55 protein-coding genes and 5 pseudogenes (1 of these 60 running past the window's edge) are annotated in these 57,671 nt (G+C 42.2%); 13 read left to right on the forward strand and 47 right to left on the reverse strand.

The annotated features are described in order from the left end of the window. The 4 genes from cas5c to I3X05_RS23740 form a co-directional block, all read right to left on the reverse strand. On the reverse strand, positions 1-133 hold the 5' end (the start) of the coding sequence (gene cas5c / locus I3X05_RS08225; RefSeq protein WP_193188123.1) for a type I-C CRISPR-associated protein Cas5c. Its footprint begins 548 nt before the window's first position; 133 of the gene's 681 nt are visible here — the first part of the coding sequence; the start codon lies at positions 131-133; the stop codon falls past the left edge of the window. Positions 134-492: 359 nt separating this feature from the next. Then, positions 493-2,784, reverse strand: coding sequence for a CRISPR-associated endonuclease Cas3'' (locus I3X05_RS08230; RefSeq protein ID WP_193188125.1), 2,292 nt, complete (start codon positions 2,782-2,784; stop codon positions 493-495). Between the two features lie 61 nt (positions 2,785-2,845). Further along, positions 2,846-3,067 carry a hypothetical protein gene (locus I3X05_RS08235; protein WP_337970594.1) on the reverse strand — a complete coding sequence of 74 codons (222 nt, stop codon included), beginning with the start codon at positions 3,065-3,067 and terminating at the stop codon, positions 2,846-2,848. Between the two features lie 1,074 nt (positions 3,068-4,141). Beyond that, on the reverse strand, positions 4,142-4,318 hold the full coding sequence (locus I3X05_RS23740; protein WP_082069758.1) for a DUF645 family protein: 177 nt from the start codon (positions 4,316-4,318) through the stop codon (positions 4,142-4,144). 360 nt (positions 4,319-4,678) lie between these two features. Between I3X05_RS23740 and I3X05_RS08250 the strand changes: the two genes are divergently transcribed. Together I3X05_RS08250 and I3X05_RS08255 are read left to right on the forward strand one after the other, a co-directional pair. Then, positions 4,679-4,927 (forward strand): type II toxin-antitoxin system Phd/YefM family antitoxin, encoded by a 249-nt coding sequence (locus I3X05_RS08250; RefSeq protein ID WP_045571639.1) that lies wholly within the window; start codon positions 4,679-4,681, stop codon positions 4,925-4,927. Beyond that, positions 4,917-5,207: a type II toxin-antitoxin system RelE family toxin gene (locus I3X05_RS08255; protein WP_045571640.1), complete on the forward strand. Its 291-nt coding sequence runs from the start codon at positions 4,917-4,919 to the stop codon at positions 5,205-5,207. Before I3X05_RS08250 ends, I3X05_RS08255 begins: the two co-directional genes overlap by 11 nt. Positions 5,208-5,805: 598 nt before the next feature. Here the strand turns inward: I3X05_RS08255 and I3X05_RS08260 are convergent. The 7 genes and pseudogenes from I3X05_RS08260 to I3X05_RS08295 all read right to left on the reverse strand — a co-directional run bounded on the left by I3X05_RS08260 (position 5,806) and on the right by I3X05_RS08295 (position 10,567). Continuing rightward, positions 5,806-6,315, reverse strand: coding sequence for an ATPase AAA (locus I3X05_RS08260; RefSeq protein WP_045569193.1), 510 nt, complete (start codon positions 6,313-6,315; stop codon positions 5,806-5,808). 135 nt (positions 6,316-6,450) lie between these two features. Further along, on the reverse strand, positions 6,451-6,987 hold the full coding sequence (locus I3X05_RS08265) for a GNAT family N-acetyltransferase (protein ID WP_045569194.1): 537 nt from the start codon (positions 6,985-6,987) through the stop codon (positions 6,451-6,453). A gap of 158 nt (positions 6,988-7,145) precedes the next feature. Continuing rightward, on the reverse strand, positions 7,146-7,481 hold the full coding sequence (locus I3X05_RS08275; protein WP_045569195.1) for a hypothetical protein: 336 nt from the start codon (positions 7,479-7,481) through the stop codon (positions 7,146-7,148). A 267-nt stretch (positions 7,482-7,748) separates the two neighbouring features. Then, on the reverse strand, positions 7,749-7,940 hold the full coding sequence (locus tag I3X05_RS08280; protein ID WP_082069554.1) for a hypothetical protein: 192 nt from the start codon (positions 7,938-7,940) through the stop codon (positions 7,749-7,751). Positions 7,941-8,550: 610 nt separating this feature from the next. Beyond that, the gene (locus tag I3X05_RS08285) at positions 8,551-9,030 is read right to left on the reverse strand and encodes a GNAT family N-acetyltransferase (protein WP_045568626.1); all 480 of its coding nucleotides are present in this window, start codon (positions 9,028-9,030) and stop codon (positions 8,551-8,553) included. Positions 9,031-9,233: 203 nt separating this feature from the next. Beyond that, positions 9,234-9,414: pseudogene (locus I3X05_RS08290) on the reverse strand (DUF645 family protein). A 442-nt stretch (positions 9,415-9,856) separates the two neighbouring features. Next, positions 9,857-10,567, reverse strand: a complete 711-nt coding sequence (locus I3X05_RS08295; protein WP_337970595.1) for an ISL3 family transposase — start codon at positions 10,565-10,567, stop codon at positions 9,857-9,859. Between the two features lie 112 nt (positions 10,568-10,679). On the opposite strand from I3X05_RS08295, the gene I3X05_RS08300 reads away from it, so the two are divergent. Then, positions 10,680-12,229, forward strand: a protein-coding gene (locus tag I3X05_RS08300; RefSeq protein WP_413470581.1) for an IS3 family transposase whose coding sequence is annotated in 2 segments (ribosomal slippage) — positions 10,680-11,148 and positions 11,148-12,229 — 1,551 coding nt in all. Because the reading frame shifts where the segments join, the coding sequence is not laid out codon by codon here. Here I3X05_RS08300 and I3X05_RS08305 read toward each other — a convergent pair. Both I3X05_RS08305 and I3X05_RS08310 read right to left on the reverse strand, forming a co-directional pair. Next, a complete protein-coding gene (locus tag I3X05_RS08305; protein WP_171816758.1) occupies positions 12,184-12,501 on the reverse strand; it encodes a transposase family protein in 318 nt (105 codons plus the stop codon). The two genes, I3X05_RS08300 and I3X05_RS08305, sit on opposite strands and share 46 nt — an antisense overlap. A 492-nt stretch (positions 12,502-12,993) precedes the next feature. Further along, the gene (locus I3X05_RS08310; protein ID WP_170907960.1) at positions 12,994-13,275 is read right to left on the reverse strand and encodes a hypothetical protein; all 282 of its coding nucleotides are present in this window, start codon (positions 13,273-13,275) and stop codon (positions 12,994-12,996) included. A gap of 550 nt (positions 13,276-13,825) precedes the next feature. On the opposite strand from I3X05_RS08310, the gene I3X05_RS08315 reads away from it, so the two are divergent. Further along, positions 13,826-15,436 (forward strand): IS1634-like element ISSpu7 family transposase, encoded by a 1,611-nt coding sequence (locus I3X05_RS08315; protein ID WP_337970596.1) that lies wholly within the window; start codon positions 13,826-13,828, stop codon positions 15,434-15,436. Between the two features lie 862 nt (positions 15,437-16,298). Here the strand turns inward: I3X05_RS08315 and I3X05_RS08320 are convergent. The 3 genes from I3X05_RS08320 to I3X05_RS08330 form a co-directional block, all read right to left on the reverse strand. After that, complete coding sequence (locus tag I3X05_RS08320) at positions 16,299-17,339, reverse strand: ISL3 family transposase (RefSeq protein ID WP_337971168.1); 1,041 nt, start codon at positions 17,337-17,339, stop codon at positions 16,299-16,301. 692 nt (positions 17,340-18,031) lie between these two features. Then, entirely contained in the window at positions 18,032-18,760 is a 729-nt protein-coding gene (locus tag I3X05_RS08325; protein WP_045571814.1) for a Fic/DOC family protein, read from the reverse strand. Further along, positions 18,747-19,415 (reverse strand): type IV toxin-antitoxin system AbiEi family antitoxin domain-containing protein, encoded by a 669-nt coding sequence (locus tag I3X05_RS08330; protein WP_045571813.1) that lies wholly within the window; start codon positions 19,413-19,415, stop codon positions 18,747-18,749. Before I3X05_RS08330 ends, I3X05_RS08325 begins: the two co-directional genes overlap by 14 nt. A 685-nt stretch (positions 19,416-20,100) precedes the next feature. Here I3X05_RS08330 and I3X05_RS08335 point away from each other — a divergent pair. After that, complete coding sequence (locus tag I3X05_RS08335) at positions 20,101-21,228, forward strand: ISAs1 family transposase (protein WP_337970597.1); 1,128 nt, start codon at positions 20,101-20,103, stop codon at positions 21,226-21,228. A gap of 261 nt (positions 21,229-21,489) precedes the next feature. Here the strand turns inward: I3X05_RS08335 and I3X05_RS08340 are convergent. From I3X05_RS08340 to I3X05_RS08375, 8 genes and pseudogenes are all read right to left on the reverse strand, one after another. After that, a pseudogene (locus I3X05_RS08340) lies at positions 21,490-21,638 on the reverse strand (DUF645 family protein). Between the two features lie 819 nt (positions 21,639-22,457). Then, positions 22,458-23,204 (reverse strand): hypothetical protein, encoded by a 747-nt coding sequence (locus I3X05_RS08345; protein WP_045571646.1) that lies wholly within the window; start codon positions 23,202-23,204, stop codon positions 22,458-22,460. A 1,033-nt stretch (positions 23,205-24,237) separates the two neighbouring features. Continuing rightward, the gene (locus I3X05_RS08350) at positions 24,238-24,702 is read right to left on the reverse strand and encodes a GNAT family N-acetyltransferase (RefSeq protein ID WP_045569802.1); all 465 of its coding nucleotides are present in this window, start codon (positions 24,700-24,702) and stop codon (positions 24,238-24,240) included. Between the two features lie 140 nt (positions 24,703-24,842). Then, on the reverse strand, positions 24,843-25,307 hold the full coding sequence (locus I3X05_RS08355) for a GNAT family N-acetyltransferase (RefSeq protein ID WP_045569804.1): 465 nt from the start codon (positions 25,305-25,307) through the stop codon (positions 24,843-24,845). Positions 25,308-25,470: 163 nt separating this feature from the next. After that, entirely contained in the window at positions 25,471-25,734 is a 264-nt protein-coding gene (locus tag I3X05_RS08360) for a Txe/YoeB family addiction module toxin (protein WP_000098716.1), read from the reverse strand. Further along, positions 25,727-25,981, reverse strand: a complete 255-nt coding sequence (locus I3X05_RS08365; protein WP_045569803.1) for a type II toxin-antitoxin system Phd/YefM family antitoxin — start codon at positions 25,979-25,981, stop codon at positions 25,727-25,729. Before I3X05_RS08365 ends, I3X05_RS08360 begins: the two co-directional genes overlap by 8 nt. Before the next feature lie 209 nt (positions 25,982-26,190). Next, the gene (locus tag I3X05_RS08370) at positions 26,191-26,700 is read right to left on the reverse strand and encodes a GNAT family N-acetyltransferase (protein ID WP_193158304.1); all 510 of its coding nucleotides are present in this window, start codon (positions 26,698-26,700) and stop codon (positions 26,191-26,193) included. A gap of 805 nt (positions 26,701-27,505) precedes the next feature. Next, the gene (locus I3X05_RS08375) at positions 27,506-28,081 is read right to left on the reverse strand and encodes an ISAs1 family transposase (protein ID WP_337970598.1); all 576 of its coding nucleotides are present in this window, start codon (positions 28,079-28,081) and stop codon (positions 27,506-27,508) included. A 201-nt stretch (positions 28,082-28,282) separates the two neighbouring features. Here I3X05_RS08375 and I3X05_RS08380 point away from each other — a divergent pair, with 201 nt between their 5' ends. Then, the gene (locus I3X05_RS08380; RefSeq protein ID WP_337971166.1) at positions 28,283-29,284 is read left to right on the forward strand and encodes an ISL3 family transposase; all 1,002 of its coding nucleotides are present in this window, start codon (positions 28,283-28,285) and stop codon (positions 29,282-29,284) included. Here the strand turns inward: I3X05_RS08380 and I3X05_RS08385 are convergent. The 7 genes and pseudogenes from I3X05_RS08385 to I3X05_RS08420 all read right to left on the reverse strand — a co-directional run bounded on the left by I3X05_RS08385 (position 29,237) and on the right by I3X05_RS08420 (position 34,585). Next, positions 29,237-29,527, reverse strand: a complete 291-nt coding sequence (locus I3X05_RS08385) for an ISAs1 family transposase (RefSeq protein ID WP_425304501.1) — start codon at positions 29,525-29,527, stop codon at positions 29,237-29,239. The genes I3X05_RS08380 and I3X05_RS08385 overlap by 48 nt on opposite strands. Positions 29,528-29,552: 25 nt before the next feature. Next, the gene (locus I3X05_RS08390) at positions 29,553-30,677 is read right to left on the reverse strand and encodes an ISAs1 family transposase (protein WP_045571304.1); all 1,125 of its coding nucleotides are present in this window, start codon (positions 30,675-30,677) and stop codon (positions 29,553-29,555) included. Positions 30,678-31,468: 791 nt separating this feature from the next. Continuing rightward, the gene (locus I3X05_RS08395; RefSeq protein ID WP_045571767.1) at positions 31,469-31,921 is read right to left on the reverse strand and encodes a GNAT family N-acetyltransferase; all 453 of its coding nucleotides are present in this window, start codon (positions 31,919-31,921) and stop codon (positions 31,469-31,471) included. Positions 31,922-33,605: 1,684 nt separating this feature from the next. Then, positions 33,606-33,699, reverse strand: a pseudogene (locus I3X05_RS23745) (ggdef family protein); the annotation flags it as partial. Further along, positions 33,680-33,724: pseudogene (locus I3X05_RS23750) on the reverse strand (hypothetical protein); the annotation flags it as partial. The pseudogenes I3X05_RS23745 and I3X05_RS23750, both read right to left, overlap by 20 nt. 289 nt (positions 33,725-34,013) lie before the next feature. Continuing rightward, positions 34,014-34,415: a type II toxin-antitoxin system death-on-curing family toxin gene (locus tag I3X05_RS08415; protein WP_000351251.1), complete on the reverse strand. Its 402-nt coding sequence runs from the start codon at positions 34,413-34,415 to the stop codon at positions 34,014-34,016. Next, positions 34,415-34,585: a hypothetical protein gene (locus I3X05_RS08420; RefSeq protein ID WP_001080654.1), complete on the reverse strand. Its 171-nt coding sequence runs from the start codon at positions 34,583-34,585 to the stop codon at positions 34,415-34,417. Before I3X05_RS08420 ends, I3X05_RS08415 begins: the two co-directional genes overlap by 1 nt. Positions 34,586-35,417: 832 nt before the next feature. Here I3X05_RS08420 and I3X05_RS08425 point away from each other — a divergent pair. Both I3X05_RS08425 and I3X05_RS08430 read left to right on the forward strand, forming a co-directional pair. Next, complete coding sequence (locus I3X05_RS08425; RefSeq protein ID WP_337970599.1) at positions 35,418-35,654, forward strand: Arm DNA-binding domain-containing protein; 237 nt, start codon at positions 35,418-35,420, stop codon at positions 35,652-35,654. A 254-nt stretch (positions 35,655-35,908) separates the two neighbouring features. Continuing rightward, a complete protein-coding gene (locus I3X05_RS08430; RefSeq protein WP_337971166.1) occupies positions 35,909-36,910 on the forward strand; it encodes an ISL3 family transposase in 1,002 nt (333 codons plus the stop codon). A 1,756-nt stretch (positions 36,911-38,666) separates the two neighbouring features. Here the strand turns inward: I3X05_RS08430 and I3X05_RS08440 are convergent. From I3X05_RS08440 to I3X05_RS08500, 10 genes are all read right to left on the reverse strand, one after another. Next, positions 38,667-39,146 (reverse strand): GNAT family N-acetyltransferase, encoded by a 480-nt coding sequence (locus I3X05_RS08440; RefSeq protein ID WP_193158305.1) that lies wholly within the window; start codon positions 39,144-39,146, stop codon positions 38,667-38,669. A 150-nt stretch (positions 39,147-39,296) separates the two neighbouring features. Further along, positions 39,297-39,542: a type II toxin-antitoxin system BrnA family antitoxin gene (brnA, locus tag I3X05_RS08445; protein ID WP_000643598.1), complete on the reverse strand. Its 246-nt coding sequence runs from the start codon at positions 39,540-39,542 to the stop codon at positions 39,297-39,299. Further along, complete coding sequence (locus I3X05_RS08450; RefSeq protein WP_000589156.1) at positions 39,529-39,795, reverse strand: BrnT family toxin; 267 nt, start codon at positions 39,793-39,795, stop codon at positions 39,529-39,531. The genes brnA and I3X05_RS08450 overlap by 14 nt, the downstream gene beginning before the upstream one ends. A gap of 186 nt (positions 39,796-39,981) precedes the next feature. Further along, complete coding sequence (locus I3X05_RS08455) at positions 39,982-40,515, reverse strand: GNAT family N-acetyltransferase (RefSeq protein ID WP_045571308.1); 534 nt, start codon at positions 40,513-40,515, stop codon at positions 39,982-39,984. Next, complete coding sequence (locus tag I3X05_RS08460; protein ID WP_045571309.1) at positions 40,512-40,781, reverse strand: DUF1778 domain-containing protein; 270 nt, start codon at positions 40,779-40,781, stop codon at positions 40,512-40,514. Before I3X05_RS08460 ends, I3X05_RS08455 begins: the two co-directional genes overlap by 4 nt. A gap of 353 nt (positions 40,782-41,134) precedes the next feature. Beyond that, a complete protein-coding gene (locus I3X05_RS08465) occupies positions 41,135-41,743 on the reverse strand; it encodes an ISAs1 family transposase (RefSeq protein WP_337970600.1) in 609 nt (202 codons plus the stop codon). Between the two features lie 373 nt (positions 41,744-42,116). Then, a complete protein-coding gene (locus I3X05_RS08470; RefSeq protein WP_045571645.1) occupies positions 42,117-42,608 on the reverse strand; it encodes a GNAT family N-acetyltransferase in 492 nt (163 codons plus the stop codon). A 638-nt stretch (positions 42,609-43,246) separates the two neighbouring features. After that, entirely contained in the window at positions 43,247-44,017 is a 771-nt protein-coding gene (locus tag I3X05_RS08480) for an alpha/beta fold hydrolase (protein WP_193158227.1), read from the reverse strand. A 1,581-nt stretch (positions 44,018-45,598) separates the two neighbouring features. Continuing rightward, entirely contained in the window at positions 45,599-46,276 is a 678-nt protein-coding gene (locus tag I3X05_RS08495) for a hypothetical protein (protein ID WP_045569980.1), read from the reverse strand. Between the two features lie 155 nt (positions 46,277-46,431). Continuing rightward, positions 46,432-46,950 (reverse strand): GNAT family protein, encoded by a 519-nt coding sequence (locus I3X05_RS08500; RefSeq protein WP_337970601.1) that lies wholly within the window; start codon positions 46,948-46,950, stop codon positions 46,432-46,434. Positions 46,951-47,031: 81 nt separating this feature from the next. Here I3X05_RS08500 and I3X05_RS08505 point away from each other — a divergent pair, with 81 nt between their 5' ends. Next, a complete protein-coding gene (locus tag I3X05_RS08505) occupies positions 47,032-48,159 on the forward strand; it encodes an ISAs1 family transposase (protein ID WP_337970597.1) in 1,128 nt (375 codons plus the stop codon). 698 nt (positions 48,160-48,857) lie between these two features. Here I3X05_RS08505 and I3X05_RS08510 read toward each other — a convergent pair. The 4 genes from I3X05_RS08510 to I3X05_RS08525 form a co-directional block, all read right to left on the reverse strand. Then, positions 48,858-49,196, reverse strand: a complete 339-nt coding sequence (locus I3X05_RS08510) for a hypothetical protein (protein WP_019283167.1) — start codon at positions 49,194-49,196, stop codon at positions 48,858-48,860. Between the two features lie 249 nt (positions 49,197-49,445). Next, positions 49,446-49,694, reverse strand: coding sequence for a DUF3297 family protein (locus I3X05_RS08515; protein ID WP_045569712.1), 249 nt, complete (start codon positions 49,692-49,694; stop codon positions 49,446-49,448). 1,206 nt (positions 49,695-50,900) lie between these two features. Continuing rightward, on the reverse strand, positions 50,901-51,191 hold the full coding sequence (locus I3X05_RS08520; RefSeq protein WP_080569473.1) for a YkgJ family cysteine cluster protein: 291 nt from the start codon (positions 51,189-51,191) through the stop codon (positions 50,901-50,903). Positions 51,192-51,535: 344 nt separating this feature from the next. After that, positions 51,536-51,721: a hypothetical protein gene (locus I3X05_RS08525; RefSeq protein ID WP_082069595.1), complete on the reverse strand. Its 186-nt coding sequence runs from the start codon at positions 51,719-51,721 to the stop codon at positions 51,536-51,538. A 747-nt stretch (positions 51,722-52,468) separates the two neighbouring features. On the opposite strand from I3X05_RS08525, the gene I3X05_RS08530 reads away from it, so the two are divergent. Further along, on the forward strand, positions 52,469-52,711 hold the full coding sequence (locus tag I3X05_RS08530) for a type II toxin-antitoxin system ParD family antitoxin (protein WP_011080384.1): 243 nt from the start codon (positions 52,469-52,471) through the stop codon (positions 52,709-52,711). After that, positions 52,708-53,007 (forward strand): type II toxin-antitoxin system RelE/ParE family toxin, encoded by a 300-nt coding sequence (locus I3X05_RS08535; protein WP_038940224.1) that lies wholly within the window; start codon positions 52,708-52,710, stop codon positions 53,005-53,007. The genes I3X05_RS08530 and I3X05_RS08535 overlap by 4 nt, the downstream gene beginning before the upstream one ends. 114 nt (positions 53,008-53,121) lie before the next feature. Here I3X05_RS08535 and I3X05_RS08540 read toward each other — a convergent pair whose 3' ends face one another. Together I3X05_RS08540 and I3X05_RS08555 are read right to left on the reverse strand one after the other, a co-directional pair. Then, positions 53,122-53,889, reverse strand: a complete 768-nt coding sequence (locus I3X05_RS08540) for a carbon-nitrogen hydrolase family protein (RefSeq protein WP_045571300.1) — start codon at positions 53,887-53,889, stop codon at positions 53,122-53,124. A gap of 2,089 nt (positions 53,890-55,978) precedes the next feature. Beyond that, a pseudogene (locus I3X05_RS08555) lies at positions 55,979-56,160 on the reverse strand (DUF645 family protein). Positions 56,161-56,978: 818 nt separating this feature from the next. Here I3X05_RS08555 and I3X05_RS08560 point away from each other — a divergent pair. Both I3X05_RS08560 and I3X05_RS08565 read left to right on the forward strand, forming a co-directional pair. Continuing rightward, the gene (locus I3X05_RS08560) at positions 56,979-57,263 is read left to right on the forward strand and encodes a type II toxin-antitoxin system RelB/DinJ family antitoxin (RefSeq protein ID WP_000381183.1); all 285 of its coding nucleotides are present in this window, start codon (positions 56,979-56,981) and stop codon (positions 57,261-57,263) included. After that, positions 57,260-57,538 carry a type II toxin-antitoxin system mRNA interferase toxin, RelE/StbE family gene (locus I3X05_RS08565; RefSeq protein ID WP_000578471.1) on the forward strand — a complete coding sequence of 93 codons (279 nt, stop codon included), beginning with the start codon at positions 57,260-57,262 and terminating at the stop codon, positions 57,536-57,538. The genes I3X05_RS08560 and I3X05_RS08565 overlap by 4 nt, the downstream gene beginning before the upstream one ends. Positions 57,539-57,671 lie beyond the last annotated feature (133 nt).

Genomic DNA, 57,671 nt, shown 5'->3' on the forward strand with positions numbered 1-57,671 from the left:
AGTGAATAGCTTCCAAAATCCCCCTTGCAGCCGATGGGGTGATAACGTCGTAAGAAACGCGTTCCACCTTCATTTCCGGTCGAGTAAAGCACGCATATTCACCCCAAACATGCAGCTTGATGCCGTAAGCCATAATGCTCTCCTTTTGGCTTTTCTTAATTCATTAATTAATCCACGCCTCTGCGGGAGAGGCGACATCTCCAATACAAAACAGACAAAGTTTCAATCCACGCACCAACAACAGGCGCGACACCAGCCTTTTAGAAGAGAAAATGACCAGTCAAGGCCATCAATACGATGCTTAGGCTCCAGACAATGACTTTGACCGAAAAAGAAAACTGTCCCCCAAACTTGAAAACCAGTTTGTTGCTTTCATCTTTCTTAACATAGATCGACCATCGACTGTTCACTTTAGCTCTCCTCAACGTACCTTAAGGAAAATAGTACGCAGACAAGCACCTGTCAAAAAATGACTTCTTTGTATTTTTAGTATTAAAAAAAAACTAAGTTTTCAGCCTTGATAAAATTAGGATCAGACCAACTGAGTCCAGATTCTGGGTCATATATGTCCATGTTCACTAACTCCCAAAACTGTTCTTCAAACCGATACGGTGCAACTGTTTGAATCACTTTTGCCAATCGCAAACTGTCAAAACCATTTTGTGGGATTTGTACTATGTAAGGCTGTAGCTTTCTTAAAACACAACTCACATCATCCGTGCTTTCAAGTTCGTTCAATAACTTGCGCGCTTCATCGTTATAAGGGATTAAAACCGGACACATAAAGCTGTCAATCATTCTGAAATCACTAGCAATTCTCTGAAATGGGAAATCTAACTTCGAAGCACCAATTCGACAGGCTTTTAAAAGCTGTTTCTGATCGAGTTCTTCTCCTTTGCGCCAATAAACATTCGAGAAATACTCTTTGATAGCCAGTTGGTCTAATAAATTGTCATGGCCTTTTCGCAGCACCGCTCGCATATCTGCCGAGAGCCCTTTTAATTCAGGTGGAATGGGCCAATCCGGAGATCGAAAAATCCAAACGTGGCTATCTTCTTTTTCCCATAATCGTTCACGATTACAGCGCCCTGCCGCTTGCGCAATTGAATCTAAGCCAGCTTCGGCACGCATCACACAAGGAAAGCTAACATCAACCCCAGCTTCAATCAGCGATGTCGAGATGACTCGGCATGGCTGAGGTTTTTTTGGGTCTAACCGCTTACGAATCTCATCCAAAGTTACTGTTCGGTGCGCTGGACACATCAAGGTTGTTAAATGAAACACCCCTACTGTTTGCTGCGCATTTAGTGTTCGGAACAGCGATTGGGCATGGCGGCGATTATTAACTATCGTAAGAATTTGATTATTCGCTTGAATACGCGAGACTAACTCATCATCACTAAGCTCGCCCAAATGAGAGACATTGACCAAACTGAGTTCGTCAAAAAGTCTCTTAGGCTCAGGGGCAATCTCGCGCACATTTGTGAATCCGTTAGTAAAATCAGGTTCACACAATGCTGGTTGAGTCGCGGTGCAGAGCACGATAGAACAACCATAGTTGCGCGCCAACTCATCGATGACCGCCATCACAGGGCGGAGAAATTTAAGCGGTAGAGTTTGTGCTTCGTCCAGAATAATCACACTGCCAGAAATATTATGCAGTTTGCGGCAACGAGAGGGACGGTCAGCAAACAAAGACTCAAAAAACTGTACTGCCGTCGTGACAACCACAGGCATATCCCAGTTTTCCATTGCTAGTTTTAATTTGTCACGGGTTTCTTCAGCACCTTCTTTATCTTTTATTTTGCGATCATCAAAATTACTGTGATGCTCTAAAACAGAGGCCTCCCCCAGATCGCCAAATGCGTCACGAAATACTTGAGCATTCTGCTCAATAATACTGGTAAAAGGGATGACATAAATTACTCTACGCATGTTATGCGCCAGAGCGTGCTCTAATGCAAAAGCCATAGAGCTAAGGGTTTTTCCTCCTCCGGTCGGCACAGTTAAAGTGAATAATCCTGGAGTAAGTTTTGCTTTGAGACGGGCTGTATCAAGAATCTCTTTACGAAGTTGATTAACGGTTTTCGTTTGGTCAGTACTTTTGATCTTGTCAGCTAATTTTTGGTCAAACTGTATTTTTAACTCTGATAATTGAGGATAATCTCCACGCAATAAGGGCTTACCTTCAAGCCGTTTATAGAACTCATCAGTATCAATAAAATCCGCATCAACCAAACACGAAAAAATCATCCGAATCAAAAACGCGTATTGGAAACCTTGCAAATCGGCATCAGGGTTTGGTGATATCTCTGGAATAAGAGATTCGATTGATGGCAAGACAAGTTCAGACTGCCAAGTCTCACTATCTAGCACAGGTAAGTCTTTGCCAAATTGTAGCTCCAGTCTGTCTTTAAGCGCTCGACGTCCATCTCCTTCACCCGTTCCATTAGATAATCCTGCATGGTGACCTGCTATGGCATAAGCAACAAATTTGTAAAATGGAAAATTGTTAAATTTTTCGTCTGGCAAAATTTCAGCCGCGATTTTAGCGCCTGCTGTTGCGTGATCTACCTTGCTTGAGGCACCTTCAAGCCTTGCTTGAAATTCTGGAGTATATTTTCCTAGATCATGTAAAAGACCTGCAAGATAAGATAGTTTAGCTGCTTTAAAATATTTTGAGTTTAGTTCTGCGCACAAAGCCACTCGACACAGGTGATCTTGTAATGGCTGCCAGTCAGACTTATCTTCTTTATTACCTGAATGTCCAAAGTAGTTACTCATTAACATATCCTTTGCGCTAAAGTTACTTAAATCATCACTATTTGGGTGATAGCCTGGTTTGCTATGCAATTAGCAGGCGCATGTACTCTTGGAATGCATTACTGTATTTACCAAAGTCATGCATTAAGCCAATCAGTTGCCCTTGTTCGGCAAAACCTATTTTTGCTGCAAGCCTGCCAGCTAATTCGCTCACCGCTTGCAAGTGAACATAAACGCTTTGGTGATGCCCATGTAAGATATCAGGGTGGGCAATATAAGCTCCACTAGAGCTTGAATCACCCATCAACATTGCTCCCACTGGCAGTTATTTGGGTGAATCCATTTATTTAATCTCTGTCGCTTAATAACAAATCGACACTTACCCTTTTCTTTCACTAAACCTCCTAACGAAAAGGAGCTATTGCCAATTCTGGTGAAGTAGGAAGGAATACGACGTAATGATTTCATTGATCTCGCTAGCTCAATAAGAGGCGCACTGCATAGATAAGCATAATAACGTTACAAAGTGGCGCAAACCAGAGAACACATTGAATGAGCTTTTAAAAATGAGATCTTAGAGTTGTGACCCAACCGATTGAGGCTGGATGCAAGCCTTGCTGAAACTCTTCTCTTCACTTCAAATTGATGGGATAACGACCACTCACCTGAATTCCGCCCAGGGAAAGGGCTAGGTGGCATTCCTGTCAAAATCCATCTGTCCGAGACTGGACAGGTATTATCATAGTGTTCATTAGAAAACTAAGGGATTAACCGTCAACAGCGACCCTGCTCAAGTAGCCCTTTCTAGTTGCAAGGACAAAAAGGGGCAAAGACTTATAAGCTAGTGGCTTGCACATTTACCCACTACTCTAAGTAAGTTGTTTCAATTAACCTATAGCCGTAAGGCAGTTAACTAGCTAGCTCATTTCGGGGCAGAGCTTGTCACAGTTACAGCGGACGCAACAACTAAAAAATTGCTTTGAGTTGGAAAGCAACTGGTAAGGGTTTCTTACTTGTTGCCAGCACGAAATGGGGCAAGAGCTACCGCTTTAAAAAGCTTGGGCGCTATCTTAAAAAGTATCTCGAAGCCTGAGATTAGTTCCACAAACTTGAATTGCTCCTCTTAAGCACATTTTGCTCTGAGAGGCTATTCGGTGAAGAGCCGAAACAAAAATAAGCAAAAATAGTGATTTAAATCACAATTAAGAGTTATTTTCCGCAGTTCCCCTCAATGTTCCCCCAGGGAGCAACATCAAGAAAAAAGAACTTATAAAACAGCATCTTATATTAAAACCGAAAATCCCTCTTGAGGCGTTTGTTAGCTTCGTAGCCTATTGTTTAACAATGATTTTTTAAACACATTTGCTTGAAAGCCATTTTACGCAGAAGCATCACACAAACACACATCCAACGCCAAAAGCTGTGACGTTGGCTGCCAAAACCTAAAACGATCTAGGCTAAGTTGGCCACGATTAAGAGTCCACGACAAAGAAAGCAAGATCACAGCGATGATGCAGCCTTTTGTGAAACCAAACTTGCCGTGTGGAACATCCAACTACATTGAAACATCGAGGCTTGTGGGTTTTCAGCGGCTTTGAACCTGCTGAACTTTCAACACTTTCTACCAATTCATCATCCGACAAATTCGAAAACCAAGTTGTGAAATTTGAATGCTAAAAGCTGAGTTTTCAAAGCAATTAAACCCAGATTTTGATGATTTTCGCTTTAAGAAGCTAACGCCGTGTTAAGTGGTGAGCAGCGCTACCACCAAAACTAAAGACATTGTGCCATAAACACATAAGCAAAACTTTGAACTGAAGCCGCCGAGCGTTGCGAATCCGTCTTAAACACCTTGTTATACCGCTTGTTTGCAACTAAAATGACCAAGTTAAAGACCGCTTAAAGGAGCTTTTAAATGACTGCTAGAATATTAGCTGATGTTGCTGCAAGTATTACTGAGTTTAAAGCAAACCCGATGAAGGTTGCTTCAAGTGCTTATGGTGAACCAGTAGCCGTGCTAAACCGAAATGAGCCAGCATTTTACTGTGTGCCAGCTGCCGCATACGAAATGATGATGGACAAACTTGAAGATATTGAGCTACTTGCTATAGCAAAAGAACGCGAGTCTGAATCAAGCATTTCGGTGAGCATCGATGACTTATAATCTTGAATTTAAAAGTAGCGCACTTAAAGAGTGGAAAAAACTCGGCGCTACTTTGCAACAGCAATTTAAGAAAAAACTGATTGAGCGTTTAGCTAACCCACATGTTCCTGCATCCAAATTATCCGGGTCAGAGAACATGTATAAGATCAAATTACGCCAATCTGGCTATCGCTTAGTATACAAAGTGCAAGACGACGTAGTTATTGTTACCGTTTTAGCCGTAGGTAAACGTGAACGTAGCGATGTATACAGAAAAGCGATGACAAGGCTCAACGACTGATTGCGGTATAACGCCCGGTTAAGGGGCAGCCAACGCCACAACCAAGCTTCCGCATAACACCGTAACCACCAAAACCAACGCATAATAAAAATGCCGCGCGTTGGCTGTCCCTCTTGAACCGTTTGTTATGTTTAAGCTTCAATGACTTACGTTTTACCAAAACCAAGATTAACTCGGTTTTGACTGACAAACAAAAGCCAAACCCCAGAAAACTGAAACGACTCATAGATTTGAGAAACAGACTTTGAATTTCGGCAATTCAAGCCCCAAAACCTGTGTTCAAAATACTGATTGCGCCAACCGCTCTAACCTCGCGCTTGCCCGAAAATTGACAGAGGCAACGCTCTGAATTTCCAGCGCCAAAGAACAAGTGTCCGGAAAACAGCGCCAAACGAAACCAACTTGCCGACAAGCACAAAACCAACAAGCCGAGGGAGCAAAGAAAAGATACAACCAACTGATTTGACGTGATTAAACATAACGCCCGCCTAAGGGGCTGGCAACGCATTACCACTAAACTCAATCACAACAACCGTAACCACCGCGGCTCAATGGGACTGGAAACGCTACGCGTTGACAGTCCCTCTTGAGGCGTTTGTTAGAATGTCGTTTCAGCCAAAAATGCGTTGATTTGTGAACGTGTAGTGAATCTTACTTTATTGCCGTGAAAATCACTGAACAATTGTTGATGAAACTGCAGCGAGCTTTTGGACTCTCGAATCGAGTATTCAGAAGCCCATTTCAATAACTCACTAAAATTTTTCTCCGCCTGTTTAACATCAAGCTGATTAGAGCTCTCAGAACCACGAGCTTTAAGAGAGTTCTCACACACTGACCACTCCAAATCCAAGAACAGCAGCGTATCAGCGAAAGGAATTAGCTGTTCAGCTAGGGCACCAAATACACCTTCAACTACCCAACTATGCTGAGAACGTAAGCAAACAATTTCATTTTCGATTGCTTCGGGAGATCGTTTCCGATTATAGCCACCAGGCTCCCATACAATTGAGTCTAGGTTAACTTCATGTAATTGGAGCTTTCGAGACAACTGCGCTGACAACCAACTCTTACCTGAACCAGAATTGCCAACAATGAGAATTTTATTCATTTTGCACCCACATGCTAACGCCCGCCTAAGGGGCTGACAACGCATTACCACTAAACTTAAACACAACAACCGAAACCACCGCGGCTCAATGGGACTGGAAACGCCACGCGTTGACAGTCCCTCTTGAGGCGTTTGTTATGTGGCCGGCCACTCTCGCGATAAAACGGACATTTGGACTTTGTCCATGAATCGGCCATTGCGATAACCCGATTCTCTTTTGATACCTTCGTGCTGATAGCCAGCATTTTCATACGCTTTGATTGCCGCTACGTTGTCACAATATGCGGTCAATTCTATTCGATGTAAGCCAAGCTCTCGGAATCCATAATTAGTGACTAAACGCGTGACTTCTGTTCCTAGCCCCTTGCCCCAAAGTGCTTTATCACCAATGAGGATAAAATACTCACCACTTCGGTTAAGTGAGCTAATCCCTGAAATACCAGCATAACCAATCAGTTTTTGGCTTTCTCTACACTCGATACCAAAAGAAATCGTCTTTGAACTTGAGTTAATGTCCGACAGCCACTTAGCAATATCTGAACGAGATTGCGGATAGGCATAAGCTGACAGGCTGAATTGTGTCACTTCCCTATCACCAGACCACTGATAAAAGTATTCAGCATCCTCAACTTCAAGTGAGCGAAGCCTGATTTTTAATGATTCTATGAACATAGTTCCGTCTTATTTTCACTTAGGACACATAACGCCGCGTTAAGGGGTGAGTGCCGCCTAAACCTGCTCTCCGCAAACCACTTTCACCACCAAAATCACCGCATACCAAAAATGCCACGCGGCACGAATCCCACTTGAACGCTTTGTTATGTTTGTAATCAAAGCGTACAACTTACACTTTTAGAGTAAGAATGAGCAATTTTGACATTGTTCACTCTTATATAGTGCTCCATACGCCTTCTTAGCGATGTAGCGTCATGGCCTTTATCTTCTGTTGGTTCCGAAACTAAATAACCATGTGGGCAAAGCTCATTAATTTTTTCCACGAAAATACTATCAATTTCAACATTTGAACTTGTTAGATTCTTTTCACTAATAGCTATCCATGTGTAATCGTTATCATCAACTTCATAACTGAGAACTTCTATTGGTGCTGCCTGACTAGCGGCACACCCAGTCAAAAATACTAAACTCATAAAAACTGATTGTTTCATTTTTATCCTTAAAACATAACGCCCGGTTAAGGGGCAGCCAACGCCATTACAAAGCTTCCGCATAACACCGTAACCACAAAAAACCAACGCATAATAAAAATGCCACGCGTTGGCTGTCCCTCTTGAACCGTTTGTTATGCTTAAGCTTCAATAACTTACGTTTTAACAGAATCAAGATTAACTCGGCTTTGACTCACAAACAAAAGCCAAAAATCAAAAAACTGAAATGACTCATAATTTTGAAAACCAGACTTTGAACTTTGCCAGTCAAAACGAAAAACCTAAGATCAAATTGCTGATTGAGCCAACCGCCCTAACCTCGCGCTTGCCCGAGAATTGATTGAGGCAATTCTCAGAGTTTTTAGCGCCAAAGAATAAGTGTCCGGAAAATAGCGTCCACTGGAGCTGACTTGCCGAAAAACTCGAAACAAACAAGCCTAGGGAACAAAGAAAAACCATAAACCACTGATTTTACGTGATTAAGCATAACGCCCTGCTAAGGGGTGAGCAATGCTCTACCAAAGCTACCGCACACCACTTTAATCACAAAACCCGCCGCATGCTGAAAATGCCACGCATTGCGAATCCCGCTTAAGCAGTTTGTTAGCTTAAATTTCAGCACCTTAGATTTACCAAGCCTGAGACTAACCCGATTTAGGAAACCGGCAAACTGCCTAAGTTTTAAAACCCGAATTGATTCAAACTTTGTGGCCTTTCATGCGATTCGAAAACCCGAAAATTTTGATAAATCACTTTCGGAAAACTCAAAGCGAAAGCAAAACTGCCAAAGCGACTTTGCGCCAAACTGACTAGCCTCGCGCATTCCCAAAACTCAATTGAGGCAACTGCTCAAGACTTGCGTTGGCAAACAATGCTGATTTGCCGAAAACCTAAACGAATGGCCGAAGGAAGAAAGAACAAGCAGCAAACAATGATTTTTAATGTTTTAAGCTAACGCCCTGCTAAGGGGTGAGCAATGCACTACAAGAGCTACCGCACACCGCCTTAATCACAAAACTCACCGCATGCTGAAAATGCCACGCATTGCGAATCCCTCTTAAGCAGTTTGTTAGGCGCGCAGTTGTAATTGGTAAAAATCAGTTTCATCGTGCTTTGGATTAGGGCAGCAATATGCCCAACCATTACGCTTATAGAACCTTAACGCCCTTGTGTTCGTTCTACTCACGGAAAGCACAGCACGATTACAACCAGCTCGTGTCAATTCTGTTTCGATGTAGAGCTGAACTTGCTGGCTCAAACCGGAACCTCGGATTTCAGGCAACAAGTAAATCAAATGGACATAACCGGTATCTGGCTCGGGCGAAAAAGAACGAAACTCTAACTGCCCTACCAATTGCCCATCCAACCAGATATGGATGTAAAACCAACCTGCTTCAGATTGCCTTTCTTGGATTCGTTCTCGATAACCTGCTATGAAATCATCAAAACCCGAATAGGTTTTGAAGCTGCAATAGTAAGCGTCCTTTCGAGCAGCTACGCAAAAATCATAATCTTGCGCCAAATTGATCACTTTAAATTCTACGTTCATCCCTAATCCTAAAGTGAATAGCGCCTAACGCCCGCCTAAGGGGCTGGCAACGCATGACCACTAAACTCAAACACAACAACTGCAACCACCGCAGCTCATTGGGACTGGAAACGCCGCGCGTTGACAGTCCCTTTGAGGCGTTTGTTAGCTTCGTAGCCCATTGTTTACCAATGATTTTTAAACAAATTTGCTTGAAATGCATTTTACGCAAAAGCATCACTCAAACACACGTCCAACACCAAAAGCTGTGAAGTGAGCAGCCAAAACTCGCAGCGATCAAGGTTAAGTTGGCCACTTACCGAATTTCCGACAAAGAAAGCGCGATTTCAGCGACAATGCAGCCTTTGTGAAACGAAACTTTCCGTGTGGAGCATCCAACAACATTGAAGCATCGAAACTTGATGGTTTTCAGCGACTTTGAAACTGCTGAGCATTCAACACTTTCTACCAAGTCAGAATCCGACAAACTCGAAAGCCAACTTGTGCAATTTGAACGCTAAAAGCTGATTTTTCAGAACGATTGAGTTTGGATTTTGATGATTCCAGCCTTTAAGAAGCTAACGCCCGGTTAAGGGGCAGCCAACGCCATTACCAAGCTTCCGCATAACACCGTAACCACAAAAACCAACGCATGATAAAAATGCCGCGCGTTGGCTGTCCCTCTTGAACCGTTTGTTATGTTTAAGCTTCAATGACTTACGTTTTACCAAAACCAAGATTAACTCGTTTTTGACTGACAAACAAAAGTCAAAAACCAGAAGACTGAAACGACTCATAGATTTGAAAAACAAACTTCGAATTTCGGCAATTCAATCACAAAAACGGTTCATCCGGAAAATCGATACTTCGCCTCATGACTGGCTTTGATTTTTAACTCAAAAAATTCCCAATCACGATACCCATAGGCGACTTTGTTCAGCGTCTTTATTCGGTTGTTCACACCCTCTACTCGACCACTATTCATCCTTTCATCATAAAATGCCAATATCCCATCCTTATGCTTCCTCAGGGTCTTAGTAAACTTCTCTAGCATCACAATGCCTGAGTGGTTCGCTTCATCTATCCAGCTTTCTAGCCATCTCTCACCCTCTATCTTTGATGGCTGCGACCACAGCATTCTTAACTTCTCTTTTAAATAATAAACCACCGCTAAGGGCTGATTGGCTGCGAGTGCTCGCTCCAATCTCGCTTGGCCTTGCTCATCTAACCTATCGGGATTACTTACCAATAACCAACGAGTATTCTTAAGGTATTGAGCGTCATTTTTGTTACTCATCGAATTTTGTAGTTCACGCCTGAACTCTGTCAGCTTTTCATTAAAACGCTTCACCACGTGGAAACGGTCAATGACCAACTTCGCCTTCGGGGCGTGCTGTTTTACCGAAGAGATGTATGCCTGTCCCATATCGGTGGCGACGGCTTCAATCGGCTTTTTACAACGCAGCTTCCGTTTCCAAAAACCGTCAAGGCTTTCGGCCTTCTTTCCTTTCTCTGTATAAATGACGGCACTTGTCTTCATATCAATCACAACCGTCATGAAGCCACTTTTTGAGCCACAGTAAATCTCATTGCGTATTTCGGAGCATTCCGATCAGTCATTTCCCCCCTGTGTCAGCATAGTTGTCGCCTAGATTTTTAAGGAGATAACTATGCCAGCCAATCCAGTTCCAATTGATGTGAAAACGAAAGGCCAAACTTGGCTGTTACCACCATATAATTGGTCTCATCGAAGAATTGCTAAAGAATTAGATGTGAGTCCATCCGTGGTATCTAAGTGGAGAAATGAACTTGTTGAAAGCGGCCTATTGTCTACAGAGCTGCCCTTAGAAAATGCTACTACTGATTATTCAGCGGAGCAGAGATTTTTCATAGTGATTGAAACTGCAACAATGTCTGAACGCGAGTTAGCTGAATACTGTAGGTCTAAAGGGTTATTTGTCGATGACGTTAAAACCTGGCGAGCACTGTCTATCAAGGCGCAGAGTACAACATCGGCTTCAATGTCACACAAAGAAAATAAGCTACTACGTGATGAACGCAGAAAGGTAAAAGCGTTGGAGAAGGAGTTGGCACGTAAAGATAAAGCACTTGCTGAAACGGCTGCGCTACTGGTTTTGCGGGAAAAGTTCAATGCCCTCTGGGAAATCAACGAGGAAGACTTATTCCTATCTCAGAGCGGCTTAAAATAGTCACACTTGTTGATGAAGCTGTACGTAAAGGGGCAACAAAGACAAAGGCTTGTTCCACCGTTGGGTTATCAATACGAACGTTCCAGCGTTGGACACGGAACTCTGCCGAAATCACAAGTGATATGCGTCAGCATCCTCGGCAGCACGAGCCTCATAATAAGCTATCAGAAGCCGAAAGGCAGCAGATATTAGATATCTGCAATACACCAGAGTATGCCGATTTACCTCCGAATATCATCGTTCCAATGTTGGCTGATGAAGGCATTTACATTGCCTCAGAGTCCACATTTTATCGTGTATTAAAAGCAAACAACCAGCTAGGTAAGCGAACTCGTAACAAAGCTGGCACAAGTCCTTCTCGACCAAAGGTTCAAAAAGCCTGCAAACCAAATCAGGTATGGAGCTGGGATATCAGTTATCTGCCATCGAAAATACGAGGGAAGCACTATTACCTCTATTTGATAATGGATATCTTCAGTAGAAAAGTAGTAGGTGCAGAAGTGTATGATCAGGAGCTAGGCGAATATGCAGCGGAGTTACTCCAAAGAACAACATGGCGGGAAAAGTGTGTGCAAGGCAACATTACTTTGCACTCTGACAACGGTGCTCCTATGAGAAGTTACACCATGCTTGCAAAGATGTATGACCTTGGGATTGCAAGCTCTTACTCTAGGCCAAGAGTAAGCAATGACAACCCATACTCTGAGTCGTTGTTCAAAACAATAAAGTATTGTCCTTCATGGCCAATGGATGGGTTTTCTTCCATTGAAGACGCTCGGTGTTGGGTTGGTAATTTTGTTGATTGGTATAACAATGAGCATAAACACAGTGGCATAAAGTATGTAACACCTCAGCAGAGGCATTGCGGGGAGGATAATGAAATTCTCCGACAGCGTATGCAAGTCTACCGACGTGCTCAATTGACTCATCCAGGCAGATGGAGTCGGCAAACGAGAGACTGGAGTTATATCGATGAGGTGTACTTGAACCCTGAAAAGTGTGCAGCGTAATCATTCACGTTACTAAATTGTAAAAAAGACGACAACTTGCTTGAAAAACAGCGGAAACGAGCGATCGCAATCACCGAAATACGCATCTCATCAATTCCAATGTGAGTGACGTTTTTAAGACAAGGTTGAGAGTATCGCTTTTGCAGGTAATGCTTCTGAATATCTTTCACTGTATCCCAACAGACACCACATAGCTTGGCAATGGCATTGATGGTGACGTTCAATGCTGACAGCGAGAGAACATACTGTTCAAAGCCCTTTGTGTAACGCACCTTGGGACGAGGAACAAAGTTAAGCGGCAAATACCCGAGTGTATTACAAGCTCGGCATTCAATCCGCTGGTTTGCTATCTGGATGTAACAGGGGCTAGTGCCGATTGGCGTAGCGATGAAACGGCGAACCTTACCTCCTTTTTTTTATGACATCACGACTACGACATGATGGACATTTAATATGAGGATTGTGTGCTACGTGAAAGATGGTCGCGTCACCATCAAACTCTGTAGAGCAATAATGGAAAGGGCCGCGTATTCCAAAGCGATGGTAAAGAAGTGAAGTTGACATTAACTGGCTATTTTTGGCGATATGGTATCAGAAAAGCCATTCAGGTATCGATTTTCCGGATGAACCAAAAACACACTGTAAACCCTGAATTTCAATTTTGCACTAAAGTCGCCACGCGTTGGCAATCCCTCTTGAGCCGTTTGTTATATTTTCATTATCTACACTAACGTGACCGACTGTTTAGGATTGCCGATAAACCATTAACAAACTGATATTTCTTGCTTTTCCAAAACTGTAGCAGCTTCCGCACGCTCAATGATTTTTAACAATACAGATTGAATCGCTTCGTCTTCGCGGGCATCTTTGTCACTTGTAAAGCGTTGTATTTGAGGCTCGGCATTCTCCTCAGGTAAAAAGGTGATAACGACTTCAGTCGCTAAATCCGTCGTTTTACCGAAATACTCTAATGATATTTGCGGATAACCTTTGAAACCTCTTTGTACTCGTTTCAATATGCGTTTTTTCGCTTTATCCACGTTCATCATGAATCCTTTTGATTGCTGAACTTAAAAAAATATAACGCTCGGCTAAGGGGTTGACAACGCACTGCCGAACTTAAAAAACACACTGTAAACACTAAACTTCAATTTTGAACTAAAGTCGCCAAGCGTTGGCAATCCCTCTTGAGCCGTTTGTTATGCAAATTCAATAAGATAAACTGACTTTACTCGATCAAAAGCCACGATTGCAATGGTTGAGTGATTCAAGAAACAACCCAAGTAGGAGCCGTGATAAATTAGCCGCCAAAACAAAGTCCACCCTTCAACAACAAACCAAGCTTTTGAACCAGGAAAACTCAACAAGCAAGACTTTCAGAAAATGCGAAATGCTCGATTAACTTGCCCTTTCCACACTTTGCGCCCGCTAAATTCACAACAAACAAGCACCAAAACTCATTGAGCCGTCATTCCGCAGCTAATTCCAGAATTTAAATAGTGTGATCTGGCGATCAGTTTTTCATAAAAACCACGACACCATCTTGACCGCGATCGACAGTTTTGATCTATTACTGCTATTTGACGGTCTCAAAATATGTCTACCCATCCTGTTATTAAACGCTTAGATCACCTTGGTCTCATTGCCGCCTTTTGTCACGAAATTGGCCTGCCACGGATGATAGATGCCGTTATCCCAAAATATTCTGACCACAATGTTTCTCATGGTGACGCGGTATTGGCCATGCTCCTAAATGGACTTGGCTTTCATAGCAGAACACTGCACATGTTCTCGGACTTTTTTAAGACCAAGCCTGTGTCTAAGCTACTCGCCAAAGACATTGAAGCACACCACCTTACTGATGATGTACTAGGCCGCACCTTAGATGCTCTATACGAAGCCGATGTCTCAGCGCTCTATCAGGTTATTGCTGAGCGTGTTGTTGATAAACTGGGCTTGACGACGGATTCTGTTCATCTTGATATCACTAGCTTCCACGTTGATGGTGAGTATGCACAAGATGAAAACACCAACGTCATTAAGCTTGTAAGAGGCTACAGTCGGGATCATAGGCCAGAGCTTAACCAAGTGGTGCTTGAACTCATCTGTGAAAACCAAGCAGGTATTCCTGTTTACATGCAAGCACTGAGTGGCAACACCAATGATGCCAAGGCATTCGCTGAAGTCACTAAAAGACACATACATTGCCTAAAAGCCGCGCAAAATAGTCGTTACTTTATCGCTGATGCCGCCTTGTACACCGAAGAAAGCATCTCCTCGCTAGATGAGCAAAATCAAAAGTTCATTACCCGTGTACCCATGACCATCAAGCTCGCAAAACAAGCACTGTTTGCGCTAGAGCCAGAGCAATTAATCGCTATTGATGATGGCTACTCAGGATGTTGGATAGACTCGGATTACGGAAAGGTCAATCAACGTTGGTTGCTCGTTCACAGTGAACAGGCCACCAAGCGGGAAGAAATCACTTTCTTCAAGAACTTAGAGAAAAACATAGCAAAAGAAATCAAAGCGTTGGAAAAGCTAAGTAAAAAACCATTCGCTTGTGAAGTTGACGCAGAATTAGCGTTTAACGATTTCAAGAAACAATCTGACTTACTAGGGTTTGAACAAGGCACTCTCATCAAACTGCCGACTTACTCTCATTCGGGCCGCCCAAAGACAGATGAAGCACCGACAGGATACCAATACTTTATCGAAGCCGCTCCCTTCACCGACCTAGAAAAAGTAAAACTGGCTAAGCTCAAAGTAGGCATGTTTATCCTCGCGACAAATGACACCGACAATGAAGAACTCACCATGACGGCTCTTCTAGCACATTACAAATCGCAACAAAAAGTCGAGCGCGGCTTCCGCTTTCTAAAAAGCCCTGAATTTTTAACCTCTTCCATCTTCTTGAAAAAGCCTGAACGCATTGAAGCGTTGCTAATGATAATGACGTTGAGCTTGCTTGTTTACGCCAGTTTAGAACACAAAATCAGAGAGCAACTCGCACAAACCGAAGCGTTCTTCCCAAGTATGGTAAAGAACAAGACGACCTCCAGACCGACGGCACGTTGGGTCTTCTTGCAATTCGAAGGCATAGATACGTTAGAAATCAACGGCCAACGGTTCATCACTGGACTTCAAGAGCACCAAACACAACTACTCAAATTACTCGGTAGATTCTATGAGGTAGTTTATTCCTAAATTAGCTGCGGAATGTCGGATTGAGGCAAACAAAGAACCTTGCCTGTTTTACGGCTTGAGTAAACCACGAATTTTAGGGTAAAAATACTCATTTGCCGACAACACAAAACGAATGGCCGGAGAAATCCCACAAGATTGAACCCCTAATTTTACCTGAGTTGCATAACGCCCGGCTAAGGGGTTGACAACGCACCGCCGAACTCAAAAAACACACTTAAACACTGAACTACAATTTTGCACTAAAACCGCCAAGCGTTGGCAATCCCTCTTGAGCCGTTTGTTATGCAAATTCAATGAGATAAACCGACTTTACACGACCAAAAGCCACAATTGCAATGGTTGAGTGATTCAAGAACCAACCCAAGTCAGAGCCATGATAAATAAGCCGCCAAAACAAAGTCCACCTTTCAACAACAAACCAAGCTTTTGAATCAGGAAAACTCAACAAGCAAGACTTTCAGCAAATGCAAAATGCTCGATAAACTTGCCCTTTCCACACTTTGCGCCCACTGAATTTACAACGCGCCAGCGCTAAAACTGATTGAGGCAAACAAAGAACCTTGCCTGTTTTACGGTTTAAGTTAACCACGAATTTGAGGGTAAAAATGTCATTTGCCGACAACACAAAACGAATGGCCGGAGAAATCCCAAAAGATTGAACTCCTAAATTTACCTGAGTTGCATAACGCCGCGTTAAGGGGCGCAGGCACGCACTACAAACGTGACCGCATACAACTTAACCACTAAACAAACTGCAAGCCAAAAATGCCACGCGTGCCAAGTCCCTCTTGAACGCCTTGTTATGCTTAAGCTTCAATGACTTACGGTTTACCAAAACCGAGATTAACTCAGCTTTAACGGTTCATCCGGAAAATCGATACTTCGCCTCATGACTGGCTTTGATTTTTAACTCAAAAAATCCCCAATCACGATACCCATAGGCGACTTTGTTCAGCGTCTTTATTCGGTTGTTCACACCCTCTACTCGACCACTATTCATCCTTTCATCATAAAATGCCAATATCCCATCCTTATGCTTCCTCAGGGTCTTAGTAAACTTCTCTAGCATCACAATGCCTGAGTGGTTCGCTTCATCTATCCAGCTTTCTAGCCATCTCTCACCCTCTATCTTTGATGGCTGCGACCACAGCATTCTTAACTTCTCTTTTAAATAATAAACCACCGCTAAGGGCTGATTGGCTGCGAGTGCTCGCTCCAATCTCGCTTGGCCTTGCTCATCTAACCTATCGGGATTACTTACCAATAACCAACGAGTATTCTTAAGGTATTGAGCGTCATTTTTGTTACTCATCGAATTTTGTAGTTCACGCCTGAACTCTGTCAGCTTTTCATTAAAACGCTTCACCACGTGGAAACGGTCAATGACCAACTTCGCCTTCGGGGCGTGCTGTTTTACCGAAGAGATGTATGCCTGTCCCATATCGGTGGCGACGGCTTCAATCGGCTTTTTACAACGCAGCTTCCGTTTCCAAAAACCGTCAAGGCTTTCGGCCTTCTTTCCTTTCTCTGTATAAATGACGGCACTTGTCTTCATATCAATCACAACCGTCATGAAGCCACTTTTTGAGCCACAGTAAATCTCATCAATTCCAATGTGAGTGACGTTTTTAAGACAAGGTTGAGAGTATCGCTTTTGCAGGTAATGCTTCTGAATATCTTTCACTGTATCCCAACAGACACCACATAGCTTGGCAATGGCATTGATGGTGACGTTCAATGCTGACAGCGAGAGAACATACTGTTCAAAGCCCTTTGTGTAACGCACTTTGGGACGAGGAACAAAGTTAAGCGGCAAATACCCGAGTGTATTACAAGCTCGGCATTCAATCCGCTGGTTTGCTATCTGGATGTAACAGGGGCTAGTGCCGATTGGCGTAGCGATGAAACGGCGAACCTTACCTCCTTTTTTTTATGACATCACGACTACGACATGATGGACATTTAATATGAGGATTGTGTGCTACGTGAAAGATGGTCGCGTCACCATCAAACTCTGTAGAGCAATAATGGAAAGGGCCGCGTATTCCAAAGCGATGGTAAAGAAGTGAAGTTGACATTAACTGGCTATTTTTGGCGATATGGTATCAGAAAAGCCATTCAGGTATCGATTTTCCGGATGAACCGCTTTAACTCACAAACAAAAGCCAAAAACCAAAAAACTGAAATGACTCATAATTTTGAAAATCAGACTTTGAACTTTGGCAGATAAAACCGAAAAACCTAAGATCAAACTTCTGATTGAGCCAACCGCCCTAACCTCACGCTTGCCCGAAAATTGATTGAGGCAATTCTCTGAATTTCCAGCGCCAAAGAATAAATGTCCAGAAAACAGCGCCAAACGAAGCCAACTTGCCGAAAAACTAGAAACTAACAAGCCGATGGTACAAAGAAAAATCACAAAGCACTGAATTTACGTGATTAAACATAACGCTGCGTTAAGGTGTGAGCAACGCAACCACGAAACTTAACCTTACCACCGTAAACACAAAACCCAACGATGGAATAAAAAATGCCAAGCGTTGGGAATCACTCTTAAATGCTTTGTTATGTGCCTGGAGATGCAGCCAAAAACTGTTACTCTGTACGCTCTCGCTCTAATTTATACGCTCGATACTCTCGGGATACTTGTTCATCAGAATAATCTCCATCAACGTTATTTGTTTGCCCCACACCATCTAGTCCTTTGATACTTTTAATTGAGCCGCCCCACGAGTCACGATTTCTAGACGAGCCGACAAATTGAGACAAATATGCGTTTAAAGTTTTATCTCTTGGCTTCTCAATTTCCTTACTTAAAGCAGTCAAATAATCAAACTTCGTCGTTTTTTCCCACTCAATTGAAAACCCAGCACGGTGACACAACTCCGTATGAATCAACAACATTGTTCGACCATTTCCATCTAGAAATGGGTGACCATAAGCAAATAAGCCCATTACTTCACCAGGGTTAGCTCGCATATATTCTTTGTCTTGACCCAACCGCAAACCATAGTCAATTGAACGCTGTATTTCCATAGGATGACAAAACTTAACCCCTGCTTTAGATATAGCTTTATCTGGAACTAATTCATTTCTATCCTTACCAGCCCATGGATAAATTTCAGAGAATAATATCTTATGAACCTCTAAGAAGTCCCTATATGTAATTTCATCTCTTTTTGAGAGGTATTCTAAAGCATCATCTAGACCCGCACGAAACATCGTATGTTCTAGTTCTCTAATTACATTAGGATCTTTTTCTTTGAATCTGTTTTGTAAGTAACCATTTTCCTCAAAGTCTAAAAAAGGGTCAAAAACTGACATGACGTTCCCTTAGATAATTAACTGACAACAGAGCAACTTGTTGCATTGTTAGCTTTCCTGCTCTTTTTAATGCAACTAATAAATCTTCAACAGGATCGTGTTTGACTTCATCCCCTGCCAATGAAGTTACAGAATCAGCAAATTGGTCTATTGAGTTGTATGCGTAAGACACATTATATTGCTTAGCCAACTTGAAGACGTACTCTTCAATGTTTTTTGTCGGCATGCGTCCAATCGGCGCAACAACACCATTCTTACAACTATGACTCGTTTTATGGTTTCTCAGTATGATTTGTATATCATTCAACTTCAAAATTCTATCCGTGCGAGAGGACTTTGTTTCAATTACCAATGTGGACTTTGGTTTGGCGTTTTTGAGTTCTTTAGATAAGTTACCGTGCAATTGTAAGCCTAGCTTTTTCACGATGTCTCTAACTACTTGATCTGTAGGAGCACAAGTTTTCACATCCCCACCCTTAGGTTGAGCTTTTGCATAAAAACCTCGTGAAATTCTCAACAACTCACCATTATCAATTAGCTTAGATAAAACGAAAGTCACCTGAGACGGGCTACCGAGTGAAGCTAAGTCTGACCGTGAAAAAACAGCACCTTTACGATGTATGATCGATTGTCTTATACGAGTTTCAAGTTTCATAAAATGCACCTACTAAAACACACATTTTAATTTTAACAGCAAAAGGAAAAACCATCAATTTAGCAGATGAAAAACAATAATTTAGAACAAAAACAAGACCTTAAAAACCGTCATAAATTGTAGGCATTCAAACTAACTTTGCCTTGGCACATAACGCCCAATTAAGTGGTGAACAACGCACTGGCCAAGCCGCTGCATTGCACCGTAAAACACTTTACCTGACGCATAGTAAAACTGCCACGCGTTGAGAATCCACTTGAATTGCTTGTTATGTGAATTTTACCGGGAATTCAAAGTAAACCACCGTAGAAATGAAGAAATTTGAATAAGTTACGTACAAAAATGATGCTTACCAAAACCTAAATTTCACAGCGTTCTGAGCCAAAGAGAGCCACTTACAGAATCGACAACAAAGAAAGCGCCTTTTCAGCAACCGCTAAATTTTTTGCGTCACCAGATTTTCAGAGCTGAATGTCAGCAAGCAAATCAGTCAAAAAGACATTTCAATTAAAGCGATTTGAAACTGGCGAAACTCAACACAAACCAAACCCAAAACTTAATTGAGGCAACCCAAGAACCTTGGAAATGATCAGGGCAAGATCATGAACATTTCTTGTACAACGCAAGGTTAAATTTGACCTGAAGCACGGTCTGTGATCTTATGCTCTTCTTTTGGGGAGCGACCATGAATATTAATACCATCAAAGCGCATTTCAGTATCATCCGTGACAAACGGCAAAGTGCAAAAGTTGATTATCCTCTGTTTGATATTTTGTTTGGGTCTATCTGTGCCGTGATAGCCGGAGGTCAAGGCTGGACTGACATTCGTGAATATGTTCTTGGCCACCATGAGTGGTTTCTTAAACAGGGGCTGTTTGAAAACGGTGTGCCTGTCGACGATACCTTTGCTCGTTTGATTGCAAATATTGATCCTGCCGAGTTTCGCGACTGCTTCCTGGGTTGGATGAATGCGGTACATACCATGACGTTTGGTGAGGTGGTTGCCATTGATGGCAAGACTTTGCGCGGCTCCTACGATAGAGACGACAGGCAAAGCACCATCCATATGGTGAGCGCCTATGCAAGTGCTAACCAAATGGTACTGGGTCAACTCAAAACCAACAATAAAAGCAATGAAATTACCGCGATTCCAGAGCTTATTAAGATGCTCGACTTGCGAGGAGCTATCGTGACGATTGATGCGATGGCCTGCCAGACCAAGATTGCCAAGGCGATCACTAGCAAGGGCGGTGATTACTTGTTGGCAGTAAAGGGGAATCAAGGCAAGTTGTCGGCAGCCATACAGACAGCCTTCGCCCCACACCGCCGTGCCCCAATTGACAAAACCACCTATCAAATCGAGAAACAAAAAGGCCGCGTTGAAGCACGTACTTGCCATGTACTCAAGGCTAGTGAGTTAGAGGGTGACTTCTCAACGTGGAGCGGACTCACCAGTATTGTCATGGTTGAAAATTACCGAGTAGCCAAAGGTAAAGCGCCAAAGTTGGAGTACCGCTACTACATAAGTTCAGCAGACCTGACCGCGGAGCAGGCAGGAAATGCCATTCGAGCCCACTGGGGCATAGAGTCAATGCACTGGATTTTAGATGTGAGCATGCGAGAAGACGCTTGTCAGATTTACCGACAAAACGCGGCTGAAAATTTGGCAGGTTTAAGACACATGGCACTTAACATGCTAAGAGCTGAGCCAAGCAAAATTAGTGTGCCAATGAAGCAGAAACGTTGCATGATGAACCCCGGCTTCTTGGAGCAAGTCTTAGTTGCTGGATTTAAGTCAATGACTAAATTCTAACCATTCATGCGGACGCCCTGGGGCTAGTGCCGATTGGCGTAGCGATGAAACGGCGAACCTTACCTCCTTTTTTTTATGACATCACGACTACGACATGATGGACATTTAATATGAGGATTGTGTGCTACGTGAAAGATGGTCGCGTCACCATCAAACTCTGTAGAGCAATAATGGAAAGGGCCGCGTATTCCAAAGCGATGGTAAAGAAGTGAAGTTGACATTAACTGGCTATTTTTGGCGATATGGTATCAGAAAAGCCATTCAGGTATCGATTTTCCGGATGAACCCAAAACTCAAACAGTCAAGGCTAAGTTGGCCACGGTTAAGAATCCGCAACAAAGAAAGCACACTTTCAGCGATGATGCAGCCTTTGTAAAACCAAACTTTCCGTGTGGAGCATCCAACAACATTGAAACATCGAGGTTTGATAGTTTTCAGCGACTTTGAAACTGCTGAAAATTCAACACTTTCTACCAAGTCAGCATCAGAAACACTAGAAAGCCAAATTGTGCGACTTGAACGCTAGAAGCTGAGCTCTAAGAAGAATTGAGCTTAGATTTTGATGGTTTTAGCCTTTAAGAAGCTAACGCCCGGCTAAGGGGTTGACAACGCACCACCGAACTCAAAAAACACACTGTAAACGCTGAACTTCAATTTTGCACTAAAACCACCACGCGTTGGCAATCCCTCTTGAGCCGTTTGTTATGCAAATTCAATAAGATAAACTGACTTTACTCGATCAAAAACCACAATTTCAATGGTTGAGTGGTTCAAGAATCAGCCCAAGCAAGAACTGTGATAAATGAGCCGCCAAAACAAAGCCCACCTTTCAACAACAAACCAAGCTTTTGAATGAAACAAACTCACCGAGCAAGACTTTCAACAAGTACAAAATGTTCGATAAACTTGCCCTTTCCACACTTTGCGCCCACAAAATTAGCAACGCGCCAACGTTAAAACTGATTGAGGCAAACAAAGAACCTTGTCTGTTTTACGGCTTGAGTGAACCACGAATTTTATGGTCAAAAAGCTCATTTGCCGACAACACAAAACGAATGGCCGGAGAAATCCCACAAGATTGAACCCCTAATTTTACCTGAGTTGCATAACGCCCGCTTAAGGGGCAGACAACGCTACTACCAAGATTCCGCATAACACAGTAACCACATAAACCAATGCATTATAAAAATGCCGCGCGTTGGCTGTCCCTCTTGAAGCGTTTGTTATATTTATTTAGCACCAATTTGTTCTTGATACCTTTCAACCCACTCAGATTTATATCTTGTCTTATTATTAATAGATACAAGCTGATCAAGCAATGGAGATTTTTGACTCCATCCGCATGCCTGCTCATATAGCCTAAAACTTAATAATGCATTAATAAAATTATTATCTAAAGCAGCTTCTACGACATCCATAAATTCATTGACCTCATCAAGACTTTCAATTGAATTAACATATTTAAGTATTATGCTGAATGAAATCTCACAATTAGCAGTAAAATTATTAATCATGTCAAAAATTAGCTTATTGTTAACATTAATAGAGTCCTTAATAGACATATACTTCATTAGAGAAACCTTTACACTTTCATCAGTAAACATATGAAATTTGTTATCAGCAATTTGAATAGGTCTATCAAATGCATTTAGATAGCTGTCAATATTTGGCAGCATGTTATTGTTAAATATAGCTATTAAACTAATAAGATAGTTTCTTCTATCTTGTTTTTTTATTAATTCAATTTCAATATTGTTGTTTGTATTATTTTCATTAATTGATTTAATTACAAAAAGAACAGAAACCAAGGAAAATATAGGAGATAGTACACCGCCAACAAATGACCCAAACGCTCCCCAGTCAGAATTTAATGTGCTTAAAGCATAATCATTAACAACAACCATTACAAAATACCATACGGCTATTGGTATCAGATACACTATCAGTAAAATAGCAAACACATTCTTTATTTTCACCAAAATCTCCAATAAATATAACGCCGCGTTAAGGGGCGCAGGCACGCACTACACAAGTGACCGCATGACAACTTAACCACTAAACCCAACGCAAATTGAAAATGCCACGCGTGCCAAGTCCCTCTTGAACGCTTTGTTATGTTTAAGCTTCAAGGGCTTACGTTTTACCAAAACCAAGATTAACTCAGCTTTGGCTCACAAACAAAAGCCAAGACCAAAAAAACCGAAACGACTCATAATTTGAAAATCAAGTTTTGAACTTTGGCCGCCAATACTCAAAAACCTACAGTTCAAATTTCTGATTGAGCCAGCCGCACCAACCTCGTGCTTACTGAAAAATTGACTGAGGCAACTCTTTGAGTTTCCAGCGCTAAAGAATAATTGTCCGGAAAACAGCGCCAAACGAAGCCAGATTGCCGAAAAACACAAAACCAACAAGCCGATGGAGCAAAGAAAAGATGCAACCAACTGATTTTGCGTGATTAAACATAACGCCCTGTTAAGTAGTGAGGCATGCATTACAAAAGCTTCCGCAGCACTACGTAATCACTAAAACCAACGCAAACCAAAAATGCCACGCATGCCGAATCTGCTTGAACAGTTTGTTATGCCCGTGCCTTTTGTTTGCTACGATTTTGAATCCTGCTTGCTTTGGAAAAAGCTCAAATTTTTGGGTATATAAAACTGACAAGCCTGCCTATCTGCTGTAGTTGGCTGTTCCCAAGCTCCGCATAAATCCTTGTCATTCTCTTTTGTTCGAGTGAATTGCTTACATTTTCCGCAACGTTCCATTGAAGCCAGTTCCAAGTTATTTCAATTTAAACTCGACAATAACGTTGTTGGAAACCTTGCAATTTGATTAAACCCAAATTTAACGAAAATTGTTAATTATTGAGTAAATTACGATAAGGGCATAACGCCCAATTAAGGGGTGAGCAACGCTACCACCTTGCCTAACGCATTGTACCGTAAACACTAAATTTGAAGTAGATACAAAAATGCCAAGCGTTGGGAATCCCTCTTAAATTGTTTGTTAGCTGAATTTTTCCATAACAAAGTTCTGCAGTTTTTGGCCCCGAACTTCTATCGATTGCTCTTTTACAACCTTAAAACCAAATTTTTCGTAGAAAGGTCGAGCTGTAATACTGACCTCAGAATAATACTTGGTAATGCCACGAGATGTACCAACTTTAAAAACGTGCTCCATAAGACAACGAGCAACGCCTTTGCCTTGGTGGTCATGATGACAAAAGAAATGATCGATTAAACCACTTTCTTGAAGGTCAGCATAACCAACAATGACACCCTCTATTTCTGCAATAAAAGGTGAAATAGCGTTTAGTTTATTCTTCCATATCTCGCAGTCGAAATTATCTGGCGCCCAAGCCTCAACTTGCTCTTGGGAATAGTCTCGTCGATTCACGTTACGAACCGTATGATAAAAAAGCTCCCACAACTCACTTGCGTCAGATTCTTCGTATTTTCTAATTTTGATCATACTACTTGTACCAATATTCAGCTAACGCCCGGCTAAGGGGTTGACAACGCACCGCCAGACTCAAAAAACACACTGTAAACACTGAACTTCAATTTTGCACTAAAGCCGCCAAGCGTTGGCAATCCCTCTTGAGCCGTTTGTTAGCTGAATTTCTCCATGACAAAGTTGCACAGCTTTTGACCGCGAACTTCTATGGTTTGTTCTTCTATAACCTTGAAGCCAAATCTCTCGTAAAACGGACGAGCTGTAATACTCACCTCAGAGTAAAGCCTAGTAATTCCTTGTAACTCACCCACTCTGAGTACATATTCCATTAACTGGCGTCCGACTCCTTTACCTTGATGTTCATGATGACAAAAGAAATGATCAATTAATCCATTTTCTTGAAGATCACTATAACCAACAATTTTCCCATCAATTTCAGCAACAAAAGGTGACAGCAAGTTCATTTTTCGTTGCCAAATCTCTGAAGAAAAATCATCTGGAGCCCATGCTTCAACTTGGGCTTGTGAATAATCACGTAAGTTCACATTACGAACCGTATGATAAAAAATAGCCCATAAATCAAGCGCATCTGATTCTTGATACTTTCTAATTTCGATCATGCTGATATTTACCACCATTCAGCTAACGCCCGCTTAAGGGGCAGCCAACGCTACTACTAACTTTCCGCATAGCACCGTAACCACTGAAACTAACGCACAGTAAAAATGCCACGCGTTGGCTGTCCCTCTTGAAGCGTTTGTTAGCTGCCTTTAGTCACTTGGTTCAATAATGGTAGCGACACGAAATAACCGTTATTGCATTATCATCAACAGCATAAACCAGTCTATTTGTATCATCGATCCGTCGAGACCAAAAACCAGATAGATTTTCCTTTAGAGGCTCTGGTTTACCAATGCCTTCAAACGGTGAACGCTTAACATCATTGATGATTTTATTGATCCGCTTGAGTGTTTTTTTGTCTTGTGTTTGCCAGTACAAGTAGTCATCCCAGGACTCATCTGTCCATGACAGTAAACGACTACTCATCAATCAGATCTCTTTGGGTAACTTTTCCCGCTTTGAACTGGGCAATTGAACGGTTTAGATGTTCAGCGTTCGCTGGAGAGCGAAGCAAATGTACGGTTTCCATTAGACTATTGTAACAATCCAGCGACATAACCACGGCATCTTCTGAATCACGTCGAGTGATGACGGTTGTATCCGCATCATTCACAACGGCATCCAAGACTGCTTTTAAACTATTCCTAGCTTCTGTAAAAGAAACGATTCTCATAGAACCTCCCACATGTACTGTTTACGGAACAAGTATAGTATTCACAACTCAACTTGTACAGCTAAAGGAACATATTCGCCAGTAGGCAGCTAACGCCCGCCTAAGGGGCTGGCAACGCATGCCACTAAACTCAATCACAACAGCCGAAACCACTTCGGCTCAATGGGACTGGAAACGCCACGCGTTGACAGTCCCTCTTGAGGCGTTTGTTATAAAGCGGACTCTACGTTAAGCGCTTTTTCTAACCACACCGAGCTGATGTACTGGCCATGTTTCTTGGCATATTCGTTGAAAATACCGACTTCTCGGAAACCAAACCGTTTATGTAATGCTACTGATGCGTCGTTTGGTAATGCAACACCCGACAATATACGATGGACGCCATAAGCACGAATGGATGAAAACAGCTGAGTATAAAGCTTCGAACCTAAACCTTTCCCTTTAGCTTCTTGTGCCAGATAAACGCTCACCTCTACAGTGTCATCAAAAGCTGGTATTGCTCTGTACTTTTGGGAACATGCAAAACCTTGCAACACACCGTTTTCTACAGCCACATATATTTGATATTTGGTGGTTCTAGAGAACTGAGAGAACCATTCCTCACGATTTTCCAGAGTAAATGGAAATTCCTCAAAGCGTGCATTGGTATGTTCAATATAAAAGTTAAAGATGTCGGTAATGCCCGCAACATCTTCAAATTCACCTGTTAGAATTTCCACAAAATGTCCTCTTTCTTCGAGCTTTATAACGCCGCATTAAGTGGTGAGCAACGCTAAACACTAATGCCTCGGCAAACCACTTAAAACACAAAAACTGAATTTACACTAAAAACACCAAGCGTTGCGAATCCGTCTTAAATGCTTTGTTATGCAAATTCAATAAGATAAACATAAAGTTACACTAAATTTGATTAAGAAAACAATCAAAATGTTGGTTAAGTGAGCCAAGAATCAACCCAAGCCCGAACCGTAATAAATAAGCCGCCAAAACAAAGCACACCTTTCAGCAACAAACCAAGCTTTTGAATCAGCAAAACTCAACGAGCAAAATATTCAGCAAGTACAAAATGATCGATTAACTTGTCCTTTCCACACTTTGCACCCGCTAAATTGACAACGCACCAACGCTAAAACTGATTGAGGCAAACAAAGAATCTTATCTGTTTTACGGATTGAGTTAACCACGAATTTGAAGCCGAAAATGCTCATTTGCCGACAACACAAAACAAATGGCCGGAGAAATCCAAGAAGATTAAACCCCTAAATTTACCTGAGTTGCATAACGCCCGGTTAAGGGGCTGACAACGCAAAAACACTGAACCTAAAATAACAACCGTAATCACAAATGCCAATTTGAACAAAAACCGCCACGCGTTGGCAGTCCCTCTTTAACCGTTTGTTATGCAAATTCAATGAGATAAACTGACTTTACACGACCAAAAGCCACAATTGCAATGGTTGAGTGATTCAAGAATCAACCCAAGCCAGAGCCACGGCCACGGCTTGCGCATGAGTTAAATAATTGTTAAGTCCCAAATAACACGTGCTCTCGAAACTCTGTATTTAACGCACATTTTAATTGCCGCCTTTTCAAAGTGCCTTTCATTTCTACTAACTTTATCAAGTTCATGCACATTTGACGTATGCGCGAAAGATTCTCTGCCGCATGCTGATAAGTAATGCGGCTATCATCTTCTCCCATCACACAATCCAGCCACCAATGCATACTCTCTACACCCCAGTGACCACGACACAATTCGCCAAAACTAACCGGCGTCAGTTCCTTCGATGAGATGAAATACCGAATACCAAGACTTCCCGATGATTCACTATTCGACTTCTGGTAAGTTACTGCTATACATAATGTTTTTAAACCTTTCCAATCAACAGCAAAATCACCAAATTCTTGGGTAAATGGGACCGTGATGTAGGTCCTTATCACCTTGCGACCACGTTTACCTGCCTCTTCTTGCTCTACTGCGTGAGACGAATATTCTGCCAATTTCTCAAAAGAAAAATGAGGGTTCATCCGGAAAATCGATACCTGAATGGCTTTTCTGATACCATATCGCCAAAAATAGCCAGTTAATGTCAACTTCACTTCTTTACCATCGCTTTGGAATACGCGGCCCTTTCCATTATTGCTCTACAGAGTTTGATGGTGACGCGACCATCTTTCACGTAGCACACAATCCTCATATTAAATGTCCATCATGTCGTAGTCGTGATGTCATAAAAAAAAGGAGGTAAGGTTCGCCGTTTCATCGCTACGCCAATCGGCACTAGCCCCTGTTACATCCAGATAGCAAACCAGCGGATTGAATGCCGAGCTTGTAATACACTCGGGTATTTGCCGCTTAACTTTGTTCCTCGTCCCAAAGTGCGTTACACAAAGGGCTTTGAACAGTATGTTCTCTCGCTGTCAGCATTGAACGTCACCATCAATGCCATTGCCAAGCTATGTGGTGTCTGTTGGGATACAGTGAAAGATATTCAGAAGCATTACCTGCAAAAGCGATACTCTCAACCTTGTCTTAAAAACGTCACTCACATTGGAATTGATGAGATTTACTGTGGCTCAAAAAGTGGCTTCATGACGGTTGTGATTGATATGAAGACAAGTGCCGTCATTTATACAGAGAAAGGAAAGAAGGCCGAAAGCCTTGACGGTTTTTGGAAACGGAAGCTGCGTTGTAAAAAGCCGATTGAAGCCGTCGCCACCGATATGGGACAGGCATACATCTCTTCGGTAAAACAGCACGCCCCGAAGGCGAAGTTGGTCATTGACCGTTTCCACGTGGTGAAGCGTTTTAATGAAAAGCTGACAGAGTTCAGGCGTGAACTACAAAATTCGATGAGTAACAAAAATGACGCTCAATACCTTAAGAATACTCGTTGGTTATTGGTAAGTAATCCCGATAGGTTAGATGAGCAAGGCCAAGCGAGATTGGAGCGAGCACTCGCAGCCAATCAGCCCTTAGCGGTGGTTTATTATTTAAAAGAGAAGTTAAGAATGCTGTGGTCGCAGCCATCAAAGATAGAGGGTGAGAGATGGCTAGAAAGCTGGATAGATGAAGCGAACCACTCAGGCATTGTGATGCTAGAGAAGTTTACTAAGACCCTGAGGAAGCATAAGGATGGGATATTGGCATTTTATGATGAAAGGATGAATAGTGGTCGAGTAGAGGGTGTGAACAACCGAATAAAGACGCTGAACAAAGTCGCCTATGGGTATCGTGATTGGGAATTTTTTGAGTTAAAAATCAAAGCCAGTCATGAGGCGAAGTATCGATTTTCCGGATGAACCAAAATGAGATTGAAAAAGAGCATGTAAACGAGGTTGGTTATCCTTAACGGACATTAAATAGTCACCGCCTCTAAGAACAATATCTTCCGCTATGGCTCTTTGACATCCCATGGCATCTAGGCTGATAACTCGGTCTTCAACTTGGATTAATTTCAATATCTGGGGAATTAACGTGATCTCATTCGATTTTTCATCCGTTTTCAACTGCCCTAGCACAAGGCCAGTATCTACAGAATACACGGCTTGCGCATGAGTTAAATAATTGTTAAGTCCCAAATAACACGTGCTCTCGAAACTCTGTATTTAACGCACATTTTAATTGCCGCCTTTTCAAAGTGCCTTTCATTTCTACTAACTTTATCAAGTTCATGCACATTTGACGTATGCGCGAAAGATTCTCTGCCGCATGCTGATAAGTAATGCGGCTATCATCTTCTCCCATCACACAATCCAGCCACCAATGCATACTCTCTACACCCCAGTGACCACGACACAATTCGCCAAAACTAACCGGCGTCAGTTCCTTCGATGAGATGAAATACCGAATACCAAGACTTCCCGATGATTCACTATTCGACTTCTGGTAAGTTACTGCTATACATAATGTTTTTAAACCTTTCCAATCAACAGCAAAATCACCAAATTCTTGGGTAAATGGGACCGTGATGTAGGTCCTTATCACCTTGCGACCACGTTTACCTGCCTCTTCTTGCTCTACTGCGTGAGACGAATATTCTGCCAATTTCTCAAAAGAAAAATGAGATTGAAAAAGAGCATGTAAACGAGGTTGGTTATCCTTAACGGACATTAAATAGTCACCGCCTCTAAGAACAATATCTTCCGCTATGGCTCTTTGACATCCCATGGCATCTAGGCTGATAACTCGGTCTTCAACTTGGATTAATTTCAATATCTGGGGAATTAACGTGATCTCATTCGATTTTTCATCCGTTTTCAACTGCCCTAGCACAAGGCCAGTATCTACAGAATACGCGTTCACCATATGAGTTAAGCATTTGTTTTTACTATAATCATACGTACCTTTTAATGACTTGCCATCTATGGCAACATGATGGGTCACTAAGGATTTTTCTCGCCGAATATCATTACACCATCGAACGAAACACAATGAAAACTCATCTGGATCAATCAAACCCACTATTCGCGCCAAGGTATCGTGACTAGGCACACCAGAAGAGTAGTCACTAAACTTACGAAACCAGGTTAAATTTTCCTCACCAAAGCCTTCGATTTCATCCCAAGTCTTCATTCCGCACAGCATCGCTGTCACCACCTGGAACATCACTTCGAAGAAATTATAGGTCGATTTTCTTGCCTGACGAGTATCACTCAATATGCTAAAATGCTCTTTAAATTCGCTGTAATCCATATTCGTCTTATCCTGCTTTATTTTTAACAGTATAAGATCACGTCAAGATCGCTAATTCAATCTATTTCTAAAAATTTTATCCCGAAATTCGATAAAAAGGTGCGTCAATAACATGCGCGAACCCTGACAAAGAACCTTGTCTGTTTTACGGCTTGAGTGAACCACGAATTTTATGGTCAAAAAGCTCATTTGCCGACAACACAAAACGAATGGCCGGAGAAATCCCACAAGATTGAACCCCTAATTTTACCTGAGTTGCATAACGCCGCATTAAGCGGCTAAAAATTGTGGGCTAAAATACAAGCGAAGCGCAGTAGCCCACTGTTTTTAGTCCGATTAAATGCCTTGTTATATAGCCACTTGATGCACAATGCGTGGGAAAACACATTACGATAAAACAGCCCTTTTTAGGTTTTATTTCAAACGCAACAAAGCTAGTTGACGAACGAAGCTAAACCCATTTTTAACATACAAGGTACTAACGTGGTTTTGAAAACCATGCACGCTACCGCACTTAGAATGACACAAGTTGGTGAGCTGCGAATTACATTTTAGGTGGTGCTAAATTTGCTGATTTAGAAAATTTATCAACGAAGGAAATACCCGCTCCGCAAAAAAACATACTCAAATCTGACTTATGAAACCATACACTAAAACACTGCTCGAAAGCTATATAACGCCCGCTTAAGGGGCAGCCAACGCTACTACTAACTTACCGCATAACACCGTAATCACAAAAACCAACGCATAGTAAAAATGCCGTGCGTTGGCTGTCCCTCTTGAAGCGTTTGTTATGCCTGTTTTACCTTTTGGGTGTAGTGTTCAAAAGCAACAATCTTATCATAACCTTCAGATTCATAGAGTGATTTTGCTTTATCGTTAGTTGCTGACGTCGCTAATTTAACGGTTAACGCGTTCGTTTCTTTCGCAAAACATTTCACTTTTTGGAGCAATGCTCTCGCAACTCCTTGGTTTCGGGATCCATCAGAAACGAATAGATCATTGAGATACCACATCGGTTTCATTGCGACAGATGAGAATGACGGGTAAAGTTGCACAAAACCAAGAGCTTCATTGCTTTCGGTCATAGCTAAAAAAATCACAGATTCATTATTAGCGAACCGGTTTCTCAAAAATTCTCTAGCGGCATCAATATCCGATTTTTGCCCATAAAACCGACGATAATCATCAAATAAACTCACAATCTGATCTAATTCAGAGATTGAAGCCTTTAAAATCTTCATTTAACTCTCCTTGTCCATTAACAGGCATAACGCCCGGTTAAGGGGCAGCCAACGCCACAACCAAGCTTCCGCATAACACCGTAACCACAAAAAACAACGCATAATAAAAATGCCACGCGTTGGCTGTCCCTCTTGAACCGTTTGTTATGCTTAAGCTTCAATGACTTACGTTTTACCAAAACCAAGATTAACTCAGCTTTGATGCACAAACAAAACCCAATAACCAAAAAAACTGAAATGACTCATCATTTTGAAAATCAGACTTGGAACTTTGGCCGCTAAAACGAAAAAACCTAAGATCAAATTTCTGATTGAGCCAACCGACCTAACCTCGTGCTTGCCCAAAAATTGATTGAGGCAATTCTCTGAATTTCCAGCGCCAAAGAACAAGTGTCCAGAAAACAGCGCCCGCTGAAGCCAACTTGCCGACAAACACAAAACCAATCAGCCGAGGGAACAAAGAAAAGATACAACCAACTGATTTTGCGTGATTAAACATAACGCCGCGTTAAGGGGTGCAGGCACACAATACAAAAGCTACCGCACAGCGACTTAATCACTGAACCCAACGCAAACTGAAAATGCCACGCGTGCCAAATCCCACTTAAACGCTTTGTTATGCTTAAGCTTCAATGACTTACGTTTGACCAAAACCAAGATTAACTCGACTTTGATTCACAAACAAAAGGCAAAGATTAGAAAACCGAAATGAATCATAGTTTTGATAATCAGACTTGGAATTTTGGCAAAACTGGCTTGGAGTTTAAAAACAAAAAATGGATTCTGATTGAACCAACTTCCCTAACCACGTAGTTGCTCAAGAATTGATTGAGGCAATTCTCTGAATTTCCAGCGCCAAAGAATAAGAGTCCGAAAAACAGCGCCAAAAAAAGCCAACTTGCCGACAAACACAAAACTGAAAAGCCGAGGTAACAGAGAAAAATCATAAACCACTGATTTTTGGTGATTAAGCATAACGCCCGGTTAAGGGGCAGCCAACGCCATAACCAAGCTTCCGCATAACACCGTAACCACAAAAACCAACGCATGGTAAAAATGCCACGCGTTGGCTGTCCCTCTTGAACCGTTTGTTATGCTTAAGCTTCAATGACTTACGTTTTACCAAAACCAAGATTAACTCAGCTTTGATTTACAAACAAAAGCCAAGACCTAAAAAACGGAAACGACTCATAGATTTGAAAAACAGACTTTGTATTTCGGCAATTCAAGCCCCAAAACCTGTGTTCAAAATACTGATTGCGCCAACCGCCCTAACCTCGCACTTACTCGAAAATTGAATAAGGCAATTCTCTGAATTTCCAGCGCCAAAGAACAAGTGTCCGGAAAACCGCGCCCACTGAAGCAAACTTGCCGACAAACTCAAAACCAACCAGCCGAGGGAACAAAGAGAAACCATAAACCACTGACTTTGCGTGATTAAGCATAACGCCCGCCTAAGGGGCTGGCAACGCATTACTACTAAACTCAAACACAACAACCGAAACCACCGCGGCTCAATGGGACTGGAAACGCCACGCGTTGACAGTCCCTCTTGAGGCGTTTGTTAGCTTCGTAGCCTATTGTTTAGCAATGATTTTTCAAACACATTTGCTTGAAAGTCATTTTACGCAAAAGCATCAAGCAAACACACGTCCAGCGCCAAAAGCTGTGAAGTGAGCTGTCAAAACTCACAGCGTTCAAGGTTGAGTTGGCCACTTACCGAATTTCCGACAAAAAAAGCGCGATTTCAGCGACGATGCAGCCTTTTGTGAAACCAAGTTGGCAGTGTTGAACATCGAACAACTTTGAAGCATCGAGACTTGTTGGCTTTCAGCAACTTTGAAATTGTTGAATTATCAACGCTTTCTGCTACGTAAATATCCGACTGAAACGCAAAGGCTGATTCGTGAACTTTCAAAGCATGAAGCTGATTTTTCAAGAGCATTGAACTCAAGATTTTGATAACCGCTAACGCCCGCTTAAGGGGCAGACAACGCTACTACCAACTTTCCGCATAACACCGTAACCACAAAAACCAACGCACAGTAAAAATGCCACGCGTTGGCTGTCCCTCTTGAAGCGTTTGTTATGTTTAGAGAGCTGAATTTTGTTCTTTTGCGTATTGTGCGTAGAGAATGTCGGCAAAATCTGTTTCGTTGATAATGCCGATAACAAGATCTCGAACTGCATCCGCAAGTAAATCGTTTTCCTGCGTAAGCTCAAAATCGTTAAGTGATAAATATTCAAGTGCCACAGCCAAACCTGTGCGCTTGTTCGCATCAGGTAGCGCATGTGAAACCGCTATACAAGCAGTGTATTTAGCAGCGATTTCAAAAACATCATCCAGTCCTTCATAAACGATGGCATTATCGATTCGACCTAATGCTCCCTGAAGCTTGGGGATATCAACTGCTCCTTTCATTCCTGGTTCTGTTTTTAGGATCAAAGCATTAATCTCGATCACTCGTTCAAAAGGAAAACAGATGATATCCATTACATATCAGCCAATTTAGTGAATGTCTTCTGATGGGTACGCAAAGCAAGTTTAGTTTCAGACTTCACAATTTGACGACCAGCATCACCAGTCAAATCAAGCTTTTTACTAGCCTTAATTTTCGGTCTTTCAACAGCATCAACGCCGTAAGCTTCAACTTTTCGATTCATATCACACCTACTATCAACAAAGGTTAGGCTGATTATAGCCCCAAAACGTGATAAAAAACATAACGCCGCGTTAAGGGGTGCAGGCACGCAATACAAAAGCTACCGCACAGCGACTTAATCACCAAACCCAACGCAAACCGAAAATGCCACGCGTGCCAAATCCCACTTAAACGCTTTGTTATGCTTAAGCTTCAATGACTTACGTTTTACTAAAAACAAGATTAACTCGACTTTGATTTACAAACAAAAACCAAAACGCAGAAAACCGCAATGACTCATAGTTTTGAAAATCAGATTTTGAAATTCGGCGGATAAAACCGAAAAACCTAAGAGCAAATTTCTGATTGAGCCAACCGCCCTAACCTCGCGCTTGCCCGCAAATTGATTGAGGCAACTCTCTGAATTTTCAGCGCCAAAGAATAAGTGTCCAAAAAACAGCGCCAAACGAAGTCAACTTGCCGACAAACTCAAAACCAACCAGCCGAGGGAACAAAGAAAAACCATAACCCACTGATTTTGGGTGATTAAGCATAACGCCCGCTTAAGGGGCAGCCAACGCTATTACTAAGCTTCCGCATAACACTGTAATCACAAAAACCAACGCATAATAAAAATGCCACGCGTTGGCTGTCCCTCTTGAGAATTACCAATTACGTTTCACACCATCTCACCAAGCGCCAAATTTAACTATAAATCATTGATTTAAAATAATTTAAACCTCTTTCAACATCACATCCCCTCACTACATCTCACAGCTCCGCCCCCCCCTTGCGTCCCCCTAAAACCGTTGTTAACTTGAAGGGGAACACTCAAATAAATGGAGTATAACAGCATGGCTGGTATCAATAGATTAAGTAACACACAAGTAAAAAATGCAGCATCAAGTGATAAAGAATACTCGCTTTCCGATGGTGGCAATCTTTATCTTCGAGTCCGAAAAAACGGCTCAAAAAATTGGCAATTTATTTACCCTGACCTTATCACGAAAAAGCGAAAAAAAATGGGGCTGGGATCTTACCCAAACGTAACACTTGCAGAAGTGCGGTTCATCCGGAAAATCGATACCTGAATGGCTTTTCTGATACCATATCGCCAAAAATAGCCAGTTAATGTCAACTTCACTTCTTTACCATCGCTTTGGAATACGCGGCCCTTTCCATTATTGCTCTACAGAGTTTGATGGTGACGCGACCATCTTTCACGTAGCACACAATCCTCATATTAAATGTCCATCATGTCGTAGTCGTGATGTCATAAAAAAAAGGAGGTAAGGTTCGCCGTTTCATCGCTACGCCAATCGGCACTAGCCCCTGTTACATCCAGATAGCAAACCAGCGGATTGAATGCCGAGCTTGTAATACACTCGGGTATTTGCCGCTTAACTTTGTTCCTCGTCCCAAAGTGCGTTACACAAAGGGCTTTGAACAGTATGTTCTCTCGCTGTCAGCATTGAACGTCACCATCAATGCCATTGCCAAGCTATGTGGTGTCTGTTGGGATACAGTGAAAGATATTCAGAAGCATTACCTGCAAAAGCGATACTCTCAACCTTGTCTTAAAAACGTCACTCACATTGGAATTGATGAGATTTACTGTGGCTCAAAAAGTGGCTTCATGACGGTTGTGATTGATATGAAGACAAGTGCCGTCATTTATACAGAGAAAGGAAAGAAGGCCGAAAGCCTTGACGGTTTTTGGAAACGGAAGCTGCGTTGTAAAAAGCCGATTGAAGCCGTCGCCACCGATATGGGACAGGCATACATCTCTTCGGTAAAACAGCACGCCCCGAAGGCGAAGTTGGTCATTGACCGTTTCCACGTGGTGAAGCGTTTTAATGAAAAGCTGACAGAGTTCAGGCGTGAACTACAAAATTCGATGAGTAACAAAAATGACGCTCAATACCTTAAGAATACTCGTTGGTTATTGGTAAGTAATCCCGATAGGTTAGATGAGCAAGGCCAAGCGAGATTGGAGCGAGCACTCGCAGCCAATCAGCCCTTAGCGGTGGTTTATTATTTAAAAGAGAAGTTAAGAATGCTGTGGTCGCAGCCATCAAAGATAGAGGGTGAGAGATGGCTAGAAAGCTGGATAGATGAAGCGAACCACTCAGGCATTGTGATGCTAGAGAAGTTTACTAAGACCCTGAGGAAGCATAAGGATGGGATATTGGCATTTTATGATGAAAGGATGAATAGTGGTCGAGTAGAGGGTGTGAACAACCGAATAAAGACGCTGAACAAAGTCGCCTATGGGTATCGTGATTGGGAATTTTTTGAGTTAAAAATCAAAGCCAGTCATGAGGCGAAGTATCGATTTTCCGGATGAACCAAATTTTGATAAATCACTTTCGGAAAACTCAAAGCGAAAGCAAAACTTCCAAAGCGACTTTGAGCCAAGCTTGCTAACCTCGCGCAATCCCAAAATTCAATTGAGGCAACAACTCAAGATTCACATTGGCAAACAATGTTGATTTGCCGAAAAACCTGGGCGAATTGCCAAAGGAAGAAAGAAAAGACCACAACCACTTGATTTTTATTGTTTTAAGCTAACGCTGCGTTAAGGGGTGAGTGCCGCATAAACCAACCTTCCGCAAGCCACTTTCACCACCAAAACCAACCGCATACCAAAAATGCCACGCGGCATGAATCCCTCTTAAACGCCTTGTTATGTTTAAGACTCAATGGGTTAAGTTTTACGAAACCAAGAGCTTAACTCGACTTACCTTTGAAAACCAAAACCAGACGCTAAAAAGCTGAATTAACTCATAAATTTAGTCGTAATGACTTTGAATTTTAGCGTGAGAAACCGAAAACTTGAGCTCAAACTTTGAAACTAAGATCGCTTCATTCGACTCACAAACGCACTGAACTTAAATGAGGCAACTCTCTGAACTTTTAGCGCCCACGAATTGGAGTCCAGAAAACAGCGAACAACGAAGTTAACTTGCCGACAAGACCAAAATTAGAAAGCCGAAAATGCAAAGAAAAGATGCAACCAACTGATTTTACGTGATTAAACATAACGCCCGGTTAAGGGGCAGCCAACGCCATTACCAAGCTTCCGCATAATACCGTAACCACAAGAACCAACGCATAGTGAAAATGCCACGCGTTGGCTGTCCCTCTTGAACCGTTTGTTATGTTTAAGCTTCAATGACTTACGTTTTACCAAAGCCGAGATTAACTCAGCATTGACTCACAAACAAAAGGCAAAACCTAAAAAACTGAATTGACTCATAACTTTTGAAAAGCAGACTTGGGCTTTTAACATTTCAAGCTTTGACAACTAGAAACTTAAAACTGATTTCTGATTGAGCCAAACCGCCCTAACCTCGCGCTTACCCGAAAATTGATTGAGGCAATTCTCTGAATTTCCAGCGCCAAAGAACAAGTGTCCGGAAAACAGCGCCCGCTGAAGCCAACTTGCCGACAAACACAAAACCAATCAGCCGAGGGAACAAAGAAAAACAATAATCCACTGATTTTTGGTGATTAAACATAACGCCAAATTAAGCTGCTACCAACGCACAATGCCACTTAAAGCAATGCGCCATAATCACAAAACCATTTTAGAGCAGATTCAGCCGCGCGTTGGTAGTCAGGCTTGAATTTTTTGTTAGGTGTTACTGTTTCGCATTCATTAACTTGGCAAAGAACCACTCATTTAACGCATTACGATAAACGAAACCCAAACCTTTCACTCAATTTGGCAGCCAAATGCGATCAACTTAAAACAAGTATTCTGCTGATTTGATTGAGAAAACCAAAGCGCCTTTGCGCCAGTGAAACATTCAACCAACCACTACGATTTCCAATGAAGCAACCCACGAACATTGGCATGATAAAAAGCGAAAGAAACGTGATGATTGGGACAGACCAAGCCGATTTGCTGACATCCGTAAACGAATGGCTAGAGAAATCCCCGAATCTTTTCCCCAACAATTACGCTTTTCTCTTCGTAAACCTAACGCCCTGCTAAGGGGTGAGCAATGCACTACAAGAGCTACCGCACACCGCCTTAATCACAAAACTCACCGCATGCTGAAAATGCCACGCATTGCGAATCCCTCTTAAGCAGTTTGTTAGGCGCGCAGTTGTAATTGGTAAAAATCAGTTTCATCGTGCTTTAGATTAGGGCAGCAATATACCCAACCATTACGCTTATAGAACCTTAACGCCCTTGTGTTCGTTCTACTCACGGAAAGCACAGCACGATTACAACCAGCTCGTGTCAATTCTGTTTCGATGTAGAGCTGAACTTGCTGGCTCAAACCGGAACCTCGAATTTCAGGCAACAAGTAAATCAAATGGACATAACCGGTATCTGGCTCGGGCGAAAAAGAACGAAACTCTAACTGCCCTACCAATTGCCCATCCAACCAGATATGGATGTAAAACCAACCTGCTTCAGATTGCCTTTCTTGGATTCGTTCTCGATAACCTGCTATGAAATCATCAAAACCCGAATAGGTTTTGAAGCTGCAATAGTAAGCGTCCTTTCGAGCAGCTACGCAAAAATCATAATCTTGCGCCAAATTGATCACTTTAAATTCTACGTTCATCCCTAATCCTAAAGTGAATAGCGCCTAACGCCGCATTAAGGGGCGAACAACGCACAAAAGCACTCAATGCATAGCAAATTCATCACAAAAACAAACGCATGGCAAAAATGCCACGCGTTGTGAGTCCCTCTTAAATGCTTTGTTAGCCGTTTATCTCACACTTGAATGATGAGACACGCTCTCTAACCTTTCTGCCAACCAAATTTTAATGATTGATTGACGTGTTACACCAATACGACTCGCTTCTCTGTCCAATGACTCAAGCATCCAGGCTGGAAAATCTACATTGACTCGTTTTTGCTTATGCATCGGTCTTTTAGCTTGCGATAGATCCAAGTCCATTACGATATCATCGTCGTCACTTTCAAACTTGGCATCAAATTCATGCGCTTTCATAAAGGCTTACCTCCGCTTTCCGTGAACGCCGAACTGAGATGATCCTGATATTCGTACCTCGGTAGGTAATTACTCCTGACCAATGCTTACCGTTTAGTAAGCCGACAACCAAATATCTGGGCTCATCACTCGTGTTAGCAGGGATCTCGATAAGATCTGAATCATTCCACAACCCTTGAGCTGTATGAAAATCAATACCGTGCTTTTCGAGATTACTTCTGCTTTTGTTTTCATCAAATTCAAATTTAATCATGAGTAAAAACCACACCCTTTTTACTCATTAGGCAAACTTTGTTTATTGATGACGGCTAACGCCCAATTAAGTGGTGAGCAACGCACTGGCTAAGCCGCGGCATTGCACCGTAAAGCACTTTACCTGACGCATAGTAAAACCGCCACGCGTTGAGAATCCACTTGAATTGTTTGTTATATTCGTAGCCTATTGATTAAAAAGCTGTTCTACCGTTTTCATTGGTAAGAACATACGAATACGCCCATTATGTTCGCACAACACTTCAAAACCGAACTTCGTATAGAACGCTTGAGCGGAGTCTGTCAGACAGTCCACAACAATTGCGTATACCCTCATGTGATGATTCACTTCCCACAAGTACTTCAGCGCACGAATTAGACTGACCTTTCCAAGTCCAGAACCGTGAAATTCTTTGTGCACCGCTAATTGAGCCAACAGAAAAACAGGGATTGGATATCTCGGTAGTTTCTTTGCTAATTGTGTCGGTAATGTTTCTCGGCTGATTGAGCTCGGGGCAACACTATAAAATGCACAAATAGCAAATTTTTGATTTAACAGTGGCTGAGCACTAGGTAAAACCATTGTTCGGCTAATACCTGCTTGCATGTGCTTTGCAGCTTGAGTTTTGATAAATGTGTTTAGCTCTTGCTCACCACAGTCAAATGAGTCGCGGTCATGCTTTGATTTACTAAGTTCTACAAACTCTTTGCCCCAACTCACTTGATACCGCTCTTCTCTGTATATTTAACAGCTTCAAGCAAAGCTTGATTCGGTACTTTTACTTTATTACACGCAGCCATAAACTCGTCAAAAACACTGTCTTTAACCATAATACTTTCATGCTCCTCAATAACATGAGTCGCATCTTCGTCCATAAGCCTCACCACATATTCAGTGAGACTTTTTAAACCAAGTAAAGCCGATGCCTTTTCGGCTTTTGCCTTGATCTCTTCATCAAGGCGGATATCTAAACGTGCCGTTGCCATAACCCCTCCTATGTACGGATACATTCCGTAATGTTGAGAGATTATAGTCCAAACTTAAAGCACATTCAATTAGTACGGAAAGTTTACGGAACGAGGGAGAATATAACGCCCGCTTAAGGGGCAGACAACGCTACTACTAAGCTCCCGCATAACACCGTAATCACTCAAACCAACGCATGGTAAAAATGCCGCGCGTTGGCTGTCCCTCTTGAAGCGTTTGTTAGCTGGCTAACTGCCAACGGTTAAGGTGAAAGAATAACAAACCTTGAACAGATCCGAGCAAGCCTATAGAAACACTGATTGGCAAGGCGAAAAACAGAACATACTTTACGATGTCGTTTAAATCTGCACCATCAAGGTTGGTTATCCTTAACGGACATTAAATAGTCACCGCCTCTAAGAACAATATCTTCCGCTATGGCTCTTTGACATCCCATGGCATCTAGGCTGATAACTCGGTCTTCAACTTGGATTAATTTCAATATCTGGGGAATTAACGTGATCTCATTCGATTTTTCATCCGTTTTCAACTGCCCTAGCACAAGGCCAGTATCTACAGAATACGCGTTCACCATATGAGTTAAGCATTTGTTTTTACTATAATCATACGTACCTTTTAATGACTTGCCATCTATGGCAACATGATGGGTCACTAAGGATTTTTCTCGCCGAATATCATTACACCATCGAACGAAACACAATGAAAACTCATCTGGATCAATCAAACCCACTATTCGCGCCAAGGTATCGTGACTAGGCACACCAGAAGAGTAGTCACTAAACTTACGAAACCAGGTTAAATTTTCCTCACCAAAGCCTTCGATTTCATCCCAAGTCTTCATTCCGCACAGCATCGCTGTCACCACCTGGAACATCACTTCGAAGAAATTATAGGTCGATTTTCTTGCCTGACGAGTATCACTCAATATGCTAAAATGCTCTTTAAATTCGCTGTAATCCATATTCGTCTTATCCTGCTTTATTTTTAACAGTATAAGATCACGTCAAGATCGCTAATTCAATCTATTTCTAAAAATTTTATCCCGAAATTCGATAAAAAGGTGCGTCAATAACATGCGCGAACCCTGACTAATATACCCATCAACTTACCTATCGAAAGTGGCAACAACATTCGTCGAAAATATGATAGCCCCGAACAAAGAAAGAACAAAAATTACGTCATTAATGCGAGTCAGTTAGTGATGTTACCGACTAGCCTAACGCCCGCTTAAGGGGCAGACAACGCTACTACTAACTTCCCGCATAACACCATAATCACGAAACCTAACGCATGATAAAAATGCCACGCGTTGGCTGTCCCTCTTGAAGCGTTTGTTATGTAACAATATTTTCCATCAGGTATATGTGATCAGCATACATTTGACCACCAATTCCATAAGCATCAGGAATAACACTATGTAATGTGAATCCACTTTTTATTAGCACTTTTTCCGAACCCAGATTACCTTCAGTAACCACAGCAGAAAAACTGTTTAGGCAAAACTGTTTTCGGGAATATTCGACTAAAGCTCGTAATGATTCTGTTCCATAACCTCGACCGTGGAAACTAGGTAAAAACATAAAACCAACTTCAGCAGTTCCATTCTGGATGCAATAACCCGTTATACCCACTTTGATACCCGTTTCTAATTCCGAAGCAACCAAACAGTACCAATGACTAGAATCTGGTGTCCATGGTTCAAGCCTAGAACGAAATTTAGACTGAATTTCCAGCAAAGTCGGTTCATCAAAGCAAAGTGAAATGACCTCAGGATCGGTATGAAGTGTGTGAAATAGAGACCAATCATCTTCCGATATCGGAGACATCACTAAACGATCTGAAAATATTTTTTCCACTGAACCTTCCTTGTTACATAACGCTGCGTTAAGGGGTGAATGCCGCCTAAACCAACTTCCCGCAGACCACTTTCACCACAAAACTCACCGCAAACCAAAAATGCCACGCGGCATGAATCCCTCTTAAACGCCTTGTTATGTTTAAGACTCAAAGGGTTAAGTTTTGCGATACCAAGAGCATAACTCGACTTATCTTTGAAAACCAAAGTTAGAAGCTAAAAAGCTGAATTAACTCATAAATTTGATTGTACTGATATTGAGGTTTTAGCGTGAAAAACCGAAAGCTGGTGCAAAAACGTTGAAACTAACATCGCTTCATTCGACTCACAAACGCACTGAACTTTAATGAGGCAACTCTCTGAATTTTTAGCGCCCACGAATTGGAGTCCAGAAAACAGCGACCACTAAACGTAACTTGCCGACAAGACCAAAATTAGAAAGCTGAAAAAGCAAAGAAAAGATGCAACCAACTGATTTTACGTGACTAAACATAACGCCCGCTTAAGGGGCAGACAACGCTACTACTAACTTTCCGCATAATACCGTAATCACCAAAACCAACGCATAGTAAAAATACCACGCGTTGGCTGTCCCTCTTGAAGCGTTTGTTAGTTTTTGTGCTGCAACAAGAACTGCTCTAACATTTTACCAACCAATTCCGGAGATTCTTGATGCGAAGAATGTCCTGTCAATGGGATATTCGCAAAACTACAACCTGTAATTTTCGACTTTAAAGCCGCTGCCTCTTCCAACGAAAACAAGAAGTCATTATCACCTCGCATTACTAATGTCGGGCAGCTAATTTTTTCAACTAATTTATGTGGATAACCAGATTCTGTTGTATCAAGCCAGACTGCTTTCACAGCGTCTACGAGTTTAGGGAAATCCGGTTTAGGATTTGACGCCTCATATAAAGCAACATCATCTGCAAACCTTGATAACCAAAATTCAGCCGTCAAACCACTTAGTAATTCAACCGATGGATCATCTGCCTCTAATCGCCACTGCGAGCCAAGTGTCACCAAACAAGATACCCTTTTCGGCTCTTGTATTGCTAACCGATAACCTACGATACCACCGTCACTGAAACCAAAAATTGAATATTTATCAATACCCAAATGGCTCAGAACATGCTGAACATCTTGTTGATATTGCATGTAATTAAGTGGACGATCACCTAAAAGAGACTTCCCGTGACCACGGAAATCTATACTTATCAATTGATAGTCAGCAGCTACATATTTATGAATTGAACTTAACTCATTCAATGAACCAAGACCGCCATGAAGCATCAATAAAGGCTTGCCATCATGATTACCTGAAAGCTCGTAATAAATCTCGGAGCCACTAACACTTACATATCCATTTTTATTTTTCATTTTATCGACCAACTACGTTTGTATTGATTTGACCTGAAAAAACTAACGCCCTGCTAAGGGGTGAGCAATGCACTACCAAGGCTAACGCACACCGCCTGAATCACAAAACCCACCGCATGCTAAAAATGCCACGCATTGCGAATCCCGCTTAAGCAGTTTGTTAGCTTAAATTTCAGCACCTTAAGATTTACTAAACCTGAGATTAACCCGATTTAGGAAACCAGCAAACCACCTGCGTTTTAAAACCCGAAATTACTCAAACTTTGTGGCCGTTCATGCGCTTTGAAAACCAGTAAATTTTGATAACTCATTTTCGGAAAACTCAAAGCGAAAGCAAAACTTCCAAAGCGACTTTGCGGCAAACTGGCTAACCTCGCACAATCCCAAAACTCAATTGAGGCAACAGCTCAAAACTCGCGTTGTCAAACAATGCGGATTTGCCGAAAAACCTGAACGAATTGCCAAAGGAAGAAATGAAAAACCACAACCAATTGATTTTATTTGTTTTAAGCTAACGCCCGGTTAAGGGGCAGCCAACGCCATTACCAAGCTTCTGCATAACACCGTAACCACAAAAACCAACGCATGATAAAAATGCCGCGCGTTGGCTGTCCCTCTTGAACCGTTTGTTATGTTTAAGCTTCAATGACTTACGTTTTACCAAAACCAAGATTAACTCGGTTTTGACTGACAAACAAAAGCCAAGACCTGAAAAACTGAAACGACTCATAGATTTGAAAAACAGACTTTTAATTTCGGCAATTCAAGCCCAAAAACTTGTGGTTAAAATACTGATTGAGCCAGCCGCACAAACCTCGCGCTTACTCGAAAATTGATTGAGGCAATTCTCTGAATTTCCAGCGCCAAAGAATAGATGTCCAGAAAGCAGCGCCAGACGAAGCCAACTTGCCGACAAACACAAAACCAACAAGCCGAGGGAGCAAGAAAAGATGCAACCAACTGATTTTTGGTGATTAAACATAACGCCGCGTTAAGGGGTGAGTGCCGCATAAACCAACTTTCCGCAGACCACTTTCACCACCAAAACCAACCGCATACCAAAAATGCTACGCGGCACGAATCCCTCTTGAACGCTTTGTTATGCTTAAGCCTCAATGACTTACCTTTTGCCAAACTGAGATTAACTCAGCTTTAACTCACAAACAAAAACCAAAAACCAAAAAACTGAAATGACTGATAATTTTGAAAATCAGACTTTGAACTTTGGCAGATAAAACCGAAAAACCTAAGATCAAACTTCTGATTGAGCCAACCGCCCTAACCTCACGCTTGCCCGAAAATTGATTGAGGCAACGCTCTGAATTTCCAGCGCCAAAGAATAAGTGTCCAGAAAACAGCGCCCACTGAAGCAAACTTGCCGACAAACACAAAACTGAAAAGCCAAAGGAACAAAGAAGAACAATAACACACTGATTTTGCGTGATTAAGCATAACGCCGCGTTAAGTGGTGAGCAACGCAGACAACTAGACCTAAAGTATTGTGCCGTAAACACTTAAGTAGAAGCAAACTGAGAATGCCAAGCGTTGGGAATCCGTCTTAAACGCTTTGTTATGCGCATTTCAAAGAACTCCGGAAGGTAAGTTTATATATTTCTTTCCCGAGAGTAAGTCATCAAGTAATCCATTGGGTATCGACTCTTGATCATCAAAGCGCATGATGAACGACAGGCTGTTTAAGTCTACCTCAGGGCGAGCATACTCTTCTTCTCCGAGTACAATTTGCATCCCAAGCATATATAGCGACGTGTCAGTATATCCGATACCATTTGACGCATAATATGTTGTGATAATTATCGGGACTTCCCTATCTGCAATTTTCACAAAGCCGCTTTCTGGCTTTACTGATTCGAGAAAAAGCTCTTCTAAGTCAAACATAACGGCACCCATTCGTAACACCTGTCCGTCAGAGGCTATAGGTGCAGGCTCACCGTATATCTTTGATGGAAAGACAACTTGCCCTTTCATAAAATGAGCGCTATCTGAAATTGGTAAAACAGACATGCTGAACTTGTCTTCTCCAGAAAACACTCCCTTTAATATTAATAACCTTTCCTGTTTGTACTGAGCTATTGCTAACTGGTTAGCTTGATACGAAAAAAAAGCACTAATGCATGAGATAAATACAGCAAATATTGAAATCAATATAGGTAGAGATTGATTTTTAGCCAATTTAACAAATCGACTTTCACTAGTTACTTCTGTGTCTTCTTGTTCCTGAGTTGGGTCACTCTTATTCATAAATCTCACTTGAAAATTGACACTTTACTGAATGCGTATAACGCCCGCTTAAGGGGCAGACAACGCTACTACCAACTTTCCGCATAACACCATAATCACAAAAACCAACGCATAGTAAAAATGCCGCGCGTTGGCTGTCCCTCTTGAAGCGTTTGTTATGTTTTGGGCCAATGGGTACGATTTAGACCATAAACAGCATGATCTACAACTCGGCCATTCAAATTTTCTGCGCGACTGATTATGCCCTCAAGCGAGAAACCTAAACGTTCACATACATTACGACTTGGAATATTTTCGCTTGCTGCTGATATCTGAACTTTTTCCATATCAAACTCAGTAAAAGCCAAGTCGGTCAGTTTTAAAACCGACTTACTCACGATACCTTTACCTTGGTATTCAGAGCTTAACCAGTAGCCAATCTCTACTTTTTTAAGTTGACGGTTAATACTGTTAAAACTGATATTTCCAACCAACTTATCTTGGTAAATCATCCCACAAACCAAGGATTTTCCATCAGCATAATCATGCAATGAACTTTTGATAAAGCTAAGAAAAAACTCTTCATTGCTTGCATGAGGAGGCCAAGCTAACCATTGACTCAAGTATTCCCTCTCTCGACTGACAATTTCAAGATAGGCCGAAGCAAACTTGGGAGTAACCCAGGGCAAGATCATGAACATTTCTTGTACAACGCAAGGTTAAATTTGACCTGAAGCACGGTCTGTGATCTTATGCTCTTCTTTTGGGGAGCGACCATGAATATTAATACCATCAAAGCGCATTTCAGTATCATCCGTGACAAACGGCAAAGTGCAAAAGTTGATTATCCTCTGTTTGATATTTTGTTTGGGTCTATCTGTGCCGTGATAGCCGGAGGTCAAGGCTGGACTGACATTCGTGAATATGTTCTTGGCCACCATGAGTGGTTTCTTAAACAGGGGCTGTTTGAAAACGGTGTGCCTGTCGACGATACCTTTGCTCGTTTGATTGCAAATATTGATCCTGCCGAGTTTCGCGACTGCTTCCTGGGTTGGATGAATGCGGTACATACCATGACGTTTGGTGAGGTGGTTGCCATTGATGGCAAGACTTTGCGCGGCTCCTACGATAGAGACGACAGGCAAAGCACCATCCATATGGTGAGCGCCTATGCAAGTGCTAACCAAATGGTACTGGGTCAACTCAAAACCAACAATAAAAGCAATGAAATTACCGCGATTCCAGAGCTTATTAAGATGCTCGACTTGCGAGGAGCTATCGTGACGATTGATGCGATGGCCTGCCAGACCAAGATTGCCAAGGCGATCACTAGCAAGGGCGGTGATTACTTGTTGGCAGTAAAGGGGAATCAAGGCAAGTTGTCGGCAGCCATACAGACAGCCTTCGCCCCACACCGCCGTGCCCCAATTGACAAAACCACCTATCAAATCGAGAAACAAAAAGGCCGCGTTGAAGCACGTACTTGCCATGTACTCAAGGCTAGTGAGTTAGAGGGTGACTTCTCAACGTGGAGCGGACTCACCAGTATTGTCATGGTTGAAAATTACCGAGTAGCCAAAGGTAAAGCGCCAAAGTTGGAGTACCGCTACTACATAAGTTCAGCAGACCTGACCGCGGAGCAGGCAGGAAATGCCATTCGAGCCCACTGGGGCATAGAGTCAATGCACTGGATTTTAGATGTGAGCATGCGAGAAGACGCTTGTCAGATTTACCGACAAAACGCGGCTGAAAATTTGGCAGGTTTAAGACACATGGCACTTAACATGCTAAGAGCTGAGCCAAGCAAAATTAGTGTGCCAATGAAGCAGAAACGTTGCATGATGAACCCCGGCTTCTTGGAGCAAGTCTTAGTTGCTGGATTTAAGTCAATGACTAAATTCTAACCATTCATGCGGACGCCCTGGGGAGTAACCAAAGCCAGTTTCAGATCGGTATCAACATCCAATATAAACATGATTTCCTCTTAAAAACATAACGCCGCGTTAAGGGGTGCCGGCACGCAATACAAAAGCTACCGCACAGCGACTTAATCACTGAACCCAACGCAAACCGAAAATGCCACGCGTGCCAAATCCCTCTTAAACGCTTTGTTATGCTTAAGCTTCAATGGGTTACGTTTTTCTGGAAACAAGATTAACTCGACTTTGATTCAGAAACAAAAGCCAAAACTTAGAAAACCGAAATGAATCATAATTTTAATATTCAGGTTAAGGATTTTGGCAGATCTAGTTTGAAGCTTGAAAACCTAGAAATGGATTTCTGATTGAGCCAACCGCCCTAACCTCGCGCTTACCCGAAAATTGACTGAGGCAACTCTCTGATTTTTCAGCGCCAAAGAATAAATGTCCGAAAAGCAGCGCTCACAAAAGCCAACTTGCCGACAAGCACCGAACTGAAAAGCCGAGGGAACAAAGAAAAACCATAAACCACTGATTTTACGTGATTAAGCATAACGCCCGGCTAAGGGGTTGACAACGCACCGCCGAACTTAAAAAAACACACTGTAAACACTGAGCTTCAATTTTGTACTAAAGTCGCCAAGCGTTGGCAATCCATCTTGAGCCGTTTGTTATGCTTGTGCTCAAGTAAACTGCAGAACTAGACAACCAATTAATGCGGGTAAACCTGCAATAAAGAGAACCAAGCCTGTTTGGTAGTTAGCTCGATAATGCTCAACTTGCTCTTCTTCAAAATCATGTCCCTTTACCATTTTGTATACTTTATCGGTAACCGGATCATCTAATCGTGTCGTTTTGCTGTGTATACCACCTTCCCACATTAACTTTGCTAAAAGCCAAATAACAATCACGACAAAAAACAAAAAATCAGCTGGCCGCGTTGTAACAAAAAGAGGAACATAATTAGATAAAGCGAAAACAATCAAAAAGGCCACTATATTGATTAAAAAGACTTTTCTCATCAATTCGGTCAATTTTTACTCCTAGAGCATAACGCCCGGCTAAGGGGTTGACAACGCACCACCGAACTTAAAAAACACACCGTAAACCCTGAACTTCAATTTTGCACTAAAGTCGCCAAGCGTTGGCAATCCCTCTTGAGCCGTTTGTTATATGTTTGGATGAGAAACCTAGCTAGATCTTGAATGCAATGCAATGCATTGAATTACATAGTTATCAACACATTGCATGCGGACGGTATAAAATGCAGCTTATTTATAAAAAGCTTCAACTTCACCTTTTAACTTAATCAGCATCGGCTGGCCAAAACGATCTTTAGCTTTCGGTGACGGAATTTTCACCCACCCTTCACTAATGCAGTATTCTTCAACATCAGTACGCTCTTTGCCATCTAGACGAATGCCAATGTGATGTTCAAAGCACTCCGCTACATAGTGTGGGCTGCGAGGATTACCGGCAAGGTGATCCGGCAAAGCGGGTTTAGCTGTAGTGTCGTTCATATTCATAACCTAAAATATGTAAAAAAGTGCGCTATTGTAGACAATACAATCCTACCGCTCAACAAAGTAAAGATGCTATTTCATATGCGGTATAGAGCGCAGAACTAGATGACATATAACGCCCGGTTAAGGGGCTGACAACGCAAAACACTGAACTCAAAATAACAGCCGTAATCACAAAGGCCGATTTGAACAAAAACCGCCACGCGTTGGCAGTCCCTCTTTAACCGTTTGTTAGGCCAACCGATTGACAACGACACTTTCAAAACCCAAGAACAAGGCTTTTTTGTAAATTTTAAGCAAACTAAACTATTCATTTATAAACCAAAACTCCAACTCAGCAAAGAAACAAAAAAACTCAAATTGAGCGGTTTGGAAGAAAAGTGACGAGCGTAGCATTCTCGGCGGACGTTTGGATGCTAAAGGTTATTTTGCCGACGAATTCACAACGCTAAATAACCCAACGCGATCAAGAAACAACAAATATGTGATGACGATTTATTGCTTAACTTAAGCCAGAAAACATGGAATTTACCGTTCAATTCCAACTCGATTTAGCTGATAAAAACTCACTTTGCCTAACGCCGCGTTAAGGGGTGCAGGCACGCAATACACAAGTTACCGCACAATGCCGTAACCACCAAACCTAACGCAAACTGAAAATGCCACGCGTGCCAAATCCCACTTGAACGCTTTGTTATGCTTAAGCTTCAATGACTTACGTTTTGATAAAACCAAGATTAACTCGACCTTGATTCACAAGCAAAAGCCAAAACCTAAAAAACGGAAATGACTCATGATTTTGAAAATCAGACTTTTAAATTTGGCTGCTAAAACTTAAAAACCTAAGTTCAATTTGCTGATTGCGCCAACCGCCCTAACCTCACGCTTGCCCGAAAATTGATTGAGGCAACGCTCTGAATTTCCAGCGCCAAAGAATAAGTGTCCAGAAAACAGCGCCCACTGAAGCAAACTTGCCGACAAACTCAAAACTAACCAGCCGAGGGAACAAAGAAAAAACATAAACCACTGACTTTGCGTGATTAAGCATAACGCCGCGTTAAGGGGTGAGCAACGCAGACCACCCAACCTAAACCATTGTGCCGTAATCACTAAAGCTGAATCAAACCCAAAATACCGAGCGTTGGGAATCCCTCTTGAACCGTTTGTTATGGCTAACAACTCACTGATTTATTAGGTAAAACTTTAAGAAAGATCTATCCGTTCATCTCGACATTCGTAAGAGCCCATTTCGAATTCTCGACAAATCCAAGGGCGATTTTCGTAAATTGTGCACATGAACGTTTCACGATCTAGAGCTGAACACCAACCATCTGACAAACGCAGCATCGTTTCTCCACCCCATTCATCGAATGCAATATGTTGCTCTGGTACACCTGTATCGGTAATGATCATAACCTCCAAACGGCAACAACAAGCATGGCAGTTTGAGCACGATATTTCCGGATTTGATACATTTTTAATTGGGATTGTCATCGAGTTCTTCAGCGAGTTTAATCGCAGAATAGTACTCCAATTTAAGCCAATTTACCGACATTAATGATGAACTCAACTTGATAGCCATAACGCCCGGTTAAGGGGCAGCCAACGCCATTACCAAGCTTCCGCATAACACCGTAACCACAAAAACTAACGCATGGTAAAAATGCCGCGCGTTGGCTGTCCCTCTTGAACCGTTTGTTATGCTTAAGCTTCAATGACTTACGTTTTGATAAAACCAAGATTAACTCGACCTTGATTCACAAGCAAAGGCCACAACCTAAAAAACGGAAATGACTCATGATTTTGAAAATCAGACATTGAACTTTGGCCGCTAATACTCAAAAACCTAAGATCAAATTGCTGATTGAGCCAACCACCATAACCTCGCGCTTGCCCGAAAATTGATTGAGGTATTTCTCTGAATTTCCAGCGCCAAAGAACAAGTGTCCGGAAAATAGCGCCCACTGAAGCCAACTTGCCGACAAACTCAAAACTGAAAAGCCAAAGGAACAAAGAAGAACCATAACCCACTGATTTTGCGTGATTAAGCATAACGCCGCATTAAGTGGTGAGCGACGCTAAACACCAACGCCTCGACAAACCACTTAAAACGCAAAAACTGAATTTACACTAAAACCGCCAAGCGTTGCGAATCCGTCTTAAATGCTTTGTTATGCAAATTCAATAAGATAAACCAGAAGTTACACTAAATCTGATTAAGAAAACAATCAAAATATTGGTTAAGTGAACCAAGAATCAGCCAAAGCCTGAACCGTGATAAATAAGCCACCAAAACAAAGTCCACCTTTCAGCGACAAACCAAGCTTTTGAATGAGAAAAACTCACCGAGCAAGACTTTCAGCAAATGCGAAGTGATCGATTAACTTGCCCTTTCCACACTTTGCACCCGCAAAACTGACAACGCGCCAACGCTAAAACCAATTGAGGCAAACAAAGAAATTTGCCTGTTTTACGGTTTGAGTTAACCAAGAATTTGAGGGTAAAAATGCTCATTTGCCGACAACACAAAACGAATAGCCGGAGAAATCCCAAAAGATTGAACTCCTAAATTTACCTGAGTTGCATAACGCCGCGTTAAGGGGCGCAGGCACGCACTACAAACGTTACCGCATCACACCCTAACCACTAAATAAACTGCAAGCCAAAAATGCCACGCGTGCCAAGTCCCACTTGAACGCTTTGTTATGCGCCTTGCATCCAAGCCCAACTAATACCATAATTAGGTATCTATTGGTACTGAGGACTAAGTTATGGCTAAGAACACTAGTATTACTTTGGGTGACCATTTTGACGGTTTTATTGCTAATCAAATCCAAAGCGGCCGCTATGGCTCTGCAAGTGAAGTTATTCGTTCTGCTTTACGTTTACTTGAAACCCAAGAAACTAAAATGAACACTTTGCGCCAGTTGCTTGTTGAGGGCGAAGAAAGTGGAGTTGCGGATTATGACCTTGATTCGTTTATCAATGAGTTAGATAGCGAAGAGAGAAAATGAGACCATTTCAGTTAACTAACAAGGCGAAATCTGATTTAAGAGATATAGCCTTGTTTACCTCTCGACGTTGGGGTCGCGAACAGCGAAATATTTATCTAAAACAGTTTGATGACTCATTTTGGCTGTTAGCCGAAAATCCTGACATTGGTAAAACCTGTGACGAAATTCGCGATGGCTACAGAAAGTTTCCACAAGGAAGCCACGTAATATTTTATCGTCAGATCGGCAGTCAAAATATTGAGATTATCCGTATCCTTCACAAAAGCATGGATGTGAATCCAATTTTTGGCGCATAACGCCTTGTTAAGGTGTGAGGCGCGCAATGCCGATGCCTCCGCATACCACCTTAACCACCAAAACTAACGCATAGTAAAAATGCCACGCGAGCCGAATCACTCTTGAACAATTTGTTATAACGCGGTTTCCAGTGAACTCATAGTCTCAACTGACCTCAACTCCCCCTTAGAAAACTCCAAGATACTTATCGCAAGTTGATCTAAAGGCATGGACAAAAGACATTTACCATCGGTTCCAAATATACGGCTACCACCTAATCCGCGAATGTTCTGATCGTTGAGCGCTTTTGGCCAGTTGCACTGTAAAACAAACGCATCGAGTTCCTTAGCTATTTCAGAAGCCGCTGAAAAATAGCCTGTTAAGGTATTGTCATTGCCGCTCTGCCTGATATAGCTAGGCCAAACTATGATTTCTGGAGAGCAGGAACGAACTTGAGAGATAAACCAGTCGGCATCCTCGACTTCTCTACAAATTACCGTGGTACAGCGAGTGCCATCAAGATCAAATACGCTTCTATTACCACCTTTAGCAAAAAACTGGGATTCACTTTCAGTTAATCCAGCCTTGTCCCATTGTGCTATGACCTGACCAGTTTTACTGATGCACAAATAACTATTGAACACATTTGACCCAACTACTTTAGGTGCACCAAAAAACAGACTTGTTCGATACTTTTTCGCTAAATTTTGTAGTTCGACTATGGCATTTTGAATTAAGAGTTCTTTACACTCAGCTTTTATATTTCTATGAAAGCCACTTAATGCGAGTTCAGGGAAAATTAGGACATCTAGTGCACCTAGCCTTTTAATGTACCCAGATATTGTCGAAAGGTTTTGTGCAACAGTCCATCTCATTTGCATCTGAACAATGCCTATTTTCACTCTGTACTCCTTTAGCGTTATAACGCCGCGTTAAGGGGTGAATGCCGCATAAACCAAGTCTCCGCAGACCGCTTTCACCACCAAAAATCACCGCATACAAAAAATGCCACGCGGCATGAATCCCTCTTGAACGCCTTGTTATGCTTAAGCTTCAATGGGTTACGTTTTTCTGGAAACAAGATTAACTCGACTTTGATTCACAAACAAAAGCCAAAAGCTAGAAAACTGAAATGACTCATAATTTTTAAGAATCAGACTTTGAACTATGGCAATCAAAACTCAAAAACCTAAGATCAAATTTCTGATTGAGCCAACCGCCCTAACCTCGCGCTTGCCCGAAAATTGATTGAGGCAACGCTCTGAATTTCCAGCGCCAAAGAAAAAGTGTCCGGAAAACAGCGCCCACTGAAGCCAACTTGCCGACAAACTCAAAACCAACCAACCGAGGGAACAAAGAGAAACCATAAACCACTGACTTTGCGTGATTAAGCATAACGCCGCGTTAAGGGGCGCAGGCACGCACTACACAAGTGACCGCATGACAACTTAACCACTAAACCCAACGCAAATTGAAAATGCCACGCGTGCCAAGTCCCTCTTGAACGCTTTGTTATGTTTAAGCTTCAAGGGCTTACGTTTTGCCAAAACCAAGATTAACTCAGCTTTGGCTCACAAACAAAAGCCAAGACCAAAAAAACCGAAACGACTCATAATTTGAAAATCAAGTTTTGAACTTTGGCCGCCAATACTCAAAAACCTACAGTTCAAATTTCTGATTGAGCCAGCCGCACCAACCTCGAGCTTACTCGAAAATTGACTGAGGCAACTCTTTGAGTTTCCAGCGCTAAAGAATAATTGTCCGGAAAACAGCGCCCGCTGAAGCCAACTTGCCGACAAACACAAAACCAATCAGCCGAGGGAACAAAGAAAAACCATAATCCACTGATTTTTGGTGATTAAACATAACGCCGCGTTAAGGGGCGCCGGCACGCAATACAAAAGTGACCGCATACAACTTAACCACTAAACCCAACGCAAATTGAAAATGCCACGCGTGCCAAGTCCCTCTTGAACGCTTTGTTATGCTTAAGCTTCAATGACTTACGTTTCACCAGAACCTAGATTAACTCGACTTTAATTCACAAACAAAAGCCGAAAACCAAAAAACTGAAATGACTCATAATTTTGAAAATCAGACTTTGAATTTTGGTTGCCAAAACTCAAAAACCTAAAATCAAATTTCTGATTGAGCCAACCGCCCTAACCTCGCGCTTGCCCGAAAATTGATTGAGGCAACGCTCTGAATTTCCAGCGCCAAAGAACAAGTGTCCGGAAAATAGCGCCCACTGAAGCCAACTTGCCGACAAACTCAAAACCAATCAGCCAAGGGAACAAAGAGAAAACATAAACCACTGATTTATCGTGATTAAGCATAACGCCCGGTTAAGGGGCAGCCAACGCCACAACCAAGCTTCCGCATAACACCGTAACCACAAAAGCCAACGCATAATAAAAATGCCGCGCGTTGGCTGTCCCTCTTGAACCGTTTGTTATGTTTAAGCTTCAATGACTTACGTTTTACCAAAACCGTGATTAACTCAGCATTGACTCACAAACAAAAGGCAAAACCTAAAAAACTGAATTGACTCATAACTTTTGAAAAGCAAACTTGGGCTTTTAACATTTCAAGCTTTGACAAACTGAAACTTAAAACTGGTTTCTGATCGAGCCAACCGCCCTAACCTCGCGCTTGCCTGAGAATTGATTGAGGCAATTCTCTGAATTTCCAGCGCCAAAGAATAAATGTCCGGAAAACAGCGCCAAACGAAGCCAACTTGCCGACAAGCACAAAACCAACAAGCCGAGGGAGCAAAGAAAAGATGCAACCAACTGATTTGACGTGATTAAACATAACGCCCGCCTAAGGGGCTGGCAACGCATTACCACTAAACTCAAACACAACAACCGTAACCACCGCGGTTCAATGGGACTGGAAACGCCACGCGTTGACAGTCCCTTTGAGGCGTTTGTTAGCTTCGTAGCCTATTGTTTCCCAATAACTTTTAAACACCTTTGCTTGAAAGCGATTTTACGAAAAAGCATCACGCAAACACACGTCCAACGCCAAAAGCTGTGAAGTTAGCTGCCAAAACTTAAAACGCTCAAGGCTAAGTTGGCCACGGTTAAGAGTCCGCGACAAAGAAAGCACACTTTCAGCGATGATGCAGCCTTTGTGAAACCAAACTTTCCGTGTGGAGCATCCAACAAAATGGAAGCATCGAAGTTTGTTAGCTTACGGCGGCTTTGAAACTGCTGAAATTTCAATACGCTCTACCAAATCAACATCAGGCAAAACTCAAAAGCTAAATTGTGCAACTTGAACGCTAAAAGCTGAATCTTCAGAATAATTAAACCCAGACTTTGATGAATTTTGCTTCAAGAAGCTAACGCCCTGCTAAGGGGTGAGCAATGCACTGCAAAAGCTACCGCACACCACCTTAATTACAAAACTCCCCGCATGCTAAAAATGCCACGCATTGCGAATCCCTCTTAAGCAGTTTGTTAGCTTAAATTTCAGCACCTTAGATTTGCCAAAACTGAGATTAACCCGATTTGGAAAACCAACAAACCACCTGAGATTTAAAACCCGAATTGACTCAAACTTTGTGGCCTTTCATGCGATTTGAAAACTCGAAAATTTTGATAACTCATTTTCGGAAAACTCAAAGCGAAAGCAAAACTTCCAAAGCGACTTTGCGCCAAACTGGCTAACCTCGCACGATCCCAAAACTCAATTGAGGCAACGGCTCAAAACTCGCGTTGGCAAACAATGCTGATTTGCCGAGAAACCGGAACGAGCTGCCAAGGGAAGAAAAAACAGGCTGCAATCAATTGATTTTCATTGTTTTAAGCTAACGCCCGCTTAAGGGGCAGACAACGCTACTACCAACTTTCCGCATAACACCGTAATCACAAAAACCAACGCATAGTTAAAATGCCACGCGTTGACAGTCCCTCTTGAGGCGTTTGTTAGTTGCCCTACCCCAACACCAGTGCTAACATTCGTACGCACAACAAAGGAGCTCACCATGGATACTAGAATTCAATTTCGTGTAGACGAAGAAACAAAACGTTTAGCTCAACAAATGGCTGAAAGCCAAGGTCGAACTCTTAGCGATGCTTGCCGTGAACTCACTGAACAATTAGCTGAGCAGCAACGCAAGGCATTATCTCACGATGCATGGCTAACTGAACAAGTGAATCAAGCATTTGAGAAGTTCGACTCAGGAAAAGCAGTATTCATTGAACATGACATCGCCAAAGCACGAATGGCTGAACGTAAAGCTAAAATCCGAAATCGAGGCCACGCATGATTTTCTGGGAAGAAGCATCTCTCAATGATCGTGAGAAAATTTTCGAATTTCTCTACGACTTTAACCCAGCAGCCGCTGAAAAAACGGATGAGCTCATAGAAGCCAAAGTCGAAAATTTGCTTGAGCAACCACTAATGGGTGTTCAGCGTGATGGCATTAGAGGCAGATTGCTTATTATCCCTGAGATATCAATGATTGTTTCGTATTGGGTTGATGGTTCTAAAATTCGAATAATGCGTGTACTACATCAGAAACAAAAATTTCCAAACGACTGATTTGTTGCTGATTGGCAACTAACGCCCGCCTAAGGGGCTGGCAACGCATGACCACCAAACTCAAACACAACAACTGCAACTACCGCGGCTCAATAGGACTGGAAACGCCACGCGTTGACAGTCCCTCTTGAGG

The organism is Vibrio navarrensis, assembly GCF_015767675.1.
Lineage (GTDB): Bacteria > Pseudomonadota > Gammaproteobacteria > Enterobacterales > Vibrionaceae > Vibrio.

Excerpts from the sequence above, each read along its gene's own strand:
- I3X05_RS08230 (WP_193188125.1), bottom strand. The coding sequence starts at position 2,784 with ATGAGTAACTACTTTGGACATTCAGGTAATAAAGAAGATAAGTCTGAC.
- I3X05_RS08235 (WP_337970594.1), bottom strand. The coding sequence starts at position 3,067 with ATGGGTGATTCAAGCTCTAGTGGAGCTTATATTGCCCACCCTGATATC.
- I3X05_RS08250 (WP_045571639.1), top strand. The coding sequence starts at position 4,679 with ATGACTGCTAGAATATTAGCTGATGTTGCTGCAAGTATTACTGAGTTT.
- I3X05_RS08255 (WP_045571640.1), top strand. The coding sequence starts at position 4,917 with ATGACTTATAATCTTGAATTTAAAAGTAGCGCACTTAAAGAGTGGAAA.
- I3X05_RS08260 (WP_045569193.1), bottom strand. The coding sequence starts at position 6,315 with ATGAATAAAATTCTCATTGTTGGCAATTCTGGTTCAGGTAAGAGTTGG.
- I3X05_RS08265 (WP_045569194.1), bottom strand. The coding sequence starts at position 6,987 with ATGTTCATAGAATCATTAAAAATCAGGCTTCGCTCACTTGAAGTTGAG.
- I3X05_RS08275 (WP_045569195.1), bottom strand. The coding sequence starts at position 7,481 with ATGAAACAATCAGTTTTTATGAGTTTAGTATTTTTGACTGGGTGTGCC.
- I3X05_RS08280 (WP_082069554.1), bottom strand. The coding sequence starts at position 7,940 with ATGGTTTTTCTTTGTTCCCTAGGCTTGTTTGTTTCGAGTTTTTCGGCA.
- I3X05_RS08285 (WP_045568626.1), bottom strand. The coding sequence starts at position 9,030 with ATGAACGTAGAATTTAAAGTGATCAATTTGGCGCAAGATTATGATTTT.
- I3X05_RS08295 (WP_337970595.1), bottom strand. The coding sequence starts at position 10,567 with ATGACGGTTGTGATTGATATGAAGACAAGTGCCGTCATTTATACAGAG.
- I3X05_RS08310 (WP_170907960.1), bottom strand. The coding sequence starts at position 13,275 with ATGAACGTGGATAAAGCGAAAAAACGCATATTGAAACGAGTACAAAGA.
- I3X05_RS08315 (WP_337970596.1), top strand. The coding sequence starts at position 13,826 with ATGTCTACCCATCCTGTTATTAAACGCTTAGATCACCTTGGTCTCATT.
- I3X05_RS08325 (WP_045571814.1), bottom strand. The coding sequence starts at position 18,760 with ATGTCAGTTTTTGACCCTTTTTTAGACTTTGAGGAAAATGGTTACTTA.
- I3X05_RS08330 (WP_045571813.1), bottom strand. The coding sequence starts at position 19,415 with ATGAAACTTGAAACTCGTATAAGACAATCGATCATACATCGTAAAGGT.
- I3X05_RS08335 (WP_337970597.1), top strand. The coding sequence starts at position 20,101 with ATGAATATTAATACCATCAAAGCGCATTTCAGTATCATCCGTGACAAA.
- I3X05_RS08350 (WP_045569802.1), bottom strand. The coding sequence starts at position 24,702 with ATGATCAAAATTAGAAAATACGAAGAATCTGACGCAAGTGAGTTGTGG.
- I3X05_RS08355 (WP_045569804.1), bottom strand. The coding sequence starts at position 25,307 with ATGATCGAAATTAGAAAGTATCAAGAATCAGATGCGCTTGATTTATGG.
- I3X05_RS08360 (WP_000098716.1), bottom strand. The coding sequence starts at position 25,734 with ATGAGTAGTCGTTTACTGTCATGGACAGATGAGTCCTGGGATGACTAC.
- I3X05_RS08365 (WP_045569803.1), bottom strand. The coding sequence starts at position 25,981 with ATGAGAATCGTTTCTTTTACAGAAGCTAGGAATAGTTTAAAAGCAGTC.
- I3X05_RS08390 (WP_045571304.1), bottom strand. The coding sequence starts at position 30,677 with ATGGATTACAGCGAATTTAAAGAGCATTTTAGCATATTGAGTGATACT.
- I3X05_RS08395 (WP_045571767.1), bottom strand. The coding sequence starts at position 31,921 with ATGAAGATTTTAAAGGCTTCAATCTCTGAATTAGATCAGATTGTGAGT.
- I3X05_RS08415 (WP_000351251.1), bottom strand. The coding sequence starts at position 34,415 with ATGGATATCATCTGTTTTCCTTTTGAACGAGTGATCGAGATTAATGCT.
- I3X05_RS08420 (WP_001080654.1), bottom strand. The coding sequence starts at position 34,585 with ATGAATCGAAAAGTTGAAGCTTACGGCGTTGATGCTGTTGAAAGACCG.
- I3X05_RS08425 (WP_337970599.1), top strand. The coding sequence starts at position 35,418 with ATGGCTGGTATCAATAGATTAAGTAACACACAAGTAAAAAATGCAGCA.
- I3X05_RS08440 (WP_193158305.1), bottom strand. The coding sequence starts at position 39,146 with ATGAACGTAGAATTTAAAGTGATCAATTTGGCGCAAGATTATGATTTT.
- brnA (WP_000643598.1), bottom strand. The coding sequence starts at position 39,542 with ATGAAAGCGCATGAATTTGATGCCAAGTTTGAAAGTGACGACGATGAT.
- I3X05_RS08450 (WP_000589156.1), bottom strand. The coding sequence starts at position 39,795 with ATGATTAAATTTGAATTTGATGAAAACAAAAGCAGAAGTAATCTCGAA.
- I3X05_RS08460 (WP_045571309.1), bottom strand. The coding sequence starts at position 40,781 with ATGGCAACGGCACGTTTAGATATCCGCCTTGATGAAGAGATCAAGGCA.
- I3X05_RS08465 (WP_337970600.1), bottom strand. The coding sequence starts at position 41,743 with ATGGATTACAGCGAATTTAAAGAGCATTTTAGCATATTGAGTGATACT.
- I3X05_RS08470 (WP_045571645.1), bottom strand. The coding sequence starts at position 42,608 with ATGTCTCCGATATCGGAAGATGATTGGTCTCTATTTCACACACTTCAT.
- I3X05_RS08480 (WP_193158227.1), bottom strand. The coding sequence starts at position 44,017 with ATGAAAAATAAAAATGGATATGTAAGTGTTAGTGGCTCCGAGATTTAT.
- I3X05_RS08495 (WP_045569980.1), bottom strand. The coding sequence starts at position 46,276 with ATGAATAAGAGTGACCCAACTCAGGAACAAGAAGACACAGAAGTAACT.
- I3X05_RS08500 (WP_337970601.1), bottom strand. The coding sequence starts at position 46,950 with ATGATCTTGCCCTGGGTTACTCCCAAGTTTGCTTCGGCCTATCTTGAA.
- I3X05_RS08505 (WP_337970597.1), top strand. The coding sequence starts at position 47,032 with ATGAATATTAATACCATCAAAGCGCATTTCAGTATCATCCGTGACAAA.
- I3X05_RS08510 (WP_019283167.1), bottom strand. The coding sequence starts at position 49,196 with ATGAGAAAAGTCTTTTTAATCAATATAGTGGCCTTTTTGATTGTTTTC.
- I3X05_RS08515 (WP_045569712.1), bottom strand. The coding sequence starts at position 49,694 with ATGAACGACACTACAGCTAAACCCGCTTTGCCGGATCACCTTGCCGGT.
- I3X05_RS08520 (WP_080569473.1), bottom strand. The coding sequence starts at position 51,191 with ATGACAATCCCAATTAAAAATGTATCAAATCCGGAAATATCGTGCTCA.
- I3X05_RS08525 (WP_082069595.1), bottom strand. The coding sequence starts at position 51,721 with ATGGTTCTTCTTTGTTCCTTTGGCTTTTCAGTTTTGAGTTTGTCGGCA.
- I3X05_RS08530 (WP_011080384.1), top strand. The coding sequence starts at position 52,469 with ATGGCTAAGAACACTAGTATTACTTTGGGTGACCATTTTGACGGTTTT.
- I3X05_RS08535 (WP_038940224.1), top strand. The coding sequence starts at position 52,708 with ATGAGACCATTTCAGTTAACTAACAAGGCGAAATCTGATTTAAGAGAT.
- I3X05_RS08560 (WP_000381183.1), top strand. The coding sequence starts at position 56,979 with ATGGATACTAGAATTCAATTTCGTGTAGACGAAGAAACAAAACGTTTA.
- I3X05_RS08565 (WP_000578471.1), top strand. The coding sequence starts at position 57,260 with ATGATTTTCTGGGAAGAAGCATCTCTCAATGATCGTGAGAAAATTTTC.